General features: G+C 67.2%; 55 protein-coding genes and 1 pseudogene (1 of these 56 cut by a window edge). 43 read left to right on the plus strand and 13 right to left on the minus strand.

From position 1 onward, the window contains the following. The 6 genes and pseudogenes from KHO22_RS09380 to KHO22_RS09405 all read right to left on the minus strand — a co-directional run. A pseudogene (locus KHO22_RS09380) lies at nucleotides 1–147 on the minus strand (ferritin-like domain-containing protein); the annotation flags it as partial. A gap of 193 nt (nucleotides 148–340) precedes the next feature. After that, complete coding sequence (locus KHO22_RS09385) at nucleotides 341–1639, minus strand: patatin-like phospholipase family protein (protein ID WP_420839584.1); 1299 nt, start codon at nucleotides 1637–1639, stop codon at nucleotides 341–343. Between the two features lie 39 nt (nucleotides 1640–1678). Next, nucleotides 1679–2482 (minus strand): PhaM family polyhydroxyalkanoate granule multifunctional regulatory protein, encoded by an 804-nt coding sequence (locus KHO22_RS09390; RefSeq protein ID WP_211946865.1) that lies wholly within the window; start codon nucleotides 2480–2482, stop codon nucleotides 1679–1681. Between the two features lie 72 nt (nucleotides 2483–2554). After that, on the minus strand, nucleotides 2555–3388 hold the full coding sequence (locus KHO22_RS09395) for an enoyl-CoA hydratase/isomerase family protein (RefSeq protein WP_211946866.1): 834 nt from the start codon (nucleotides 3386–3388) through the stop codon (nucleotides 2555–2557). Nucleotides 3389–3508: 120 nt separating this feature from the next. Continuing rightward, nucleotides 3509–4489, minus strand: a complete 981-nt coding sequence (locus KHO22_RS09400; RefSeq protein WP_211946867.1) for a fumarylacetoacetate hydrolase family protein — start codon at nucleotides 4487–4489, stop codon at nucleotides 3509–3511. A gap of 182 nt (nucleotides 4490–4671) precedes the next feature. Then, nucleotides 4672–5688, minus strand: a complete 1017-nt coding sequence (locus KHO22_RS09405) for a Bug family tripartite tricarboxylate transporter substrate binding protein (RefSeq protein WP_211946868.1) — start codon at nucleotides 5686–5688, stop codon at nucleotides 4672–4674. A gap of 239 nt (nucleotides 5689–5927) precedes the next feature. On the opposite strand from KHO22_RS09405, the gene KHO22_RS09410 reads away from it, so the two are divergent. The 4 genes from KHO22_RS09410 to KHO22_RS09425 all read left to right on the plus strand — a co-directional run bounded on the left by KHO22_RS09410 (nucleotide 5928) and on the right by KHO22_RS09425 (nucleotide 9228). After that, nucleotides 5928–6761 (plus strand): IclR family transcriptional regulator, encoded by an 834-nt coding sequence (locus KHO22_RS09410; RefSeq protein ID WP_211946869.1) that lies wholly within the window; start codon nucleotides 5928–5930, stop codon nucleotides 6759–6761. 40 nt (nucleotides 6762–6801) lie between these two features. After that, nucleotides 6802–7839: a DUF3108 domain-containing protein gene (locus tag KHO22_RS09415; RefSeq protein WP_338031332.1), complete on the plus strand. Its 1038-nt coding sequence runs from the start codon at nucleotides 6802–6804 to the stop codon at nucleotides 7837–7839. A 68-nt stretch (nucleotides 7840–7907) separates the two neighbouring features. Next, nucleotides 7908–8756, plus strand: coding sequence for an alpha/beta fold hydrolase (locus KHO22_RS09420; protein ID WP_211946870.1), 849 nt, complete (start codon nucleotides 7908–7910; stop codon nucleotides 8754–8756). Between the two features lie 214 nt (nucleotides 8757–8970). Next, nucleotides 8971–9228: a BTH_I0359 family protein gene (locus KHO22_RS09425; RefSeq protein WP_211946871.1), complete on the plus strand. Its 258-nt coding sequence runs from the start codon at nucleotides 8971–8973 to the stop codon at nucleotides 9226–9228. 79 nt (nucleotides 9229–9307) lie between these two features. Here the strand turns inward: KHO22_RS09425 and KHO22_RS09430 are convergent, their stop codons facing one another. Next, nucleotides 9308–9700: a rhodanese-like domain-containing protein gene (locus KHO22_RS09430; RefSeq protein ID WP_211947136.1), complete on the minus strand. Its 393-nt coding sequence runs from the start codon at nucleotides 9698–9700 to the stop codon at nucleotides 9308–9310. Nucleotides 9701–9887: 187 nt separating this feature from the next. Here KHO22_RS09430 and KHO22_RS09435 point away from each other — a divergent pair, with 187 nt between their 5' ends. The 5 genes from KHO22_RS09435 to KHO22_RS09455 all read left to right on the plus strand — a co-directional run bounded on the left by KHO22_RS09435 (nucleotide 9888) and on the right by KHO22_RS09455 (nucleotide 15753). Beyond that, nucleotides 9888–10943 carry a homocysteine S-methyltransferase family protein gene (locus tag KHO22_RS09435; protein ID WP_211946872.1) on the plus strand — a complete coding sequence of 352 codons (1056 nt, stop codon included), beginning with the start codon at nucleotides 9888–9890 and terminating at the stop codon, nucleotides 10941–10943. A gap of 17 nt (nucleotides 10944–10960) precedes the next feature. Continuing rightward, entirely contained in the window at nucleotides 10961–13708 is a 2748-nt protein-coding gene (gene metH, locus KHO22_RS09440) for a methionine synthase (RefSeq protein ID WP_211946873.1), read from the plus strand. Nucleotides 13709–13969: 261 nt separating this feature from the next. Then, nucleotides 13970–14320, plus strand: coding sequence for a hypothetical protein (locus KHO22_RS09445; RefSeq protein WP_211946874.1), 351 nt, complete (start codon nucleotides 13970–13972; stop codon nucleotides 14318–14320). Between the two features lie 318 nt (nucleotides 14321–14638). Further along, nucleotides 14639–15271 carry a response regulator gene (locus KHO22_RS09450; RefSeq protein ID WP_211947137.1) on the plus strand — a complete coding sequence of 211 codons (633 nt, stop codon included), beginning with the start codon at nucleotides 14639–14641 and terminating at the stop codon, nucleotides 15269–15271. Between the two features lie 71 nt (nucleotides 15272–15342). Beyond that, nucleotides 15343–15753 (plus strand): response regulator, encoded by a 411-nt coding sequence (locus tag KHO22_RS09455; protein WP_211946875.1) that lies wholly within the window; start codon nucleotides 15343–15345, stop codon nucleotides 15751–15753. Between the two features lie 75 nt (nucleotides 15754–15828). Here KHO22_RS09455 and KHO22_RS09460 read toward each other — a convergent pair whose 3' ends face one another. Then, a complete protein-coding gene (locus tag KHO22_RS09460; protein WP_211946876.1) occupies nucleotides 15829–17226 on the minus strand; it encodes a sensor histidine kinase in 1398 nt (465 codons plus the stop codon). A 299-nt stretch (nucleotides 17227–17525) separates the two neighbouring features. Here KHO22_RS09460 and KHO22_RS09465 point away from each other — a divergent pair, with 299 nt between their 5' ends. Together KHO22_RS09465 and KHO22_RS09470 are read left to right on the plus strand one after the other, a co-directional pair. Further along, the gene (locus KHO22_RS09465; protein ID WP_211946877.1) at nucleotides 17526–17690 is read left to right on the plus strand and encodes a DUF1328 domain-containing protein; all 165 of its coding nucleotides are present in this window, start codon (nucleotides 17526–17528) and stop codon (nucleotides 17688–17690) included. Between the two features lie 48 nt (nucleotides 17691–17738). Further along, nucleotides 17739–18164 (plus strand): ElaB/YgaM/YqjD family protein, encoded by a 426-nt coding sequence (locus KHO22_RS09470; RefSeq protein ID WP_211946878.1) that lies wholly within the window; start codon nucleotides 17739–17741, stop codon nucleotides 18162–18164. A gap of 309 nt (nucleotides 18165–18473) precedes the next feature. Here KHO22_RS09470 and KHO22_RS09475 read toward each other — a convergent pair whose 3' ends face one another. Beyond that, a complete protein-coding gene (locus KHO22_RS09475) occupies nucleotides 18474–18791 on the minus strand; it encodes a DUF1840 domain-containing protein (protein ID WP_211947138.1) in 318 nt (105 codons plus the stop codon). Between the two features lie 274 nt (nucleotides 18792–19065). Between KHO22_RS09475 and argS the strand changes: the two genes are divergently transcribed. From argS to KHO22_RS09500, 5 genes are all read left to right on the plus strand, one after another. Beyond that, on the plus strand, nucleotides 19066–20862 hold the full coding sequence (argS, locus tag KHO22_RS09480) for an arginine--tRNA ligase (RefSeq protein ID WP_211946879.1): 1797 nt from the start codon (nucleotides 19066–19068) through the stop codon (nucleotides 20860–20862). A 115-nt stretch (nucleotides 20863–20977) separates the two neighbouring features. Continuing rightward, on the plus strand, nucleotides 20978–21730 hold the full coding sequence (locus KHO22_RS09485; protein WP_211946880.1) for an SPOR domain-containing protein: 753 nt from the start codon (nucleotides 20978–20980) through the stop codon (nucleotides 21728–21730). 91 nt (nucleotides 21731–21821) lie between these two features. Next, nucleotides 21822–22457, plus strand: a complete 636-nt coding sequence (locus tag KHO22_RS09490) for a thiol:disulfide interchange protein DsbA/DsbL (RefSeq protein ID WP_211946881.1) — start codon at nucleotides 21822–21824, stop codon at nucleotides 22455–22457. Nucleotides 22458–22523: 66 nt separating this feature from the next. Then, nucleotides 22524–23321 carry an SDR family oxidoreductase gene (locus KHO22_RS09495; protein WP_211946882.1) on the plus strand — a complete coding sequence of 266 codons (798 nt, stop codon included), beginning with the start codon at nucleotides 22524–22526 and terminating at the stop codon, nucleotides 23319–23321. A 2-nt stretch (nucleotides 23322–23323) separates the two neighbouring features. After that, nucleotides 23324–24151 (plus strand): helical backbone metal receptor, encoded by an 828-nt coding sequence (locus tag KHO22_RS09500; protein ID WP_211946883.1) that lies wholly within the window; start codon nucleotides 23324–23326, stop codon nucleotides 24149–24151. 23 nt (nucleotides 24152–24174) lie between these two features. On the opposite strand, the gene KHO22_RS09505 is transcribed toward KHO22_RS09500, so the two are convergent. After that, nucleotides 24175–25251 carry an MBL fold metallo-hydrolase gene (locus tag KHO22_RS09505; protein ID WP_211946884.1) on the minus strand — a complete coding sequence of 359 codons (1077 nt, stop codon included), beginning with the start codon at nucleotides 25249–25251 and terminating at the stop codon, nucleotides 24175–24177. Nucleotides 25252–25471: 220 nt separating this feature from the next. Between KHO22_RS09505 and KHO22_RS09510 the strand changes: the two genes are divergently transcribed. The 27 genes from KHO22_RS09510 (at nucleotide 25472) to KHO22_RS09640 (ending at nucleotide 51874) form a co-directional block, all read left to right on the plus strand. Then, nucleotides 25472–25927 carry a MerR family transcriptional regulator gene (locus KHO22_RS09510; protein ID WP_211946885.1) on the plus strand — a complete coding sequence of 152 codons (456 nt, stop codon included), beginning with the start codon at nucleotides 25472–25474 and terminating at the stop codon, nucleotides 25925–25927. A 93-nt stretch (nucleotides 25928–26020) separates the two neighbouring features. After that, nucleotides 26021–26500 carry a PaaI family thioesterase gene (locus tag KHO22_RS09515; protein ID WP_211946886.1) on the plus strand — a complete coding sequence of 160 codons (480 nt, stop codon included), beginning with the start codon at nucleotides 26021–26023 and terminating at the stop codon, nucleotides 26498–26500. A 42-nt stretch (nucleotides 26501–26542) separates the two neighbouring features. Then, nucleotides 26543–27724, plus strand: coding sequence for an isovaleryl-CoA dehydrogenase (locus KHO22_RS09520; protein WP_211946887.1), 1182 nt, complete (start codon nucleotides 26543–26545; stop codon nucleotides 27722–27724). A 154-nt stretch (nucleotides 27725–27878) separates the two neighbouring features. Beyond that, entirely contained in the window at nucleotides 27879–29705 is a 1827-nt protein-coding gene (aceK, locus tag KHO22_RS09525; protein WP_211946888.1) for a bifunctional isocitrate dehydrogenase kinase/phosphatase, read from the plus strand. Beyond that, entirely contained in the window at nucleotides 29702–30373 is a 672-nt protein-coding gene (gene can / locus KHO22_RS09530) for a carbonate dehydratase (RefSeq protein WP_211946889.1), read from the plus strand. The genes aceK and can overlap by 4 nt, the downstream gene beginning before the upstream one ends. Before the next feature lie 42 nt (nucleotides 30374–30415). Then, nucleotides 30416–31597: an acetyl-CoA C-acetyltransferase gene (locus tag KHO22_RS09535; protein ID WP_211946890.1), complete on the plus strand. Its 1182-nt coding sequence runs from the start codon at nucleotides 30416–30418 to the stop codon at nucleotides 31595–31597. A 105-nt stretch (nucleotides 31598–31702) separates the two neighbouring features. Next, nucleotides 31703–32383 (plus strand): SDR family oxidoreductase, encoded by a 681-nt coding sequence (locus KHO22_RS09540; RefSeq protein WP_211946891.1) that lies wholly within the window; start codon nucleotides 31703–31705, stop codon nucleotides 32381–32383. A gap of 32 nt (nucleotides 32384–32415) precedes the next feature. Then, complete coding sequence (locus KHO22_RS09545; RefSeq protein ID WP_211946892.1) at nucleotides 32416–33546, plus strand: acyl-CoA dehydrogenase family protein; 1131 nt, start codon at nucleotides 32416–32418, stop codon at nucleotides 33544–33546. 101 nt (nucleotides 33547–33647) lie between these two features. After that, nucleotides 33648–34307 carry a 2-hydroxychromene-2-carboxylate isomerase gene (locus KHO22_RS09550; RefSeq protein ID WP_211946893.1) on the plus strand — a complete coding sequence of 220 codons (660 nt, stop codon included), beginning with the start codon at nucleotides 33648–33650 and terminating at the stop codon, nucleotides 34305–34307. After that, nucleotides 34304–34999, plus strand: a complete 696-nt coding sequence (locus KHO22_RS09555) for an HAD family hydrolase (protein ID WP_211946894.1) — start codon at nucleotides 34304–34306, stop codon at nucleotides 34997–34999. Before KHO22_RS09550 ends, KHO22_RS09555 begins: the two co-directional genes overlap by 4 nt. Then, nucleotides 34996–35427 (plus strand): YchJ family protein, encoded by a 432-nt coding sequence (locus tag KHO22_RS09560; protein WP_211946895.1) that lies wholly within the window; start codon nucleotides 34996–34998, stop codon nucleotides 35425–35427. The genes KHO22_RS09555 and KHO22_RS09560 overlap by 4 nt, the downstream gene beginning before the upstream one ends. After that, complete coding sequence (locus tag KHO22_RS09565) at nucleotides 35424–36110, plus strand: glutathione S-transferase family protein (RefSeq protein ID WP_211946896.1); 687 nt, start codon at nucleotides 35424–35426, stop codon at nucleotides 36108–36110. Before KHO22_RS09560 ends, KHO22_RS09565 begins: the two co-directional genes overlap by 4 nt. A 73-nt stretch (nucleotides 36111–36183) precedes the next feature. Further along, complete coding sequence (locus KHO22_RS09570) at nucleotides 36184–37791, plus strand: carboxyl transferase domain-containing protein (RefSeq protein WP_211946897.1); 1608 nt, start codon at nucleotides 36184–36186, stop codon at nucleotides 37789–37791. A gap of 46 nt (nucleotides 37792–37837) precedes the next feature. Next, nucleotides 37838–38743: a dienelactone hydrolase family protein gene (locus KHO22_RS09575; protein ID WP_211946898.1), complete on the plus strand. Its 906-nt coding sequence runs from the start codon at nucleotides 37838–37840 to the stop codon at nucleotides 38741–38743. A gap of 56 nt (nucleotides 38744–38799) precedes the next feature. Beyond that, nucleotides 38800–39588 (plus strand): enoyl-CoA hydratase/isomerase family protein, encoded by a 789-nt coding sequence (locus KHO22_RS09580; RefSeq protein ID WP_211946899.1) that lies wholly within the window; start codon nucleotides 38800–38802, stop codon nucleotides 39586–39588. A gap of 325 nt (nucleotides 39589–39913) precedes the next feature. Beyond that, nucleotides 39914–41320 carry an adenosylmethionine--8-amino-7-oxononanoate transaminase gene (bioA, locus tag KHO22_RS09585; RefSeq protein WP_211946900.1) on the plus strand — a complete coding sequence of 469 codons (1407 nt, stop codon included), beginning with the start codon at nucleotides 39914–39916 and terminating at the stop codon, nucleotides 41318–41320. Beyond that, nucleotides 41310–42536: an 8-amino-7-oxononanoate synthase gene (gene bioF, locus KHO22_RS09590; RefSeq protein WP_211946901.1), complete on the plus strand. Its 1227-nt coding sequence runs from the start codon at nucleotides 41310–41312 to the stop codon at nucleotides 42534–42536. The genes bioA and bioF overlap by 11 nt, the downstream gene beginning before the upstream one ends. Next, entirely contained in the window at nucleotides 42533–43270 is a 738-nt protein-coding gene (gene bioD / locus KHO22_RS09595) for a dethiobiotin synthase (RefSeq protein ID WP_211946902.1), read from the plus strand. The genes bioF and bioD overlap by 4 nt, the downstream gene beginning before the upstream one ends. Before the next feature lie 19 nt (nucleotides 43271–43289). Further along, nucleotides 43290–44315, plus strand: coding sequence for a biotin synthase BioB (gene bioB, locus KHO22_RS09600; RefSeq protein ID WP_211946903.1), 1026 nt, complete (start codon nucleotides 43290–43292; stop codon nucleotides 44313–44315). A 73-nt stretch (nucleotides 44316–44388) separates the two neighbouring features. After that, nucleotides 44389–46407: an acetyl/propionyl/methylcrotonyl-CoA carboxylase subunit alpha gene (locus tag KHO22_RS09605; RefSeq protein WP_211946904.1), complete on the plus strand. Its 2019-nt coding sequence runs from the start codon at nucleotides 44389–44391 to the stop codon at nucleotides 46405–46407. Between the two features lie 283 nt (nucleotides 46408–46690). After that, a complete protein-coding gene (locus KHO22_RS09610) occupies nucleotides 46691–47560 on the plus strand; it encodes a fimbrial protein (RefSeq protein ID WP_211946905.1) in 870 nt (289 codons plus the stop codon). Nucleotides 47561–47800: 240 nt separating this feature from the next. Then, entirely contained in the window at nucleotides 47801–48742 is a 942-nt protein-coding gene (locus tag KHO22_RS09615; protein ID WP_211946906.1) for a 2-hydroxyacid dehydrogenase, read from the plus strand. 40 nt (nucleotides 48743–48782) lie between these two features. Then, nucleotides 48783–49718, plus strand: a complete 936-nt coding sequence (locus KHO22_RS09620) for a hydroxymethylglutaryl-CoA lyase (RefSeq protein WP_211946907.1) — start codon at nucleotides 48783–48785, stop codon at nucleotides 49716–49718. Nucleotides 49719–49748: 30 nt separating this feature from the next. Further along, a complete protein-coding gene (locus KHO22_RS09625; protein ID WP_211946908.1) occupies nucleotides 49749–50267 on the plus strand; it encodes a YbaK/EbsC family protein in 519 nt (172 codons plus the stop codon). Then, complete coding sequence (locus KHO22_RS09630) at nucleotides 50264–50692, plus strand: thioesterase family protein (RefSeq protein WP_211946909.1); 429 nt, start codon at nucleotides 50264–50266, stop codon at nucleotides 50690–50692. Before KHO22_RS09625 ends, KHO22_RS09630 begins: the two co-directional genes overlap by 4 nt. 4 nt (nucleotides 50693–50696) lie before the next feature. Beyond that, on the plus strand, nucleotides 50697–50948 hold the full coding sequence (locus KHO22_RS09635; protein ID WP_211946910.1) for a DUF1289 domain-containing protein: 252 nt from the start codon (nucleotides 50697–50699) through the stop codon (nucleotides 50946–50948). Nucleotides 50949–50980: 32 nt separating this feature from the next. Further along, nucleotides 50981–51874: an MBL fold metallo-hydrolase gene (locus KHO22_RS09640; protein ID WP_211947139.1), complete on the plus strand. Its 894-nt coding sequence runs from the start codon at nucleotides 50981–50983 to the stop codon at nucleotides 51872–51874. 149 nt (nucleotides 51875–52023) lie between these two features. On the opposite strand, the gene KHO22_RS09645 is transcribed toward KHO22_RS09640, so the two are convergent. From KHO22_RS09645 to KHO22_RS09655, 3 genes are all read right to left on the minus strand, one after another. Next, nucleotides 52024–54153, minus strand: a complete 2130-nt coding sequence (locus tag KHO22_RS09645; RefSeq protein ID WP_211946911.1) for a TonB-dependent receptor — start codon at nucleotides 54151–54153, stop codon at nucleotides 52024–52026. 155 nt (nucleotides 54154–54308) lie between these two features. Next, nucleotides 54309–54719, minus strand: a complete 411-nt coding sequence (locus KHO22_RS09650) for a hypothetical protein (protein WP_211946912.1) — start codon at nucleotides 54717–54719, stop codon at nucleotides 54309–54311. Then, nucleotides 54709–55324 carry the 3' portion of a GTP-binding protein gene (locus tag KHO22_RS09655; protein ID WP_211946913.1) on the minus strand. 572 nt of this gene lie beyond the right edge of the window, so the window shows 616 of its 1188 coding nt (coding positions 573–1188); its start codon lies off the right edge, out of view — the gene reads right to left on this strand; it ends in the stop codon at nucleotides 54709–54711. Before KHO22_RS09655 ends, KHO22_RS09650 begins: the two co-directional genes overlap by 11 nt.

Here is a 55324-nt window from a genome sequence, read left to right on the forward strand (position 1 = left end):
GGCCGACCACTCCGTGATGGCGTTCATGCGGATGGTCTTGGCCTGGTCGTCCGTCAGCAGGCTGGCGTCGAAGGTATCCCAGGGGATGTCCTTGTCCATGTGCCAGCGGACCGCTTCCAACGATTTGAACAGTTCGGGGTAGAGCATGGTAAGCCTTTGAAATTACGGGCGGATTCTACCAGATGCGAATTATTCTCTATTCCCTTTTTTTAGGGCGGATCGCCGCAAATGCAACGACTATCGCAGTGGTTCGAGCGGATTCGGCGCCATTTTGGGCGATTAGCGGTACGCGCGCGTAACAATGTGCGAGTGGCGGCGCTTACCCGCGGGAAATGTGCCTTCATGCAACGGGTGCCCGGGTGATCTGTGCGGGGCGTGCCTGGCCGTCATCGGGGAGCGCCGGCGTGCCCGGAATGATGCCGTACAGGAAGGCCGCCAGTTCATCGGCCTGGGCCGCGGCGTCACGTTCGCCGAGCGCGATCAGGGCCTGGGTGAACTCGGGCTCGAACAACAGGTAGCTGGCGAATGCGGCACCGCGCGCCTCGGTGCCGCCCAGCGGGGTCAGCAGCGCGCGCACGGTGCGCGGCAGTTGCTGCAGGTGATCGGCGGCAATGGCCTCGATGGGCTCGCTCGGCGAGATCGTCATGACCTGCACGGGCCGCCAGCCTTCGGCATCGCCCGCCAGTTCCGGCATGCGCGCCAGCAGGCGGTTGATGTGGAGCAGGCGTTCCAGGTCGGCCGAAAGCCCATCCAGGAAGATGCTCGCCAGCGCCTGTCCGCCGACCTGGGCCAGCGACGGATAGCCGCCGGCCGGCACGGTGTCGAACCAGCCCGGGCGCTGCCGCGACGCGGAGCCGATGGCAAGCACGCGTGCGGCCCCCAGGTGAATGGCCGGTGAAAGTGGCGACATCTGGCGCATGGTGCCGTCGCCGAACCACTCGTGATGGCCCTCGAGTTCCAGCGGCATGGCCGGGAACAGGAATGGGATCGAGGCCGACGCCAGCAGGTGGTCCACCGTGATCTGCGCGGGCACCGCGATGCGCTGGCTGCGGTGCCACGGGTGGATGCGCCGGTGCGACTGGTAGAACGTCACGTGCCGGCCGGTGCTGTAGGACAGCGCCGTGACCGCGAACGCCTGCAGCATGCCGGCATCGAGGCTCGCCTGCACGCGCTGGCCCTCGAAGAGTTCGCCCAGCATGCTGCCAAGCGGCGCGTTGTCGAGCAGCGCGCGCGGCGCGCGCCGGTGCGTGACCCAGCCGAACGCCAGCGCCGACAGCCAGCGCGCGCCCGACACGCCCGCGCGCAGCACGTCGGTACGGTAGACGTCGTCGGTGTGGATGCCATGCCAGAGTGCCGACAGGCTATCCGCGGCGGCCTGGAAGTCCGCCGCCTGGATCGCCAGTCCGGCGCCGTTGATGGCGCCTGCCGAGGTGCCGGCGATGATGCCGAACGGTATCGGCTCATGGCCATGCCCATGCTGTGCCGCGATGCGTGCCAATCCGCTGAGCACGCCGGCCTGGTAGGCCGCGCGCGCGCCGCCGCCCATCATGATCAGCGCGGTGGCGTTGCGTTGCACGCCGCCATGGTGCCGGTGGCGCGGCGGCGTGGCCTCATGGTGGGGGAAGCTGTCTCGATGCATGCGGCGGGCGGGGGCGGCTGGGGCTGGACGTCGGCGCGCTTATTCGTCGCCGTTGTCGGGTTTGGCTGCCTTGCCAGCGCCCGACGGCTTCTTGCGCGCGGCAGTGCCCTTGGCTGCGTCCTTCGTGGCCCCCTTCGGAGCGGTGCCACTCTTGCGCGCGGGGCCGGACGCGGACTTGTCCGTGCCAGCCGGCCTGGCGGCAGGCTTCTTGTCCGGCCTGTCGTTTGGCTTTTCGTCCGGTTTTGCCGCGGCGGGCGTACCGGTACCAAAGCCGCCCATGCCGAACGGGGCAATGCTGGCCGCGGCCGCGCTGCTCGCGATCTGGTTGAACTGCTGCTGCAGCATGTCCCACCACAGCGATGCGTTGGGCGGCAGCGCGTTGTCCCCGCTCTTGCCGGAGCCTGCCTGGGCCGAGGCATCGGCCTGCTCTGCGGATTCCGGCGCGGCTTGCGCAGATGCCGCTTCCTGCGCGGGCTTTTCGCCGGCGGCCAGTCGCTGCGGCGAGGGCGAGGGCGTGGCGCTGGGCGCGTTGGCGGCGCGTGCCACGCTTTCCATGGCGTTCTGCATGGTCTCCGGCGACAGGGCGTTGCCGAAGGTCTGCAGCGCGACCAGCGTGGCGCGCTGCACCTCCAGGCCCTGGATGGTCGTGCGCAGCAGGTTGGTGTTGAGCTGCAGCCAGCTTTCCACGGCCTTCAGGTCCTGGATGCGCTTGTCGAGGTCTTCGATATCCATGGGCGGCGTCATCGCCGCCTGCAGTCCGGGCATCAGGCCGCCCGCGCCGCTGCCCCACAGCTTGCGCATGAGCTCGAAGCCGTTGGTGAAATCGGGAATCTGTCCGAACATGTCGCGCGCTCCGTGATGGAGCCAGCCGCGCAGCAAGGGCGCCGCGGTCTGTCTCCGTCCGATCTGGTTGAACTACTTGAACTCAGGCGGCCGCTTCTGGCGCAGGCTCGCCATGCCTTCGTGCACGTCGGGGCCGGCAAAACCCATGAATTCGAGCGCCAGCGAGGAATCGAAGGCGGGGCCGGCCATGCGCAGCCAGTTGTTGAGGGCGTACTTGGTCCAGCGGATCGCCGTCTGCGAACCGGCCGCCAGCCGGTTGGCCACGTCGAACGCGCGCCCGACCAGTTCGTCCTCATCCACCGCCAGCGAGACCAGGCCGATCCGCTCGGCTTCCTCGCCGCTGACCGACTCGCACAGCATCAGATAGTACTTGGCCTTGGCCATTCCGCACAGCAGGGGCCACACGATCGCGGCATGGTCGCCGGCCGCCACGCCCAGGCGCGTGTGTCCGTCGACGATGCGCGCGGTCTTCGCCGCGATCGAGATATCGGCCAGCAGCCCGGCCACCAGCCCCGCGCCCACGGCCGGACCGTGCATGGCCGAGACCACCGGCTTGTCGCAGTTGATGACGTTGTAGACGAGGTCGCGCGCCTCGTGCCAGACACGCGTGCGCGTCTCGAAATCGTTGGCCATCTGCTCGACGAGGGACAGGTCGCCGCCGGCGGAAAAGCCCTTGCCCTCGCCGCGGATCAGCGCCACGCGTACCTCGGGGTCAGCCGAGACATCGCGCCAGATCTCGGCCAGCTCGCGATGCATATTGGCGTCCGCGGTGGCCAGCTTCTGGTTGGCGGATTGCGCCGCGCCCATGATGATTTCAAGGATCGGGCCATGCCGGCGCAGCGTGAGTGCGCGATAGCGTTCGTAGCGGGAAGAGGGCGGCGTGGGGGCTGGGGTCGGTGTCGTCATGGCAGGCCTGCGGAATGGAAAAAGGGCCGTGCCGGGTGCATGGGAATCAATTCACCAACCGGCCGGTCGGTAAATTATATGCACATCCGGCACGGCCCTGCCTGGCCCACGGTCTTGCGTTCAGGGCTGCGCCACGAGCTGGTCGATGGCGCCGAACACGGAGTGGCCCTGTGCGTCGAACATCTCGATCTTCACCGCGTCGCCGAACTTCATGAATTCGGTCGACGGCTTGCCGTCCTCGATGGTCTCCAGCATGCGCTTCTCGGCGATGCAGCAGTAGCCCTTCTTGCGGTCGACGTTGGAGATGGTGCCCGAGCCGACGATGCTGCCGGCGCGCACATTGCGCGTCTTGCAGATATGCGCGATGAGCTGGCCGAAGTCGAACACCATGTCGGTGCCGCAGTCGGGCTGGCCCACTTTCTTGCTGTTCCAGTGCACGGTCATCGGCAGGTGCACCTTGCGCTCGCGCCAGGCATCGCCGAGTTCATCGGGCGTGACCGCCACCGGCGAGAACGCCGTGGCCGGCTTGCTCTGGAAGAAGCCGAAGCCCTTGCCAAGCTCCGCCGGGATCAGGTTGCGCAGCGACACATCGTTGGCCAGCACCACCAGGCGGATGCCCTCGGCGGCCTGCGCGGGCGTGGCGCCCATCTTCACGTCGCCGGTGATGACGGCCACTTCGGCCTCGAAATCGATGCCGAAGGTTTCGCTGGCGCACACGATGTCGTCGTACGGGCCCAGGAAATCGTCGGAGCCGCCCTGGTACATCAGCGGATCGGTCCAGAACTCGGGCGGCATCTCGGCGCCGCGCGCCTTGCGCACGAGTTCCACGTGATTGACGTAGGCCGAGCCGTCGGCCCACTGGTAGGCGCGCGGCAGCGGCGCCATGCAGTGCTTCGGATCGAACGGGAACGGGTGGCGCGCGCGGCCCGCATTGAGGGCGTCGTACAGGTCCTGCAGTTGCGGCGCATAGAAGGCCCAGTCGTCCAGCACGGTCTGCAGGCGGCCGGCGACATCGGCGGCGTAGTGGGCGGTCTTCAGGTCGCGCGAGACGACCACCAGCTGGCCGTCGCGCGAGCCATCCTTGAGGGTGGCGAGTTTCATGATTGCTTGTCAGAAATGCATTGGCCTGCGAAAGCGGGAAATCTGCCTGCCAGGCGTAGCGAGCGATTGCCAGGTGGTACCGCCCGCAGCGCAGGAACCGGAACGTACCTGTGGGTACGTGAGGATTCCGAGCAGCGGACGGTGCCGCATGGCGACCGCGCAGTAGCCTGGCGGGCAGATTTCTAGTCTACCGTGATGCCCTTGGCCTTGATCAGCTTGCCCCAGCGCTCCGCCTCGGCGTGCGCGTATTGCGCGAACTCTTCCGGCGTGCTCGAAACCGGCTCCACGCCGACGCCTTCCATGCGCTTCTGCACCTCGGGGCTCTTCAGGGCCTTGACCAGTTCGGCGTTGAGCCGGGTCACGACGGGCCTGGGCGTGCCGGCGGGCGCCACCACCCCCTGCCACGCATACGCCTCGAAGCCGGCGACGCCGCCTTCGGCCACGGTCGGCACATTGGGCAGCACGGCCAGGCGCCTGGGCGTGGCCACGCCGATGGCGCGCAGCTTGCCGGCGGCCACGTTCTGCTGGCCCGACGCCAGGTCCACGAACATCAGGTCCACCTGGCCGGCCAGCAGGTCCTGCACGGCCGGCGCGGCGCCCTTGTAGGGCACGTGGGTCATCTTGATGTGGGCCTGGTCCATGAACAGTTCCATCGCCAGGTGGTGCGGGCTGCCTGGGCCCGGCGAGGCGAAGTTGACCTTGCCGGGGTTCTTCTGCGCGTACTCGATGACTTCCTTGAGCGTCTTGGCCGGGAAGTTCGGCGCGGCCACCAGCACCAGCGGGAAGCGCGCCACCATGCCAACGTGGACGAAATCCTTCTCGGCGTTGTAGGGAAGCTTCTTGTACAGCGACGGATTGGCGGCCAGCGTGGCCGTGTCGGCAGTCAGGACCGTGTAGCCGTCCGGCTTGGCGTGGGCGACGGCATCGGCGCCGACGATGGTCGCCGCGCCCGGACGGTTGTCGACCACCACCTGCTTGCCCAGTGCCGGCGAAATAGCCTGGCCCAGCGTACGCGCCACCACGTCGGTGCCGCCGCCGGCCGGGTAGGGCACGACCCAGCGGATCGGCTGCGACGGCCATGCGTCCGCCGCACTGGCGGGCGCTGCGGCGCCCAGCGAGAGCGCAGCGGTGGCGGCGAAGGCGGCAAGGGAGCAGCAGGCGGCGCGCAGCGCGGCGCGCGAGGGGCGGAAGGGCGTCATCGGTTGTCTCCGTCGGGTGTTCTCAGCCCGGCTTGGCGTGCGGCGCCGCGATCCGTGGCGCACCGGGTCTGTCGCGAAAGGAAAGTCTACTCACCGTTTAAAAATTGGTAAATCGATTTCGCTATAGTAAATTTACGTAGGGAATTTGCCGGAGCCCCTGTGCCCGCGGCGGCGAATACCCCACAATCCTCCTGTTCTTCCCGACTGACTCCACTCACGGTGCCCAACGCTCGCCGCGCATGACCGAACTTGACGAAGACGACACCAAGCTGCGCTCCGGTATCCAGTCCATCGAGGTAGGTTTCAAGCTGCTGCAGGCGCTGGCGGCTTCGCCGCGCGCGATGATGCTGCGCGACCTTGCCGCCGCCGCCGAGATGAACCCGGCCAAGGCGCACCGCTACCTGGTCAGCTTCCTGCGCCTCGGTGCGGTGGCGCAGGACCCGGTGAGCGGGCGCTATGACCTGGGGCCGTTCGCCCTGCAGCTCGGGCTGGCCGGCCTGAACCGGCTGGATCCGGTCAAGAAGGCGCGGCCGATCCTGTCGCAGCTGCGCGACGAGATCGACCTGACCGCGGGCATCGCCGTGTGGGGCAACCACGGACCCACCATCGTGCACTGGGAGGAATCGAGCCATCCGGTCACCGTCAGCCTGCGGCTCGGCGACGTGATGCCGATGCTGAATTCCGCCACCGGCCGCCTGTACGGCGCCTACCTGTCGCGCAAGCAGACCCAGCCGCTGATCGAGCGCGAACTGGCCGCGCGCGGGCAGGACGACGTGCCCGACATTCCGGCCAGCCCCGCCGACTACGACGCCATCTGCGCCGACGTGCGCGCGCATGGCGCGGCGCGCACGCGCGGCGGCGTGCTGCCGGGCATCAATGCGTTCTCGATGCCGGTATTCGACGCCAATGGCCACCTGGCCATGGGTCTGATCGTGCTGGGCGCGCAAAGCATATTCGATGCAGAATGGGGTGGTACGGTCGATCGCCGTGTGCGTGAGATCGCCCAACAGCTTTCATCGGAGCTCGGCTATCTTGGCGCCGCCCAAACGTCCGGACGGACCGGCAACTCCTGAAACTCCCGATACCCGCGCCGGCACCGGTGCGGACCCGCGCGTGTGGCGACGGCGGCGCTGGATCCTCGTCATCTTGCTGGTGCTGCTCGTGCACATGCTCGCCGTGATTGGCTTCCTGCGCATGCCCGGCCCGCTGATTCCGCTCGATGTGAGCGAAACGCCGGCACTCGAGGCGGTGCTTCTGCCGCCGCCGAAACCCGTGCGCCCACCCCCCGCCGTGCTCCAGCCCACGCCCAAGCCGCGCCCGGCCCCACCGCGACCCGCACCGAAAGCGGCTGAAACGCCGCCCGAGCCCCCAGCGCCGTCCGTGGCGACATCCGAACACGGCGCCACCGAAACCGTTACCGGCCCTGGCGGCAGCGGAACCGCGCCGGCCGCCGCCCCGGCGCCTGCCCCGCCTGCGCCGCCGGCGCCGGCCGGTCCACCCGCGCAGGACGCCGAGAAGTACGTGGCGCCCCCGTCGGCCACCATGCACTACGCGAGCTTCGTCAATGGCGTGCAGAACCCGGACGGGCTGATCCGCTGGGAGCAGGATGGCAGGCACTATCGCCTGTCGGTCGAGACGCGCGTGCTGTGGTTTCGCTTTGCGTTCCACAGCAGCGGCGCCATGACCGAGAACGGCCTGCTGCCGGAGCGCTACGAGGAGAACCGTCGCGGCAAGTCCGAGGCCGCCCGCTTCGACCAGGCCGCGGGCACCGTGGCGTTCTCGCCAGGCACGCAGGCGGCCCTGCCGCCTGGCGCGCAGGACCGGTTCAGTGTCTTCCTGCAACTGGTCGGGCGGGTACGCGGCAATCCGCAGCGTTACGCGTCGCCGGGCGTCACCGAAACCTTCCAGGTGGCCGATACGCGCGACATGCAACCGATGCAGGTGCAGTATGTTGGAGATGAGGAGATCGATACTGGCCGCGGCATGATACGCGCCAAGCACTTTGTGCGGCTCCAGCGGCACGCCGGCGACCGGCGGCGCGTCGAAATCTGGCTGGCGCAATCGCTTGGCTGGATGCCGGTGAGGCTGCGCCAGACCGAGCCGGACGGTACGCAGATCGACCTCGTCTACCGCAATACCGAGGGCCAGTAACAGGGCCAGTCACGGCGGGCGCGCGGCGCTGCCCGCGTTCACCCGCCAACCCTTCAAGGAGTTTCGCCATGACCGCCAGCACCGCAGCCACCGCTCCCGGCGAGACCCACCGCATCCGCGCCGACGGCGTCGACCTGCACGTCCGCGTGGACGGCGCCGATGGCCCATGGGTGATCCTTGCCCATGCGCTGGGCGCCAACCATACGCTCTGGGATGCCACCGCACGCCACCTGTCCGCGCGCTTTCGCGTGGTGCGGCCGGACATGCGCGGGCACGGCAACAGCGATGCCCCGGTCGGGCCCTACACCATGGTGCGCCTGGCCGACGACGTGGCGGCAATCATGGACGCGCTGCAGATCCCGCAGGCGCATTTCTGCGGCATCTCGGTGGGCGGCATGATCGGCCAGACGCTGGGCGTGCGCCATGCCGAGCGTCTGCACTCCCTGACGCTGGCGGCCACCATCAGCCACACGCCGCTCGATGCGCACCCGATGTGGCACAACCGCATCGGGCAGGTCGAAGCGCATGGCATGTCCGGCCTGGTCGATGCCACGCTGGAGCGCTGGCTGACCGAGCCGTACCGCCACGCGCATGGGGACGAGGTCGCGCGCATCCGCGCCATGCTCATGGCCACGCCGGTGCGCGGCTATGTCGGCGTGGGGCAGGCCATCATGGCGTTCGACGCGAGAAGCGCGCTGTCCCGCATCCACTGCCCGACGCTGCTGGTCGCGGGCGAGCACGACCAGGGCGCGACGGTGGCGATGGCGCAGTCCATTGCCGCAGCCATTCCCGGCTCGCGGCTGGAAGTCTTGCCGGCGGCGCATCTGGTGTCGATAGAGCAGGCGGACGGCTTTCACGCTGCTCTGGATTCCTTTCTTGGCCACGCCGCATGCGGTGGCCAATGCGACGTTCCATAACGCACAACGCAGTGGTGCCCTATTCTCAAGAAACTTGTTGATGTTGCCGTTGCCCAACTTATAAAGGCAGCAAACGTTGTATCCGTACGGCGGCCCGCACGCAAAACTTGAAATTGCCGTGGCCGCCCCTAGCTTGGAGGTAAGAACGCGGCGCCCCGCTCAATGGCAACAATGAAAAGGCCGGCCGTCCAACCATGACGCGAGGAGGTGTGCCATGCAAATGATCTACAACAGCGACAACTACTGCATCGTGGAGTTTGGCGTGGATGTCGAGCAAGCGCCTCTCGAATTCGGTGGTTATGAAATCGTCGACAAGAACATGAAGCGCGAAATTTTCCTCGGCGGCAAGCTGGCCGAGAACTTCCGGGCCGACGTGCAGCGGTTGATCGAGAGCGAGCCGTCGGTGGAAGAGGTGGATGACTTTCTCGGAAAGTTCGATACGGTCATGACGCATCCGCTGGTGATGCATTGAACGGATTGTCAGGTCTGGTATGTGACAACGCCCGCGATGACGCGGGCGTTGTTGTTTTTTGAAGAGGCTTTCGAGAGGGTCAGTATTGCTCCCACCCCAACCCCTCATGCCTCCAGCCGTTCACCGTATTCCGATGCCGCTGCGCATCGAGATCCCCTTCGAATCCGTGCAGCACGTTATAGACACTGGAAAAGCCCGCCCCTTCGAGCGCACGCGCCGCGGCCGTGGAGCGATTGCCGCTGCGGCAGATCAGCAGCACGGGCCGCCCTGAAACATGCCCCGCCAGTTTTTTCACGACCTGCACGAAATGGGGATTCACTTCCCAGTCCGGCCCGTCGTTCCAGGGCACGTTGTGCGCGCCCTTGGGGTGGCCGACGAACAGGTACTCCATTTCGCTGCGGCAATCGATGAACAGCGTGTCGGGTGATTCCAGCAGCAGTTTCTGGGCGTCGGTGGGGCTGAGATGTTCCATGGCAGGGCGGCGGAGCCGGCAGGAATGCCGGCGATGGTGATCCGATGGTGATCCGATGGTGACCATTACGCCTCTCAGTGTAGGTCCGCACCCCGCGCACAGGCAACCTCGGGCCACCGCAAGGCCTTGATGCACCTGATAAAATCGCCCTCTTGACTCCTTGTCCCGCCTTTTCATCTTCCCCGCCATGAGTGCCCCTGACCAACCCTACGTGCGTCCCTATACCCGGGCTGCCAACCTGCCCCGGCTGCTGCGCGAGCGCATCCTGATCCTGGACGGCGCCATGGGCACCATGATCCAGCGCTACAAGCTCACTGAAGCCGACTACCGCGGCGAGCGGTTCGCGGAACACAAGGTGGATGTGAAGGGCAACAACGAACTGCTGCTGCTCACGCGCCCGCAGGTCATCAGCGAGATCCACGAGCAGTATCTCGCCGCCGGCGCGGACATCATCGAGACCAATACCTTCGGTGCCACCAGCGTGGCGCAGGAAGACTACAAGATGGCCGGCCTCGCGTACGAGATGAACGTCGAGGCGGCCAGGCTCGCGCGCGCGGCCTGCGACAAGTACAGCACGCCCGACAAGCCGCGCTTCGTCGCCGGCGCGTTCGGGCCGACGCCGAAGACCGCGAGCATCTCGCCCGATGTGAATGACCCGGGCGCGCGCAATATCACCTTCGAGGAACTGCGCGAGTCCTACTACGAGCAGGGCAAGGGTTTGCTCGAAGGCGGCGCCGACGTGTTCCTGGTGGAAACCATCTTCGATACGCTGAACGCCAAGGCCGCGCTGTTCGCGATCGACCAGCTGTTCGAGGACACCGGCGAGCGCGTGCCCGTGATGATCTCCGGCACCGTGACCGATGCATCGGGCCGCATCCTCTCGGGCCAGACCGTGGAAGCATTCTGGAACAGCCTGCGCCACGTGAGGCCCGTCACCTTCGGCCTGAACTGCGCGCTGGGCGCGACGCTGATGCGCCCGTATATCGCCGAGCTGGCCAAGGTGTGCGACGTGGCGATTTCCTGCTACCCGAACGCCGGCCTGCCCAACCCGATGAGCGACACCGGCTTTGACGAAACGCCGGAAGTCACCTCGTCGCTGGTGGAGGAGTTTGCCGCCTCCGGCCTGGTGAACCTGGTGGGCGGCTGCTGCGGCACCACGCCCGAACACATTGCCGCGATCGCCCAGCGCGTGGCCAACAAGACCCCGCGCACCTGGCCGGGCCAGTACAGCGAAGCCGCCTGAGCCAGCGAGAAGAACACATGAGCACGAACCAATTGCCCCCGCGCCCGATGCGCCTGTCCGGCCTGGAGCCGTTCGCGATCGACGACGACACGCTCTTCGTCAACGTCGGCGAACGTACCAACGTGACCGGCTCGAAGGCCTTCGCCCGCATGATCCTGAACGGCCAGTTCGACGAGGCGCTGGCCGTGGCCCGCCAGCAGGTCGAGAACGGCGCGCAGATCATCGACATCAACATGGATGAGGCGATGCTGGATTCAAAAGCGGCAATGGTCCGCTTCCTGAACCTGATCGCGTCCGAGCCCGACATCGCGCGCGTGCCGATCATGATCGACTCCTCCAAGTGGGAAGTGATCGAGGCCGGCCTGCAATGCGTGCAGGGCAAGCCGGTGGTGAACTCGATCTCGCTGAAGGAAGGCGAGGAACAGTTCCGCCACCATGCCGAGCTGATCCGCCGCTACGGTGCCGCCGCCGTGGTGATGGCCTTCGACGAGAAGGGCCAGGCCGACACGTTCGCGCGCAAGACCGAGATCTGCAAGCGCAGCTATGACTTCCTGGTGAACGAAGTCGGCTTCCCGCCCGAGGACATCATCTTCGACCCGAACATCTTCGCGGTGGCCACGGGGATCGAGGAACACAACAACTACGCAGTGGACTTCATCAATGCCACGCGCTGGATCAAGCAGAACCTGCCGTACGCCAAGGTGAGCGGCGGCGTGTCGAACGTGTCGTTTTCGTTCCGCGGCAACGACCTGGTGCGCGAGGCGATCCACACCGTGTTCCTGTACCACGCCATCGAGGCGGGCATGGACATGGGCATCGTCAACGCCGGGCAGCTCGGCGTGTACGACCAGCTCGACCCCGAACTGCGCGAGCGCGTGGAAGACGTGGTGCTCAACCGCCGCGACGACGCCACCGACCGCCTGCTGGAAATCGCCGACCGCTTCAAGGGCGGTGGTGCCAGGAAGGAAGAGAACCTCGCCTGGCGCGGCACGCCGGAGCAGCCGCTGCCGGTGGCCCAGCGCCTGGCGCACGCGCTGGTGCATGGCATCACCAATTTCATCGTCGATGACACGGAAGAGGCGCGCCAGGAAATCGCCGCGCGCGGCGGACGTCCGATCGAGGTGATCGAAGGCCCGCTGATGGACGGCATGAATATCGTCGGCGACCTGTTCGGCGCGGGCAAGATGTTCCTGCCGCAAGTGGTCAAAAGCGCGCGCGTGATGAAGCAGGCGGTGGCCCACCTGCTGCCTTTCATCGAAGAGGAAAAGCGCCGGCTGGCCGACGCCGGAGGCGACGTGCGCTCGCGCGGCAAGATCGTCATCGCCACCGTCAAGGGCGACGTGCACGACATCGGCAAGAACATCGTGTCGGTGGTGCTCCAGTGCAATAACTTCGAAGTGGTCAACATGGGCGTGATGGTCCCGTGCAACGAGATCCTGGCCAAGGCCAAGGTCGAGGGTGCGGACATCGTCGGCCTGTCGGGGCTGATCACGCCGTCGCTGGAGGAAATGGCCTATGTGGCGTCGGAAATGCAGCGCGACGACTACTTCCGCGTGAAGAAGATCCCGCTGCTGATCGGCGGCGCCACGACATCGCGCGTGCATACGGCGGTGAAGATCGCGCCGAACTACGAAGGCCCGGTGGTGTACGTGCCGGATGCCTCGCGCTCGGTCAGCGTGGCGTCGAGCCTGCTGTCGGACGAGGGCGCGACCAAGTACCTGGATGATCTGAAGACCGACTACGACCGCATCCGCGCGCAGCACGCCAGCAAGAAGGCCACGCCGATGGTGACGCTGGCTGAAGCCCGCGCCAACAAGACGCCGATCGACTGGAGCGGCTACGTGCCGCCGAAGCCGAAGTTCATCGGCCGGCGCGTGTTCCGCAACTACGACCTGGCGGAGCTGGCCAATTTCATCGACTGGGGTCCGTTCTTCCAGACCTGGGACCTGGCCGGCAAATTCCCGGACATCCTCAATGACGAGATCGTCGGCGAGTCCGCGCGCCGTGTGTTCTCGGACGGCAAGAGCATGCTGTCGCGCGCGATCCAGGGCCGCTGGCTGACCGCCAACGGCGTGATGGCGCTGCTGCCGGCCAATGCCGTCAACGATGACGATATCGAGATCTATACCGACGAGACCCGCAGCAAGGTCGCGCTGACCTGGCACAACGTGCGCCAGCAGAGCGAGCGCCCCGTGGTCGATGGCGTGCGCCGCCCGAATCGCTGCCTGTCGGATTTCATCGCGCCGAAGTCTTCGGGCGTGGCCGACTATATCGGCCTGTTCGCGGTCACGGCCGGCATCGGCGTCGACAAGAAGGAAGCGCAGTTCGAGGCGGACCACGACGACTACAGCGCCATCATGCTCAAGGCGCTGGCCGACCGTCTTGCGGAGGCCTTTGCCGAATGCCTGCACGAGCGCGTGCGCAAGGACCTGTGGGGCTACGACGCGGCGGAGCAGTTGTCCAACGACGACCTGATTGCCGAGAAGTACCGCGGCATCCGTCCGGCGCCCGGCTACCCGGCCTGCCCCGAGCACACCGTCAAGGGACCGATGTTCAGCTTCCTCGACGCAACGGACATCGGCATGGGCATTACCGAGTCGCTGGCGATGACGCCGGCCGCTTCGGTCAGCGGCTTTTACCTGTCGCACCCGGACTCGACCTACTTCACGATCGGCAAGATCGGCCAGGACCAGCTCGACGACATGGCGGCCCGCCGCCACGAGGACCGCAACGCGGTGGCGCGCGCACTGGCGCCCAACCTGTAACCGCATGCATCGCGCGGGCACCGCGAACGTGCGGTGCCCGGAGCGCGCAGGTCGTTGATGCGGCAGGAAATCCGCCTTGCATCGCAGCATTCACGTGCCGGAGGCGGCGTTCGCGCCGCTTCACAACTCCTTACACTGCTTTGCAATCGCTCACAGACCGGGGGCGGATGCATCCCTAGACTTGGCTCCAAGTTCACGTGAACAACAGCGTGGCTGCCGCAGCGAATGTTTCGCCGCGGATCACCTGAAAGGAGCCTTTCCATGAAGAAACTGCTGATCTCCCTGTCCGCCCTGTCGATCGCTGCTGCTTCGTCGCTTGCCATGGCGCAAGGCACTGGTACCACCACGGGCAACCCCGGCGTGAGGGCCGACGTCGGTGCCGCCGTGAATGCGCCGGCCCCGGCTGCCGGCGGCGCGCAAGCGGGTGTGGGTGCGTCGACTTCGCTGGACAAGGGCGCGGCGGCCACCTCGGCCGACATGGGCGGCGCGGCCAGCACCGATGCCGGTGCCAAGGCCAAGAGCAAGCACAGCGCAAAGTCGCACAAGAAGGACAAGGCTGACGCCACCATGGGCGCAAGCGCAGGTGCCGAAGCAGGCGCCAAGGCCCAGTAAGCAGTCAGCGCGGGCCGGCCCGGCCGGCCCTGCGCATCGGCCCCTGGCCGGTGCGGCCTCATGTGACGCAGCAAAGCGGGACGGACCTCCAGCCGTCCCGCTTTGCTTTTGTGCGGCCAGTTGTCACGGCTGCCGTGCGGGCGGCGCGCATCCGCTTTCCCCCACGACCCGCGCCGCTATTGCCGCGCCACCGGCCCAAGGCGCCATGTCAGCCTGACACCGACAGCCTGCGGCTCCCCCCGGCACTACAATGCATAGACAGCAAGCGGTTCCGCCTGCACGCATGTATTGGCGAAAGCCCCACCAGTGGAGCGCATGATGATCCGCGTCCTGATCGCCGATGATCACGAGATTGTTCGCGCAGGGCTGCGCCAGTTCCTCTCCGATGAGCCCGACATCCAGGTGACGGGCGAGGCCGGCAGTGGCGATCAAGTCATGGCGCAGTTGCGCGAAGGCGAGTTCGATGTGCTGGTGCTCGACATCTCGATGCCCGAACGCAATGGCATCGACGTACTCAAGCTGATTCGCCAGCGCAAGCCGGACCTGCCCGTGCTGATCCTTTCGACCTATCCCGAAGACCAGTACGCGATCAACCTGATTCGCGCGGGGGCTTCGGGCTATCTCACCAAGGAAAGCGCTCCGGAAGACCTGGTCAAGGCCATCCGCACCGTGGCGCAGGGCCGCCGCTATGTCAGCGCGGCCGTGGCGGACCTGCTGATCGGCGGTCTGGACAAGCCGACCGAGCAGCCGGTGCACCGGATGTTGTCCGAGCGTGAATTCCAGATTTTTTGCAAGCTGTCGCGCGGCCAGTCGGTATCGGTGATCGCGGACGAGCTCTTCCTGAGCGTGAAGACCGTCAGTACTTACCGTTCGCGCATCCTGGAGAAAATGGGCATGAAGACCAACGCGGATCTGACTTACTACGCCATCAAGAACGGACTGGTCGAATAGTGACTGGCACATCCCGCTGCGCAGACCGCACGGCGCGCCGGGGCAACCACACCACCGGACGCAGTTGAAGAATGTCGGAGCAGGCTTCGAACCCCTCGTACCGGGCACTACGCGTTCTGCTGATAGAAGATTCGGCAGTGCTGCGCGGCATGCTCCTTGAGTACCTGAGCGACTTCCAGTATGTGCTGAGCGTCGACTGGGCCGATACCGAGGCCATGGCACTGCGCATGCTCACCAACGGCCAGCCCTATGACGTGGTCATCGTCGACCTGCAACTGCGCCAGGGCAATGGCATCAATGTGCTAAACGCCATGAAGAGCAAGGGCTTGCCGGGCATGCGCATCGTGTACACCAACCACGCGCAGGTCCCCATGTACCGGCGCCAGTGCGCCGAGGCCGGGGCCGACTATTTCTTCGACAAGTCGCTCGAACTCGAGCAGGTGTTCCGTGTGATCGAGGAACACGCTGCGGGCGCGGCCTGAGCCGTTCCCCAAGGCGTCCCGCCGTCCTCGCCCCCGCCCCCGCCGTCATCGCCGCCGCTCTCGCCGCCGTCCTCGCTATTCCGGCTGGGCTTCGGCCGGCTCGTCCGCCGGCGCCAGCACCGACGCGGTGAGAGGCACCTCCACGCAAATGCTCACGCCGGCATTGGGCGACGACACGATCTCCATGTTGCCTCCGAGCGCCGCCACGCGCTGCTCCATGCCAAGCAGGCCATGGTGTCCGGCCGTGCTGCCGGCATCGAAATCGGGCGGCAGGCCCTTGCCATCGTCGTGGATCGTCAGCGTGAGCTGCGTCTCGGTGTGGCCCAGCGACAGGCGGACATGGGTTGCCTCGGAATATTTGCTGGCATTGGTGAAGGATTCCTGGGCGATGCGATACAGCGCAATCGCGGCCTCGTCGCGCAGGCGCGGCAGGTCGTCGGGGATGCTGACTTCGGACTCCCAGTGATTGCGCCCCGCGACGTCCTCGACGAGCTGGCACAGCGCCGCACGCAGGCCCAGGTTGAGCAGCACGGTCGGTCGCAGGTCTTCGATCAGGCGGCGCTTGATCTGGATGCCCTGGTCCACGTGGAGCATCACGCGGGTCAGTTTGTCCGCGGCTTCCGGGTGGCTTTCCTGCACGCGCCGGCGGACCCAGTGCAGGTCCAGCTTGATGGCGGTGAGGATGGCGCCCAGCTCGTCGTGCAGTTCGCGCGCGAGGCGCGTCTTCTCGTCTTCCGTCACGCGCTGCAGGTGGCCGGCGAGCGCCGATAGCTGGCGCGTGCGCGCGCGCACCTTGCGGTCCAGCCGGAGACCTTCCTCTTCAGCCTGCGAGCGCGCCACTTCCGACAGGGCCAGGCGCTTGGCGTGGCCCAGTCCCACGGCGATCAGCAGCACGATATTGATGGCGGTCAGCAGGCCGATACCGTAGCGCGACAACTGCACGTCGCGCTCGGCGCCCTCCAGCCGATGGGCGACGGTTTCGGCTTCGCGCGCCTGCAGCGCGTCCAGGCCACGGCGTGCGTTGTCCATGGTCTGCTTGCCGTAGTCGGTGCGCACCAGGTCCAGCGCCACGCTCAGGTCGCGCTTGCCGTACAGCAGCGTCAGCGCCATTTCGTTGAGCTTGCTGCTGATCTGCTTGGAGGTCTCGCCGAACAGCTTGAGGCCTTCAGGATCGCTGGCGTAGTCCGCGCGGATGCGCGTCATCAGTCCGTTGATGCGCGGCAGGGCCTGGTAGTAGGGGTCCAGGTAGCTGTCCTTGCCGGTCAGCAGAAAGCCGCGCTGGCCGGCCTCGGCATTGACCAGTTCGCCGTTGAGCGCGGCAAGCTGCGTCTGCACGCGCTGCGAGTGGATGACATCGTTGTAGCTCTCGCGCAGGCGGATGTTGCCGGTCTCGGAGGCGACCAGAACCGCCACGGTCAGCAGGATGCCGCCGGCGAGCAGCAGGGTTTGGGGCAGGAAGGACTGCTTGAACATGAGGCAATTCCTCGGTGGGGCGCATGCCGCCGGGATGCGGCCATGGGATCACATCATCAGGGCGGGGTCAACCTGCGGCTGTGGCCCCGGCCACGTCCCGCAGTACCTTCGCGATGCCGTGCGTGCCGCCGCGGACCGCACTGTAGGACTTGGCTGACAGTGGAATCGGTCCGCCTTCGGTGTCAGTGCCGGGGACGGCTTCCTACGATGAGGCTATGAACTTGCTCGTCACCGCGCAAGCCCCAACCGGCGATCCGGCCCGTAGGCGGGCACGCTTCGCCACCATCGGGAGTTCAGTCATGCTGCAATATGCACTCGTCTTTTTCGTTATCGCGCTGATCGCCGCGGTGTTCGGCTTTGGCGGTATTGCCGCCGGCGCCGTGGAGATTGCCAAGATCCTGTTCTTCATCTTCCTGATCGTGGCCCTGGTTGCCGCCGTGATGGGGCTGGTGCGCAGGCGATGACGCGTACCCCGCGTTCCGAACCGTGCCCTGAGACCTGGGAGTAGCCCTATGCTGACGCAGAACCCGAAAGTCCGGAAGGAAATCACCCATCTTGCCGACAGCGCCGACAGCACCATTCGCCGGATCCGGCACGCGGCGCGCGACACGCGCGAAGCCGCCGGCCCCATCTCGGATGAAGTGAAGGCCCTGATCGCCCAGCTTCAGCACACGATCGAGGTGCTGGCAGCGGAAGGATCCGAGCAGAGCCTGAGCGCCGGCCGCCGCCTGCGCGAACGGGCCAGCGAAATGACCGACCGCCTGCGCGCGCAGGCCGGTGACAGCGTCACGCAGGTTCGCGAACGCATGGACGGTGCGGTCGTGCAGGCGCAGCAGCGTGTGGCCGAGTCCCCGCTCAAGGCAGTCGGCCTGGCCGCCGCGATCGGTGCGCTGATCGGGCTGTTGCTGGCAACGCGTAATCGGGAGTCGCGGGAGTAGCTCGCTGCGGCCGTCCGCGGGCAGGCGCGACGGCCGGTGGCAACGTTCCCCCCTTGTCCGGAAGACATCCACGTTCCGGAAGCCTGGCTCCCCTGAGGCGGCGCCAGGCGCTTTTTTTGTCTTTGTTTGCCGGCACAGCCGGCGAGTCACCAGATGGCGCTTGGGCCGTGGCCCGGAAACACGAACGCCGAGCCGCGCGTCGCGCGGTCGAAGGCGTTCCTGCGATGTCGCTCGATGTCGCTTCCAGTAGGGCCCGGCAGGAATCCGGGTTCGCTCATCCGACCCGGCCAGCCGCGGGCCTGACTGCCGTCAGACGCCCCAGAGCACATCCACCCCTTCCCGCTGCGAGGCCCGCAGCATATCGAGGAACGGGTAGGCGCGCTGGCCGAGGTGCAGCGGCTCGTCCTCTTCGTCCTGCTTGGACTCAATGACGGAGGCTTCCGCGGGGTGATTGCGCTTGGCATCGCTCACAGCGGCTTCCAGCTTCTGGATCGCGCGTGGCATCTCTTCCGTGGTGATCACCCCCCGCTCTCCGAGATGCTTGCCGATAATGCCCAGGAGCGTCATTGCCAGATCCCTCATCATGATCAGGTCCTGCGCGGCGTGGGATTTGAAGGTGATCAGCATGATGTTGTTTCCTTTTACGGACATGCATGGCGCGGTCTCCCGGGGGCGGGAGCGGCCGCGCGGATTGTGGCTCTTGCGAGCCGCGCGCATGATGTCAGCATAGCACCTGATAAAATTCCGCGTTTCCGAATTCCATTGCCGGTCACGCGGCGCGGCGTTCACATGCGCGCCACTTCGCGGCGCCTTGCCCGTGGCTTTTCGCCGGCATAGCCGGCCGGCACCCGGGCGCGTCGCGCCGCCTGCCAGACTACTGCCCATCAGGGCTTTGACATCCATGCTGCCTGTTCAGACCTCCAATCTTGCCGCTGCGTTCACTGAAGCGGTGCGCGCGCTTGCTCCGGCCGACGCGGCCCTGCCGGCCGTGACCTTCGAGCGGCCCAAGGCCGCCGCCCACGGCGACCTGGCCTGCAACATCGCCATGCAGGTGGCGCGCGCGCTCAAGAGCAATCCGCGCGAGCTGGCCCAGCGCATCGTGGCGGCGGTCCAGGCCGATCCGCGCGCGGCCGGCCTGGTCGCGGCCATGGAAATCGCCGGCCCGGGCTTCATCAACCTGCGCCTGACGCCGGCGGCCAAGGCCGACGTGCTGCGCGCGGTGCTGAACGAGGGCGACCACTACGGTGCACAGGAGCGCGGGATGCACGGCCACGTTCTGGTCGAGTTCGTCTCGGCCAACCCGACCGGCCCGCTGCACGTCGGCCACGGCCGCCAGGCCGCGCTCGGCGACGCGCTCGCCAACCTGCTGTCCTGGCAGGGTTACGACGTGCACCGCGAGTTCTACTACAATGACGCCGGCGTGCAGATCCAGAATCTGGCCGTGTCGGTCCAGGCCCGTGCGCGCGGCTTCAAGCCCGGCGACGCCAACTGGCCGGAAGCCGCCTATAACGGCGACTACATCGCCGACATCGCAGCCGACTTCCTGGCCGGCAAGACCACGAGCGCCTCCGACGGCGAGCCCGTGACCGCTTCGGGCAACCCCGAGGATCTCGATTCGATCCGCAAGTTCGCGGTGACCTACCTGCGCAACGAGCAGGACATCGATCTGCAGGCCTTCGGCGTCAAGTTCGACCGCTACTACCTGGAGTCGTCGCTGTACACCGACGGCCGCGTGGAAGCCGCCGTGCAGGCGCTGGTCGGCAAGGGCAAGACCTACGAAAGCGAAGGCGCGCTGTGGCTGCGCACCACCGACGACGGCGACGACAAGGACCGGGTCATGAAGAAGACCGACGGTACCTATACCTACTTCGTGCCGGACGTGGCCTACCACACCACCAAGTGGGAGCGCGGCTTCACCAAGGTCATCAACGTACAGGGCAGCGACCACCACGGCACCATCGCGCGCGTGCGCGCCGGCCTGCAGGGCCTGGACATCGGCATTCCCAGGGGCTACCCCGACTACGTGCTGCACAAGATGGTCACCGTGATGAAGAACGGCGAGGAGGTGAAGATCTCCAAGCGCGCCGGCTCCTACGTGACCGTGCGAGACCTGATCGAATGGTCCAACGGCCAGGATGACACCTGCGAAACCATCCGCGGCTGCCTGGACGCCGGCGTGGCCGACTGGCCCGCGCACTTCACGCGCGGGCGCGACGCGGTGCGCTTCTTCCTGCTGTCGCGCAAGGCCGACACCGAGTTCGTGTTCGACGTGGACCTGGCGCTCAAGCAGAACGACGAGAACCCGGTGTACTACGTGCAGTACGCCCATGCGCGCATCTGCTCGATCTTTGAATCGTGGGGCGGCGCGGAGTGGGAAAGCCGCCTGGCCGAACTGGCCGGCACCGACCTGGCCGCCGTCACCGGCGCCGACGCCAGCCCGCAGGCGCTCGTCCTGGGCCAGCGTCTGGCCGAGTTCCCCGAGATGCTGGCCGCCGCCGCAAGCGAACTGGCGCCACACGCGGTCGCGTTCTACCTGCGCGACCTGGCGGGCGATTTCCATGCGTTCTACAACGCCGACCGCGTGCTGGTCGACGACGAGCCGGTCAAGCGCGCGCGCCTGGCGCTGCTGGCGGCAACGCGCCAGGTGTTGCGCAATGGCCTGGCGGTCATCGGCGTCTCGGCGCCGCGCCGCATGTAAGTCACGGTGCGTACGCAGGACCAGGGCGGCGCGGGCAGGGCCGCCCCGCGCTGCGGCCGGTGCCTGCGCCGGCGGCGCTGGCACTATAATCTCCCGGCAACACCTAAGAGGACTTATGCAACAGCAACGCAAGCGCGATGCGCGTAGTGCCCGCCGCAGCCAGCAGCGCGGTGGAACGTTCCTGGGCCTGGTGCTCGGGCTGATCGTCGGGCTGGCCATTGCCGTGGTCGTCGCCCTGTACATCACCAAGTCGCCGGCGCCATTCCAGCAGAAGAACGCGCCGCGGCCGAGCGAGCCGGGCAATGTGGCCAGCACCCTGCCCAGCCCCACGCAGTCGCAATCCCAGCAGGAAGCCCCGGCCGACCCGAACAAGCCGCTGTGGAGCAAGACCCCGGCCAAGCCGGTCGGCCAGCCCGCGCCCGAGGCGCAGTCGCAGCAGCCGGCACCCGATAGCCGCAATGGCGATCGGCAGCCGCCGGTAGCCGTGGCGCGCCCGGCGGAAAGGCCCGCCGAGAAGCCTGCCGAAAAGCCGGCGGAAAAGCCTGCCGAGAAGCCCCTTGCCATGAACAGGCCGGCCGAGAAACCGGTGGCGGACCCGATTGCCGAGATCGCCCAGGCGGATGCCAACAAGGTCGGCTACCTGCTGCAGGTGGGTGCGTTCCGCTCGTCCGACGACGCCGACCGCCAGAAGGCCAACCTCGCCATGCAGGGCTTCGAGGCCAGGATTACCGATCGCGACGTCAACGGCGTGAAGATGTACCGGGTCCGGATCGGGCCGTACAACCGCATCGAGGACATGAACAAGGCGCGCGACCGGCTGCAGTCGGCCGGCTTCGACGCCTCTGTGATCCGCTTCACCAAGCAGTAACGCGCTGTAACCCCTCAGGCCGGCGGCCCGCTGAACCGGAAGCCGCCGCCGCTGTCATACGCTCATCGCCCAACCGGAAGGCTGTTCCAAGATGAAGAAACTCGCCGCACTGATCGCCACGTTTGCCGCTGTCGGCGGCCTGCTGATGACCGCCCCTGCTCAGGCGGCGCCCACCGAAGGCAAGGAATACCAGGTGCTGAAGGCGCCCCAGCCCGTGCCGGCCGGCAAGATCGAGGTTACCGAGTTTTTCTGGTACGGCTGCCCGCACTGCTTCGACTTCGAGCCCGAACTTGAGGCCTGGGTCAAGAAGCAGGGCAAGGACGTGGTCTTCAAGCGCGTGCCCGTGGCGTTCCGCGACGACCTGCTGCCGCACACCAAGATCTTCTATGCGCTGGAGTCCATCGGCAAGCTGGACGCCATGCACACCAAGGTCTTCAATGCGATCCACGTCGACCGCAAGCGCATGCTGGACCCGAACGAAATCGCCGACTTCATGGCCAAGAACGGCATTGATCGCAAGGCGTTCCTGGACGCCTACAACTCGTTCTCGGTGACCACCAACGCGCAACGCGCCAACAAGATCGCCGACGCCTACAAGGTAGATGGCGTGCCGACCGTGGTGGTCCAGGGCAAGTACGTGACCTCGCCGTCCGTCGCCGGCACCAAGACCAGCGCGATCCAGGTCATGGATTACCTGGTGACCCAGGTCCGCGACAAGAAGCTCTGAGCGGCATTCCCGAAGGCCGGTACGTTGCCGTACCGGCCTTTTTTCATTTGAGCCTCTGGTAAACCGATGCGCCCTCTGAAAGTCTTTCTCACCGGCGCTTCCAGCGGCCTCGGCCAGGCGCTGGCGCGCGAGTACGCTAGCCAGGGTGCCATCCTCGGCCTGGTGGCGCGGCGCGAGGACGCCTTGCGTGACCTGGCCCGGAGCCTGCCCAATCCGGGCGCCGTCCATATCTATGCCGCCGACGTGCGCGATGCCGACGCCATGGCGCGTGCCGCGCAGGATTTCCTGGACCGCATCGGCGTGCCCGACGTGGTCATCGCCAACGCCGGTGTCTCGGTCGGCACGGTGGCCAGCGAGCGCGAGGACCTGGAGGCCTTCCGCATGGTGATGGACACCAACTGGTTCGGCGTGCTCACCACGTTCCAGCCCTTCCTGCGGCCGATGCAGGACCGCGAACCCGGCGCCGGCGGCTGGCGTGGGACGCTGGTCGGCATTGCCAGCGTGGCGGGCGTGCGCGGGCTGCCGGGTGGCGGTGCCTACAGCGCGTCCAAGTCGGCGGTGATCAAGCTGCTGGAAAGCCTGCGGCTGGAGCAGCGGCGCCATGGCATCCGCGTGGTGACCATTGCGCCGGGCTACATCCGCACGCCGATGACGGCCCACAACCCTTACCGCATGCCGTTCCTGACGGATGCCGACGTGTTCGCCCGCAAGGCCGTGCGGGCGATCGGGGCGGGCAGCCGCTTCAAGGTGATTCCGTGGCAGATGGGCGTGGTCGCGTCGCTGATGCACGTGATGCCGCGCTGGCTCTACGACGCGCTGGCCGCAAAGGCTCCGCGCAAACCACGCGGCGGCGCGGGAGACTGACCATGTGGCGCGACGCCATCGGCCAGCACCACGCCGCGGCCAGCGGCGATGTCCGCATCGCTTCGCTGGTGCCGTCGGTAACCGAACTGCTGTTCGCGCTGGAACTGGGCGGCCAGATGGTGGCGCGCACGGGTTTCTGCATCCATCCGGAGCCGGAAGTGCGCGCGGTGGCCAAGGTCGGGGGCACCAAGGACGTGAAGCTGGACCGCCTGCGCGCGCTGGCGCCCACGCACGTGGTGGTCAATGTCGACGAGAACCGGCGCGAAACCGTCGACGAGATCCGCCGCTTCGTGCCGAACGTGATCGTCACGCATCCATGCGCGCCGGAAGACAATCTCGGGCTGTACCGCCTGCTGGGCGGCATCTTCGGGCGGCAGCCGCAGGCGCAAGCGCTGTGCGCGGCGCTGCAGGCGGAGCTGGACGCCGTCCGCGCCCGCGCATGGCCGGCGCGCAAGGTGCTCTACGCCATCTGGCAGGACCCGTGGATGACGGTGTCGCGGGACACCTATATCAGCCGCATGCTGGCGCTGGTGAACTGGCAGACCTGGCCGGAAGACGTGCCGCAGGCCTGCGCGGACGGAGACTGCAGCCGCCCCAACACGGCCGGCGAACGCTATCCGAGCTTCCGCTGGAGCGACGCGCTGGTGCGCGGGCTCGATGAGGTACTGCTGTCCACCGAGCCCTACCGCTTCACCGACGAGCATGCCGACGCGCTGGAGCGGCAGCTCGGCAAGCCGGTGCAGCTGGTCGATGGCGAGATGCTGTCGTGGTACGGCAGCCGGGCGATCGAGGGGGTGCGCTATCTCGCCGCGCTGGCGGCGCGCGGCTGAGCGACGCTGAGCGATCTGCGGCGTCAGGCCGCGCGGAACCGGATCACCCCGTCATCCCCGAATTCCCGAGCCAGTTCCCCGCGATGCCATAGCGCATGCAGGTGCGCCAGCGACTCGCCCATGGCGAACGTCATCTGGTGGATATCGAACTGGCGCTTGAAGATCACGCTGACGATGTCATGCGCGCTGCACGGCTTCTCGCGGCAGGCTTCGAGCGTTTCGGCCAGGCGATCGACATGGTGCTCGCGCAGCTGCGTGATGCGCGTGTGCAGGTTGCGGAAGGGGCGGCCGTGCGACGGCAGGATCAGCACGTCATCGGGCAGGTCCCGATACTTGCCGAGCGAATCGAGGTAGAGCTGCAGCGAATTGGCTTCCGGCTCCATGTCGAACACGCTGACATTGGTCGAGATGCGCGGCAGCACCATATCGCCGGAGATCAGCACGTTGGTGGCGGCGTTGTACAGCGCCACGTGCTCGGGCGAATGGCCGAAGCCGGTGATCACGCGCCAGCCGGCGGTGGCCGGATCGGCGCCGATGGCCACGGTGTCGCCATCCATCAGGCGGCGGTACTGCGTGGGCAGGTCGGGCACCAGCGACGGGTAGTAGGTCTTGCGGGCGCGCAGCTTTTCCTGGCTGTCGGGGTCGGTCAGGCCGTGGCGCGCGAAGTGCTCGGCCGCCAGTTCGCCGCCGGCGCTGGAGCCTGCGCCGGTGCCGCTGCCCATCACGCGGGCGCTCATGTAGTCGCCCAGGCTCATCCACAGCCGTACGTCGAAGCGCTTGCACAGCCAGTGCGCCAGGCCGACGTGGTCGGGGTGGCTGTGCGTGACCAGCACGCGCAGCACCGGCAGGCCTTCGAGTTCGTTGGCGAAGATGGTTTCCCAGTGCGCCTTGATGGTGTCGTTCGTGATGCCGCAGTCGATGATGGTCCAGCCGTCCCGGCCGTCGAGCCGGTCGCGCAGCAGCCACAGGTTGATGTGGTCGAGCGCGAAGGGCAGGGGCATGCGCAGCCAGTAGACGCCGGGTGCCACTTCCTGCCGGGTGCCGGGCTCGGGCATGGTGTCCGCGAACGGGTATTGGAGCTGGTGTTCGAGTGCGTTCATGAGGAGTCTCGTCATCGAAGCCCTGCGCCATGCACGCCGGGGCAGGCGGGGCTTTCTCGTGTTTGCCGTCATGCGGGGCCAGATCGACCTGGCTTGACGACGCCGGTTGCCAGTCGCGTGGGTTGACGCTAACGTAAACGTCAATTCGTGCGACTCGTGTCCATCTTAAGCCAAAAGTTGACTTCGCAACGAACGACCGTTCACTTTCATTGGGCGCACCATGGCAGTCACAAACGTTTCCGGATCGTCTCCCGTCCCGGCCACCTATACGATCACCGAACTCGCGCGCGAGTTCGATGTCACGCCGCGCGCCATCCGATTCTATGAGGACCAGGGCCTCCTGTCGCCCGAGCGCGCCGGCCCCGGCGGGCGCACGCGCGTCTACAACGGGCGCGAACGTACCCGCCTGAAGCTCACGCTGCGCGGTAAAAGGTTGGGGCTTACTCTCAACGAAATCCGCGAGATCCTTGATCTCTATGAATCTCCGCGCGACAGCGCACCGCAGCTCGAACGCTTCCTCGACGCCCTGGGGGGCCATCGCGCCGCACTCGAGCGCCAGCTTGAAGACCTGCAGGCCCAGCTGGCGGAGATCGACCAGCATGAAAAGCAGTGCAAGGCGCTGCTGGATGCACAGCGGGCGCGCGCCGGTGGCCCGTCCAAGCACGAAACCGCCTGATGCTGCACTTGACGTGCATCTTCGGTCCTGTGCGGATTGACGTTTACGTAAACGTCAATAGAATAGCTCGAACCATCTCACCAGGAAGCCGCCATGACGCAGGACCTTGATGCTGCCGCCAGCCCCGTCCAACCCGAGTTGCTGTCGGCGGCCCGGGCTGACACCATTGCCGGCAGCTTTGCCCGCCAGGGACTGATGACGACCTTTGGCGCTGGCCTGGCCCGCGTGGAGCGCGGCGAGGTGGAGATCGCCATGCCATGGTCCGAGGGCGTGACCCAGCAGCACGGTTTCTTCCATGGCGGCGCAGTCGGTGCGCTGGCCGACAGCGCGTGCGGCTATGCAGCGCTGACCATGGTGGGCGAAGGCGAGGCGGGCCTGACCGCCGAGTACAAGATCAACCTGCTGTCCCCGGCGCAGGGCGAACGCCTGATCGCCGTGGGGCGGGTGCTCAAGCCCGGCCGGACGCTGATCGTGGCCCAGGGCGATGTCTTCGTCGAGCAGCAGGGCCGCCGCAAGCTCGTGGCGACCATGCTGATGACCCTTTGCGTGGTACGCACGCTCGAACACGTCTGACGCGCATTTGCGGCGCCAGCAAGATTCCAACAGGAGACCATCATGACCGAACTCCCTGGCCTGAAATTCGACCTGGGCGAAGACATCGAGATGCTGCGCGGCGCCGTGCGCGACTGGGCCCAGGCTGAACTGGCCCCGCGCGCCGGCGAGATCGACCGCACCGACCAGTTCCCCATGGACGCCTGGAAGAAGATGGGCGACCTCGGCGTGCTCGGCATCACCGTGGCCGAAGAGTACGGCGGCGCCAACATGGGCTACCTCGCCCACATGGTCGCGATGGAGGAAATCAGCCGCGCCTCCGCTTCGGTCGGCCTGTCGTACGGCGCGCATTCGAACCTGTGCGTGAACCAGATCCACCGCAACGGCACCCCTGCGCAGAAGGCGAAGTACCTGCCGAAGCTGGTGTCGGGCGAATGGATCGGCGCGCTGGCCATGAGCGAACCCAATGCCGGCTCCGACGTGGTCAGCATGAAACTGCGCGCCGACTTCAAGGGCGACCGCTTTGTGCTCAACGGCACCAAGATGTGGATCACCAACGGCCCGGACTGCGACGTGCTGGTGGTGTATGCGAAGACCGAGCCGGACCTGGGCGCGCGCGGCATGACCGCCTTCATCGTCGAGAAGGGCATGAAGGGCTTCTCGGTCGCGCAGAAGCTGGACAAGCTGGGCATGCGCGGCTCGCACACCGGCGAGCTGGTGTTCGAGGACGTGGAAGTGCCGGTCGAGAACATCCTCGGCGCCGAGAACGGCGGCGCCAGGGTGCTGATGAGCGGCCTCGACTACGAGCGCGCCGTGCTGTCGGGCGGCCCGGTCGGCATCATGCAGGCGTGCATGGACGTGGTCACGCCGTACATCCACGACCGCAAGCAGTTCGGCCAGAGCATCGGCGAATTCCAGCTGATCCAGGGCAAGGTCGCCGACATGTACACCACGCTGCAGGCCGCACGCAGCTACCTGTACACGGTCGGCAAGAACCTCGATTCGCTCGGCGTCGATCACGTGCGCCAGGTGCGCAAGGACTGCGCGGCGGTGATCCTCTATACGGCCGAGAAGGCCACGTGGATGGCCGGCGAGACCGTGCAGATCCTCGGTGGCAACGGCTATATCAACGAATACCCGGCCGGCCGCCTGTGGCGCGACGCCAAGCTGTACGAGATTGGCGCCGGGACTTCGGAGATCCGGCGCATGCTGATCGGGCGGGAGCTGTTTGCCGAAACGATGTGATTCCTGGGGCGCCTTTCCCGCCCCCTGTTTCTCCCCTCTCCCGCTCGCGGAAGAGGGGGTAAGCAGGAGCCAATTGCAGGGTGCGCGCACCAGATCGAGCTCCGAAACCCATTTACAATTCCACTAGCCCCCGCCCGACCGTCTACCCCGTCCCATGTCCCACTTCCCCAAACTGCTGTCTTCGCAGATTGCCTTCGACGTGGCGCGGACCATGCTGGACGGGTTCGACAAGCACTACCGGCTGTTCCGCGAGGTCAGCCACCAGGCCAAGGTGAAGTACGAGGCGGGAGACTGGCTGGGCCTGCAGCAGATCCAGCGCGACCGCATCGCGTTCTACAACGAGCGCGTGCGCGAGACCAGCCTCATCCTCGAAGACGAGTACGACGCCGAGAATATCGAGGACGGGATCTGGCAGCAGATCAAGCTGCACTACATCGGGCTGCTGACCAACCACCACCAGCCCGAACTGGCCGAGACCTTCTTCAACTCCGTCTGCACGCGCCTGCTGCACCGTTCGTACTTCAATAACGACTTCATCTTCGTGCGCCCGGCCATCTCGACCGAGTACATCGAGAACGAGGAGTCGCCGACCAGGCCGACCTTCCGCGCCTACTACCCGGGCAGCCGCCATGGCATGGCCGACTGCTTCGAGCGCATCGTGCACAACTACCAGCTCGAGCGGCCGTTCGAGGACCTGTGCCGCGACGTCGGCTACGTGGTAAGGACCGTCGAGGAGCATTTCGGCGATGTCCGCATCGCGCCGAATTTCCAGATCCACGTGCTGTCGTCGCTGTTCTTCCGCAACAAGACGGCGTTCATCATCGGCCGCATCCTGAACGCCGACCGCACCTATCCGCTGGCGATCCCGATCGTGCACGGGCCGTCGGGCAAGCTGGTGCTGGACGCGGTGCTGCTGAAGAAATTGCAGGTGATGATCCTGTTTTCGTTCACGCACTCGTACTTCATGGTCGACATGGAAATTCCGTCGGCCTACGTGACGTTCCTGCGCGACATCATGCCGCGCAAGCCGCGCGCGGAGATCTACACCTCGCTTGGTTTGCAGAAGCAGGGCAAGAACCTGTTCTACCGGGATTTCCTGCACCACCTGCAGCACTCGTCGGACAAGTTCATCAGCGCGCCGGGCATCAAGGGGCTGGTGATGCTGGTGTTCACGCTGCCGTCGTACCCTTACGTGTTCAAGGTGATCAAGGACTTCTACCCGGCGCCGAAGGAGACCACGCGCGAGCTGATCCAGTCCAAGTACCAGCTCGTCAAGCAGCATGACCGTGTCGGCCGCATGGCCGATACGCTGGAATACTCGAACGTGGCCTTCCCGCTGTCGCGTTTCGATGACGAGCTGGTGCGCGAACTCGAACACCATGCGCCATCGATGATCGAGTACCAGCGCGGCAAGGACGGTGTCGAGGAAATCGTGGTGCGGCACGTCTACATCGAGCGCCGCATGACGCCGCTGAACATCTGGCTGCAGGAGGGCACGGACGAACAGGTGGTGCACGGCATCGTCGAGTACGGCAATGCCATCAAGGAACTGATCGCCGCGAACATCTTCCCCGGCGATATGCTGTACAAGAACTTCGGCGTGACGCGCCATGGCCGCGTGGTGTTCTACGATTACGACGAGATCGAGTATTTCACCGACTGCAACGTGCGCCACGTGCCCGAGCCGCGCAACGAGGAGGAGGAAATGTCGGGCGAAATCTGGTACACCGTGCGTCCGCACGACATCTTCCCCGAGACGTTCCGTACCTTTCTGCTTGGCAACCCGCGCGTGCGCGAGGCATTCCTGCACCATCACGAAGATTTATTCGACCCTGCCATGTGGCAGGGCCACAAGGACCGGCTGCTGGCCGGACAAGTCCATGACTTCTTTGCCTATCCCATCTCCGAACGCTTCATCAACCGCTACGGCAGGACAGGGCCCGGTTCGCCTGTCGCCAGCATCGCAAGGAGGGTCGCATGAGTGACGCCATCGCCCAGCTGTTCCGCAACAACCGCGACTGGGTCGACCGCGTCAATGCGGAAGACCCGACCTTCTTCATGCGCCTGGCCAACCAGCAGGCGCCTGAATACCTGTGGATCGGTTGCTCCGACTCGCGCGTGCCCGCCAACCAGATCCTGGGCCTGGCGCCGGGCGAGGTGTTCGTCCACCGCAATATCGCGAACGTGATCGCGCACAGCGACCTGAACGCGCTGTCGGTGATCCAGTTCGCGGTGGAAGTGCTCAAGGTGCGCCACATCACCGTCGTGGGCCACTACGGCTGCGGCGGCGTGAAGGTCGCGCTCAAGCGCGAGCGCATCGGCCTGGCCGACAACTGGCTGCGCCATGTGCGCGACGTGGCCGACAAGCACGAGGCCTACCTTGGCACCATCCTGCGCGAGGACGACGCCCACACGCGCCTGTGCGAGCTGAACGTGATCGAGCAGGTCAACAACGTGTGCCAGACCACCGTGCTGCAGGACGCGTGGGCACGCGGGCAGGACGTGACCGTGCACGGCTGGGTCTATGGCGTGTCCGACGGCCTGCTGCGCGACCTGGGCATGGCCGCCAGCAACAACGACGAGCTGCACGAGCAGCTCGCCGCGGCCTATCGCCAGTTCGGCGACCCGCCGCAGGCGTCGATCCGCTGAGCCGCCACACGTTTCCCGCATTCCCATACCAGGAGGACAGACATGCAAGACCCGATCGTCATCGTTTCCGCCGCCCGTACCCCCATGGCGGCATTCCAGGGTGAATTCGCGTCGCTGACCGCGCCGCAACTCGGTGCCGTTGCCATCCGTGCAGCGGTCGAACGCGCCGGCATCCAGCCGGAGCAGGTCGAGGAAGTCGTATTCGGTTGCGTGCTGCCGGCCGGCCAGGGCCAGGCTCCGGCGCGCCAGGCGGCGCTCGGCGCGGGCCTGCCGCTGGGCGTGGGCTGCACCACGGTCAACAAGATGTGCGGCTCGGGCATGCGCGCGGCCATGAACGTCTATGACGGCCTGGTGGCCGGCTCGTTCGACGTCGCCATTGCCGGCGGCATGGAAAGCATGACCAATGCGCCGTACCTGGTGCCGAAGGGCCGCGGCGGCTACCGCATCGGCCACGGCATGATCTATGACCACATGATGCTGGACGGGCTGGAAGACGCCTACGACAAGGGCCGCGCCATGGGCACCTTCGGCGAGGACTGCGTTGCCAAGTACGGTTTCACGCGCGAGCAGCAGGATGCCTTCGCGATCGAAAGCGTGCGCCGCGCGCAGCAGGCGACCGAGTCGGGCGACTTCCGCTGGGAGATCGCTCCGGTCACCGTGCCGGGCAAGGGTGGCGACACCGTCATCGATACCGACGAAGGCCCGCGCCGCATCAAGCTCGACAAGATTCCCGCACTGAAGCCCGCGTTTGCCAAGGATGGCACCATCACGGCGGCCTCGTCGTCGTCCATCAACGACGGCGCCTCGGCGCTGGTGATGATGCGCGAATCCACCGCGAAAAAGCTCGGCCTGCAGCCCATCGCGCGCATGCTGGGCCACACCACGCACGCGCAGGCGCCGGGCTGGTTCACCACCGCACCGGTGGAGGCCATGGCCAAGCTCTACCGCAAGCTGGACTGGAACACCGACAGTGTCGACCTGTTCGAGATCAACGAGGCCTTTGCCGTGGTGCCGATGGCCGCCATGCACGACCTGAAGATCCCGCGCGAGAAGGTCAATATCCACGGTGGCGCCTGCGCGCTGGGCCATCCGATCGGCGCTTCGGGCGCGCGCATCATGACCACGCTGATCGGCGCGCTGCGCAAGACCGGCGGCAAGCGCGGCGTGGCCAGCCTGTGCATCGGCGGCGGCGAAGCGACGGCGGTGGGGATCGAGATCGTCTGACGCGCTCGCTTCCCGCTGGTTTTCTCCCCTCTGCCGCGTGCGGGAGAGGGGAGCCATCCCAAGGCAGTTTGCTGAACCTGACCACCCAGACCAAGGAGCCCAGCCATGCCTACCGCACTCATCCTCGGTGCCTCGCGCGGCATCGGCCTTGAATTTGTCCGCCAGTACCGTGCCGACGGCTGGCGCGTCATCGCGGCGGCGCGCACGCCCGAGGGCGTCGGCGCGCTGAAGGCGCTGGGCGCCGAAGCGCACCAGGCCGACCTGACCGACCCCGGCGCCGTCGCCGGCCTGGGCTGGAAGCTCGATGGCGAGTCGCTGGACGTGGCCATCTACAACGCCGGCGTGCTGGGCCCGCGCACCGAAGGCGCGCAGCCGGTCACGCGCGAGGACTTCGACCGGGTCATGCACGTGAACGTGCTCGGCCCGATGATGGCGCTGCCGCTGGTGATGCCCTATGTCGAGACCGGGCAGGGCGGCCATGGCGGTGTGCTGGCGGTGCTGTCCTCGCGCATGGGCAGCCTTGGCTCCATGGACAGCAACGGCAGCTGGCTGTACCGCGTCAGCAAGGCCGGCGTCAACGCGGCGCTGAAGGCGGTATCGCTCGACGCGCGCCATGCCACCTGCGTGGCGCTGCATCCGGGCTGGGTGCAGACCGACATGGGCGGCAAGACGGCGGACATCACGCCGCAGCAGAGCGTGAAGGGCATGCGCCAGCTGCTGGCCGGAGTGAAACGCCGCGACAACGGCAGCTTCTTCAACTACGACGGCACCCCCATCCCCTGGTAAGCGCGGGCCGGACTCACTCATACAGAAACGACATGCTGCTGACATCCGAACAGGAAATGATCCGCGACGCCGTGCGCCAGTTCGCGCAGAAGGTGATCGCGCCGCAGGCCGCGCAGTGGGATCGCGACAAGACGTTCCCCAAGGACGTGCATCGCGAACTGGCGGCACTGGGCGCCTATGGCGTGGCGGTGCCGGAGCAGTACGGCGGCGCCGGCCTTGACTACCTGTCGCTGGCGCTGATCCTGGAGGAGATCGCCGCGGGCGACGGCGGCACCTCGACCGTCATCAGCGTCAACAATTGCCCCGTGTGCAGCATGCTGATGGCGTTCGCCGACGAGGCGCAGAAGCAGCAGTGGCTGGTGCCGCTGGCGCGCGGCCAGATGCTGGGCGCGTTCTGCCTGACCGAGCCGCACGTGGGCTCGGACGCCGCCGCGCTGCGTACCACCGCCGTGCGCGATGGCGATCACTTCGTGCTCAATGGCGTCAAGCAGTTCATCACCAGCGGGCAGAATGCCGACGTGGCCATCGTCATGGCCGTGACCGACAAGGCCGCCGGCAAGCGTGGCATCAGCGCGTTCCTGGTGCCGACCAGCACCCCAGGCTACGTGGTGGCGCGTATTGAAGACAAGCTCGGCCAGCATTCGTCGGACACCGCGCAGATCGTGTTCGAGGATTGCCGCGTGCCGGCCGCCAACCTGCTCGGCGACGAGGGCGCCGGCTACAAGATGGCGCTGTCGGGGCTGGAAGGCGGGCGTATCGGTATTGCCTCGCAGAGCATCGGCATGGCGCGCGCGGCGTTCGACGCGGCGCTGGCTTATGCCAAGGAGCGCGAGAGCTTCGGCCAGCCGCTGTTCCAGCACCAGGCCGTGCAGTTCCGCCTGGCCGAGATGGCCACGCGCATCGACGTGGCGCGCCAGATGATCTGGCACGCTGCCTCGCTCAAGGACGCCGGCCGGCCCTGCCTGAAGGAGGCGGCCATGGCCAAGCTATTTGCCAGCGAGATCGCGGAGAAGGTCTGTTCCGATGCGATCCAGGTCTTCGGCGGCTATGGCTATGTCAGCGACTTCCCGGTCGAGCGCATCTACCGCGACGTGCGCGTTTGCCAGATCTACGAAGGCACCAGCGACATCCAGAAGATCCTGATCGCGCGCGCCCTGGCGTAGCCGCGGCGCGCCGACACGCGTACCATGGGGCTTGGGAAGCACGGCCAGGCGTCCTGGAGGCTTCCCCAAGCCATCCGACTCACGACAGAGGGCCCCCGTTCATGACCGCAGCGATCGACTTCTACTTTGATTTTTCGTCGCCGTATGGCTACTTCGCCAGCACGCGCATCGACGAACTGGCGCAGAAGTACGGCCGCTTCGTGGCCTGGCACCCGATCCTGCTCGGGGTGGTGTTCAAGACCACCGGCTCCTCGCCGCTGCCGCAGATCCCGCTCAAGGGCGAATACTGCTGGCGCGACTTCGAGCGCACCGCGCGCTTTCACGGCATCGAGTACAAGCGCCCGGCGCACTTCCCGCTGCCGACTACGCATGCCGCGCGCGCCATGCTGTGGCTGCAGAACCACCACGGCGCCGATACTGCCACGGCCTTCGCCAGGTCGGTCTACCACGCGCTGTTCGTGGACGACATCAACATCGCCGAGCCGGCGGAGATCGCGAAGCTGGCCGAGCCCCTTGGCGTGGACGTGCTGGCCATGGATGCCGGCGCCACCAGCTACCAGATCAAGGACCAGCTCAAGGCCGAGATCGAGGTCGCCATGGCCAAGGGCGTGTTCGGCTCGCCCTTCGTCATCATCGACGGCGAGCCGTTCTGGGGCTTCGACCGTTTCAACCAGATCGAAGACCACCTGAAGCGCGGCCGCCAGACCGAACTGCGCGCCGTGACCAGCGTGGACGGCAACAAGGAAAAGAAACCCGCATGACTGCAGCAGACCGGGCCGTGAATGGCCCAACCTCGCGTTTTGACTGTGTGATCTTCGACTGCGACGGCGTGCTCGTCGACAGCGAGCCCATCGTCAACCGCGTACTCAATGAAATGCTCAACGAGCTTGGCATTGCCATCTCGCTCGAGGATTCGACCAAGTGGTTCCTGGGACGCGCGGTGCGCGAAGAGCTCGACAACATCGAGCGCAGGCGCGGCGCGCCGTTGCCGGAGAACTGGCTGTCGCAGTGGTTTGTGCGGCGCAACCAGGTGCTGGAGGCCGAGGTGCAGAGCGTGGCGTACGTGCGCGAGGCGGTGGCCGCCATCGCCGCCACCGGGATGCCGGTGTGCGTGGCTTCCGGCGCGGACCGCATCAAGGTCAAGCTGCAACTCACGCGCACGGGCCTGGTGGAGCTGTTCCGGCAGGACGAGCGCGAGCACATCTTTTCGTCCACCGAGGTGGAGCGCAGCAAGCCGGCGCCGGATGTGTACCTGCTGGCCGCCCGTACCATGGGCGTGGAACCGTCGCGCTGCGCGGTGATCGAGGACAGCCCCACCGGCGTCACGGCCGGCGTGGCCGCGGGCATGACGGTGTTCGGCTACGCGGCGCGCAATGATGCGGCCACGCTGCGCGAAGCCGGCGCCCGCCACCTGTTCACCGACATGCGCGAGCTGCCGGAGCTGCTCGGATGAGTGCCAGGCGCCCGCCCCGCGCCACGCCCGCACCGTGCCCCTGTGGCATCGGCGCCGACTATGCCGCGTGCTGCGGCCGCTATCACCGCGGCGAAGCCGTGCCGCCGAATGCCGAGGCGCTGATGCGCTCGCGCTATACCGCGTACGTCATGGGCAATATGGACTGGGTGCGACAGACCTGGCATCCGTCCACCTGCCCGGCCGACCTGGTGCCGGATACGGGCACCCGCTGGCTGGGGCTCGCCATCAAGGCCCATTCCCAGCAGGACGATACGCATGCCGAAGTGGAATTCGTGGCGCGCTACAAGGCCGGCGGGCGCGCCTGGCGGCTGCATGAGCGCAGCCGGTTCGTGCGCGAGCCGCGCGCGGCCGGCGAGACGCCGGTGTGGCTGTACGTGGATGGCGACATGATCGGGGAGGCGTCATGAGCATCGAAGCGAAGGCATCCGGCGGCACGCCGGAGTACCTGCTGTACTGCTTTGCCCAGTCCGGCAATGCCTACAAGGCGGCATTGCTGCTGGAGACCGTCAGCGCCCAACGCGGCCGGCAGTTGTGGCAGCCGCGCTTTGTCGACTACTTCAACGGCGAGACCCGCACGCCGGAATACCGCGCCATCAACGTGATGGGCGAGGTGCCGGTGCTGGAGTTCGGTGGCCAGCGCCTGTCCCAGTCCGGCGTGATCCTCGAGACGCTGTCATCGCGCCTCGATGCCTACGGCGCCGCGAACGAGGCCGAGCGCGCCGAAGTCCTGCGCTGGCTGCTGTTCGACAATCACAAGTTCACGTCGTACACCGCCACCTACCGCTTCCTGCGCGCGCTTACCGCGGCGCCGGACCCCACGGTGCTGCAGTTCTTCCGCACGCGCTGCGAAGGCGCATGGAGCGTGCTGAACGCGCAACTGGCCGGCCGCAGCTTCGTCATCGGCGAGCATGCCACCATCGCCGACTTCTCGCTGGCCGGCTATGTGTTCTTCGACGACGAGATCGGTGTGCACTGGCGCAAGGAGTATCCGCATATCCACGCCTGGACCGAACGCATGCGTGCGCTGCCGGGATGGAAGCATCCGTATGACCTGATGCCGGGGCATCCGCTGCCCAAGCGCGGCAGCTGACGCTGGCAAGCGGCGATCCTGACGCGAAGATTCCGAGCAAACAAGCGGCAAGAGACCGGAAAGAGACCTCAAAATGCCCACGCTGGAAACCAAACTTAACGCGCGCTCCGAATCGTTCAAGGCCAACGCCGAAGCCATGCAGGCGCTGGTGGCCGACCTCAGGGCCAAGGTGGCGAAGCTGGCCGAAGGCGGCGGCGATGCCGCGCGCGACAAGCACCTGTCGCGCGGCAAGCTGCTGCCGCGTGACCGCGTGCAGCAGTTGCTGGACCCGGGCACGCCGTTCCTGGAGTTGTCGCAGCTCGCGGCGTACGACATGTACGACAACGCCGCGCCGGGCGCCGGCATCATCACCGGCATCGGCCGCGTGGCCGGGCAGGAATGCGTGATCGTCTGCAACGACGCGACCGTCAAGGGCGGCACCTACTACCCGATGACGGTCAAGAAACATGTGCGCGCGCAGGAGATCGCCGAGCAGAACAACCTGCCTTGTATCTACCTGGTCGACTCGGGCGGTGCCAACCTGCCGAACCAGGACGATGTCTTCCCCGACCGGGATCACTTCGGCCGCATCTTCTACAACCAGGCCAACCTGTCCAAGCAGGGCATCCCGCAGATCGCGGTGGTGATGGGCTCGTGCACGGCCGGCGGCGCTTACGTGCCGGCGATGAGCGACGAGTCGATCATCGTCAAGAACCAGGGCACCATTTTCCTGGGCGGCCCGCCGCTGGTGAAAGCCGCCACCGGTGAGGAAGTCACCGCCGAGGACCTCGGCGGCGCCGATGTGCATACGCGCCTGTCGGGCGTGGCCGACTACTTCGCGCAGAACGACCATCACGCGCTGTCGCTGGCGCGCAATATCGTGCAGCACCTGAACCGGCGCAAGCCCGACCAGATCCGCCTGCACGAGCCGGCCGAGCCGCTGTACCCGGTGCAAGAGCTGTACGGCGTGATCCCGACCGACACGCGCAAGCCGTTCGATGTGCGCGAGGTGATCTCGCGCATCGTCGACGGTTCCGAATTCGACGAATTCAAGGCGCGCTACGGCACCACGCTGGTATGCGGCTTCGCGCGCATCTGGGGCTACCCGGTCGGCATCATCGCCAACAACGGCATCCTGTTCTCCGAGTCGGCGCTCAAGGGCGCGCACTTCATCGAGCTGTGCTGCCAGCGCAAGATCCCGCTGGTGTTCCTGCAGAACATCACCGGCTTCATGGTGGGCCGCAAGTACGAGAACGAAGGCATCGCGCGCAACGGCGCCAAGATGGTGACCGCGGTGGCGACGGCGCAGGTGCCGAAGTTCACCGTGATCATCGGTGGCTCGTTCGGCGCCGGCAACTACGGCATGTGCGGCCGTGCGTATTCGCCGCGCTTCCTGTGGATGTGGCCGAACGCGCGCATCTCGGTGATGGGCGGCGAGCAGGCCGCCAGCGTGCTGGCCACGGTGCGACGCGATGGCATCGAGTCCCGGGGCGGCCAGTGGAGCGCGGAAGAGGAAGACGCGTTCAAGCAGCCGATCCGCGACCAGTACGAGCACCAGGGCCACCCGTACTACGCAAGCGCGAGGCTGTGGGACGACGGCGTGATTGACCCGGCGCAGACGCGTACGGTGCTGGGGCTGGGCCTGTCGGCCAGCCTGAACGCGCCGATCGAGGATATGAAGTTCGGCGTGTTCCGCATGTAAGGGAGTCCACAACAGGAGTCTGCAACGCGCGGCTCCTGCGACTGTCATGGGTTGTCCTGCCTTCTTGCTTCGACGTCTCGCCGTGCTGCCGGTGCTGGGGCTGCTGCTGTATGCGCAGACCGTGGCGCAGGCGCAGCCGCCGCGCACGGTGCAGACCGCGTCGGTGACGCGCGTGCGTTTTTCGGAGCAGGTGGTGCTGGTGCCGAAGGCGGCTTCGCCATTCCGCGTCGACCTGGAAGCCACAGTGTTCCGTCCGTCCGGCGAAGGCCCGTTCCCGCTGGTGGTCATCAACCACGGCAAGGCACCCGGCAAGCCTGTCTTCCAGGGGCGTGCACGCTTCCCGGCGCAGACCGTGGAGTTCCTGCGCCGCGGCTACGTCGTGGTGCTGCCGATGCGCCAGGGCTTTGCGCGCTCGGGCGGGCCGTACATCGGCGGCAGCTGCAATATCGAGATCAACGGCCTGCAGCAGGCCGAAGACGTGGTTGCCGCGCTGGACTACATGGTCAGCCAGCCCTACGTCGACAAGGACCGCATCGTGGTCATCGGCCAGTCGCACGGTGGCCTGACCACCATGGCGTTCAGCACCATCTCCTATCCCGGCGTGCTCGGCGTGGTCAACTTCGCCGGCGGCCTGCGCAATCTGAGCTGTCCGGACTGGGAGGACCGGCTGATCGAAACGTTCGGCGACTATGGCAAGGACGCGCGCTATCCTTCGCTGTGGATCTACGGCGACAACGACAGCTACTGGCCCGCACCGCTGCCCGACCGCATGTTCAACGCCTACAAGGCCAATGCCAAAGGGGCCGCCGCCGATGCGCGCATGATCGACGTAGGAGAGTTCGCCGGCGATTCGCACCGCCTGTTCAGCGCGCGCGAGGGCATTCCCGTCTGGCTGCCGGAAGTCGGCACCTTTTTCCGATCGCTTGGCCTGCCGTTCGAGAGCGGTTCCTGATCCGGCGCCGGCTCCTGCCGCGCGGGCCAGCATCCCCATTCCATCCGGAGCGCAACATGAACTTCACCACGCTAACCGTCAACGTTGCCAGCCACATCGCCACCGTCACGCTGAACCGGCCCGATGTGCGCAACGCCTTCAATGAAACCGTCATTGCCGAACTGACCGGCGCCTTCCGAGCGCTCGGCGGCATGGACGAGGTGCGGGCCATCGTGCTCGCCGGCAGCGGGCCGGCATTCTGTGCGGGTGCGGACCTGAACTGGATGAAGAAGATGGCCGGCTACTCGGAAGACGAGAACCGGGCCGATGCGCTGACGCTCGCGCAGATGCTGCACACCATCTGGTCGTGTCCGCGGCCGGTCATTGCGCGTATCCACGGGGACACGTACGCCGGTGGCGTGGGGCTGGTCGCCGCCTGCGATATCGCGGTGGCGGCGGAGCATGCGCACTTCTGCCTGTCGGAGGCGCGGCTGGGCCTGCTGCCCGCGACGATCAGCCCGTATGTGATTCGCGCCATGGGGGAGCAGGCGTCGCGGCGATATTTCATCACGGCGGAGCGCTTTGACGCGGCAGAGGCCCTGCGCCTGGGCTTCGTGCATGCGGTCGTGCCCGCGGAAGCGCTGGATGCCAAGGTGGCGGAGATTGCCGCGGCACTGGTCGCCAATAGCCCCCACGCCGTACGTGAAAGCAAGCGGCTGGTGCAGGACGTCGCTGGCCGGGTCATCGACAACGACTTGCTGGCCGACACGGCGGACCGGATTGCCAAGATCCGTGCCTCGGCGGAAGGGAAGGAGGGCGTGCGGTCGTTCCTGGAGAAGCGGTCGCCGTCGTGGCGGCCGGGGTGAGGCCGGGGCGTTTTTCCACGTTTTGTCCGCTCCCCTCTCCCGATTGCGGGAGAGGGCGTCACTCCGCGGGCCTTTAACGCGTGTCGCGGCAAAATAAACCTTCAGCAACTTGCGTGAAGATCGCAGCACGCTAACGACAATGGTAGTGCTTCGTTCTCCCAACGGCTGTCTATTCCCCATAACCTGTCGCTAACTCAAAAAATCCACAGCCATTGCCAATCCTGACGGGACATTCCTAACATGACCCTCCCCGACCCCGCCAACGTCGACCTGCCCGGCCCAGCCGCAGGCGCCGGGCGCGGAGGGTCAACAAAGGAGGACTCCCTTGGAACAACAGTCCCTGCAAGCCACGGCCGAGACGCTTGGCCAGCGCAGCCAGCGCGCGGTCTGGCATCCGTGCACGCGGCTGCGCCCTGACGACGGTGCCACGCCGCTGGCCATCGTGCGCGGCGAAGGCCCCTGGCTTCACGATGCCGACGGCCGGCGCTATTTCGATGCCACCAGCTCATGGTGGGTCAACCTGTTCGGCCACGCCAACCCGAAGATCAACGCCGCGCTGGCGGACCAGCTGCAGACGCTGGAGCACGTCATGCTGGCCGGCTGCACCCATGCGCCGGCCGTCGAGCTGGCCGAACGCCTGTCGGCGCTGACCGGCGGCGCGCTGGGACACGCGTTCTACGCCTCGGACGGCGCGTCGGCGGTGGAGATCGCGCTCAAGATGAGCTTCCATTACTGGCGCAATACCGGCCTGCCGGCCAAGCGCGAGTTCGCCTGCCTGGCCAACGGCTACCACGGTGAAACCGTGGGTGCGCTGGGCGTGACCGACCTCGACGTCTTCCGCGATGCCTATGACCCGCTGATCCGGCGCGCGCACGTCGTGATGTCGCCCGACGCGCGCCAGGCCGCACCGGGCGAGACCGCCGCCGACGTCGCCGCGCGCGCACTGGCCGCGCTGGAGACGCTGCTGCGCGAACGCGCGGGCCAGATCGCCGCGCTGATCGTCGAGCCGCTGGTGCAGGGCGCCGCCGGCATGGCCATGCACGACCCGTCCTACCTGGAAGGCGCGCGCGCCCTGTGCGACCGCTACCGCGTCCATCTGATCGCCGACGAGATCGCCGTCGGCTGCGGGCGCACCGGCACCTTCTTCGCGTGGGAGCAGTGCCGCGACGGCGAGCAGCCGCTGCCCGCGCATGCGTGGCCCGACTTCCTGTGCCTGTCCAAGGGCATCAGTGGCGGCTACCTGCCGCTGTCGCTGGTGCTGTCGCGCCCGGAGATCCAGCGCGCCTTCGTCGCCGACGAACTCGCGCGCAGCTTCCTGCATTCGCATTCCTATACGGGCAACCCGCTGGCCTGCCGCGCCGCGCTGGCCACGCTCGACCTGTTTGCGCAGGACGACGTGATCGCACAGAACCGCGACCGGGCGCAGTGGCTGGCCGACGCGATGACGCCGTTCGCCGGCGATGCGCGCCTGCACCGCATGCGCCAGCGCGGCCTGATCTGGGCCGTCGATGTGCGCGACGAGGTGGCCGGCGAAGGCTTCTCCGGACGCTTCCACCAGGCTGCGCGAGCGCGCGAGCTGCTCGTGCGGCCGATCGGCAACACGCTGTACGTGATGCCGCCCTATGTCTTCGACGCCGCGCAGGCGCGCTGGCTGGCCGGGCAACTGCTCGCCACGCTGGACGATGTGCTCGGTCCCACCCATGCCAGCGAGGAGGTCCGCCATGCTGCTTGAACAACTGCGCCGCGCCGCCGAGGAACGCCAGGCCCGCGCGCTCACGCGCCGGCGCCGCATCGCGCATACGGCCTGCGCGCCGCACCAGTCCGTCGGGCCGGTGGATGCGCCCGCTCCGCAGTCCTTGCTGACGTTCTGCAGCAACGACTACATGGGCCTGGCCAGCCATCCCGATGTCGTCGCCGCGCTCGCCGAAGGCGCGCGGCTGTATGGCGCCGGCAGCGGCGCCTCGCACCTGGTCAGCGGCCATTCGCTGGCGCACGCGCGGCTCGAAGAGGAACTGGCGCGCTGGTTTGCCCCGTACATTCCGCAAGCGCGCACGCTGTATTTCTGCACGGGCTACATGGCCAATCTGGCCGTGCTGACGGCGCTGGGCACCGCGGGCGCGACGCTGTTCTGCGAATCGCTGAACCATGCCTCGCTGATCGACGGCGCCCGGCTCGCGCGCGCCGACGTGCAGCGCTACCCGCACTGCGATGCCGCCGCGCTGGACGCGCTGCTCGGCGCCAGCACCAGCGCGCTCAAGCTGATCGTGACCGACAGCGTGTTCAGCATGGACGGCGATGTGGCGCCGCTGGCCGAACTGCTCGCGCTGGCCGAGCGCCACGATGCGTGGATCATCGTCGACGATGCGCACGGCTTCGGCGTGCTCGGCGACGATGGCCACGGCGTGCTGCAGGCGCTGGGGCTGAACTCGGAGCGCTTCATCTATATCGGCACGCTCGGCAAGGCCGCCGGCGTGGCAGGCGCCTTCGTGGCCGCGCACGAGACCATCATCGAACACCTCGTCAACACCGCGCGGCCCTACATCTACACCACGGCCGCGCCGCCTGCGGTGGCCCACGCACTGCTGGCGAGCCTGGCGATCCTCGAAGGCGAGGAGGGCCGGCAACGCCGCGCCAACCTGAACCGGCTGATCGCGGACCTGCGCGCGGGCCTGGCGCCGCTGGCGACGGCAGCGGGCTGGCAGTTGGGCGACAGCGCGACCGCCGTGCAGCCGCTGATCGTCGGCGACAACGCCACCTCGCTCGCGCTGTCGGCGCGGCTGGAGGCCGACGGCATCCGCGTGGGCGCGATCCGGCCGCCGACCGTGCCGGAGGGCACTGCGCGGCTGCGCATCACGCTGTCGGCTTCGCACACGGCCGCCGACGTACAGCGGCTGGTCGGCGTGCTGGCCGGCGCCGTGATGCGCGAAGCCAAGCAGGAGGCCGCATGAGCCAGCCTGCGAAGTTCCAGTGCTTTGTCACCGGCACCGATACCGGCGTGGGCAAGACCCATGCGAGCGCCACGCTGCTGCACGCGCTGCGCGCGGCCGGCTATGCCACCGTCGGCATGAAGCCGGTGGCCAGCGGCAGCGAATGGCGCGGCGACCACTGGCACAACGATGACGTGGCCGCGCTGCGTGCCGCCAGCTCGGTCACGGTGCCGCTGGCGCAGACCTGTCCGTTCCTGCTGCGCACGCCGTGCTCGCCGCACCTGGCCGCCGCGCAGGAAGGCGCGCGCATCACGCGCGCACCGATCCGCCATGCCTTCGACGCGCTGCGCGAGCAGGCCGATGCGGTCGTCGTCGAAGGCGTCGGCGGCTTCCACGTGCCGCTCGATACCGGCGCGGTGCGCTGGAGCACGGCCGACCTTGCCGAGATGCTGGCGCTGCCGGTGGTCATGGTGGTGGGTATCCGACTGGGCTGCCTGAACCACGCCGTGCTGACCGCCGAGGCCATCCGCGCGCGCGGGCTCACGCTGGCCGGCTGGATCGCCAACCGCATCGACCCGGACATGCTGCTCGCCGGGGAGAACATCGCCACGCTGCACGAAGCGCTCGATGCGCCGTGCCTGGGCGAGCTGCCCTGGCAAGTGGCGCCGGCCGACGCCGCCGCGCGCCTCGACCTCGCGCCGCTGCTTGCCCAACCTGATCCATACCAGTCCGAGGCCCAAGACCTCGCTGCATAACATAAAACACAAGCCGATCATGACCCAAGCCAATCAGACCGTCGCCACCATTTCCGCCGAATCGCTGCGCCAGACCGCACGCAACCACGCGCTGCCCGAAGACGCCCGCTGGCGCGTCGACGACGTCGCCGCGCTGTTCGCGCTGCCCTTCAACGACCTGCTGTTCCGCGCGCAGCAGGTGCACCGCGAGAACTTCGACGCCAACACCGTGCAGCTGTCCACGCTGCTGTCGATCAAGACCGGCGGGTGCGAAGAGGATTGCGGCTACTGCCCGCAGAGCGCGCACCACGATGCGGGCGTCAAGGCCGAGAAGCTGATGGCGCTCGATGAAGTGCTGGACGCCGCCCGTGCCGCCAAGGCCAACGGCGCCACGCGCTTCTGCATGGGGGCCGCCTGGCGCAGCCCGAAGGACCGCCACCTGGAGCCGGTGATGGACATGGTGCGCGAGGTCAAGGCCATGGGGCTGGAGACCTGCGTCACGCTGGGCATGCTGAAGGCCGAGCAGGCGCAGGCGCTCAAGGACGCCGGCCTGGACTACTACAACCACAATCTCGACACCTCGCCGGAGTTCTACGGCAAGATCATCACCACGCGCACCTATCAGGACCGGCTCGATACCATCGGCCACGTGCGCGATGCCGGCATCAATGTCTGCTGCGGCGGCATCGTCGGCATGGGTGAATCGCGCGAGGCGCGCGCCGGGCTGATCGCGCAGCTCGCCAATATGGATCCGTATCCGGAGTCGGTGCCCATCAACAACCTGGTGCAGGTGGAAGGCACGCCGCTGGCCGGAACCGACCCGCTCGACCCGTTCGAGTTTGTCCGCACCATTGCCGTGGCGCGCATCACCATGCCGGGCGCGATGGTGCGCCTGTCCGCGGGACGCGAGGCGATGGAAGAAGCCTTGCAGGCGCTGTGCTTCATGGCCGGCGCCAATTCCATCTTCTACGGCGACAAGCTGCTGACCACCGGCAACCCGCAGGCCGACCGCGATCGCGCGCTGCTGGCCCGCCTGGACATCCGTGCGGAAGGCTGCGCAGGCTGAATAGTTAAGAAATCACCACGCGCAGAGCTCCCCGCCGTAAGATCCCGATAACCGGGTAAAAAGGAGGGAGCTCATGTTCAGCAAGATCCTGATCGCGAACCGCGGCGAAATCGCCTGCCGCGTCGCCGCCACCTGCCGCCGGCTGGGCATCCGCACCGTCGCGGTGTACTCGGACGCCGACGCGGATGCGCGTCACGTCGCCTTCTGCGACGAGGCCGTCCATATCGGCGGCGCCGCGGCGCGCGACAGCTACCTGCGCGCCGACCACATCATCGAGATGGCGAAGGAGACCGGCGCGCAGGCGATCCACCCCGGCTACGGCTTCCTCTCCGAGAACGAGGCCTTTGCCGAGGCCTGCGCCGCGGCGGGACTGGTCTTCATCGGCCCGCCGGCTTCGGCCATCCACGCGATGGGCAGCAAGAGCGCGGCCAAGCAGTTGATGGAAAAGGCCTCGGTGCCACTGGTGCCCGGCTACCACGGCGAAGACCAGGACCCGGCGCTGCTGCGCCGCGAGGCCGACCGCATCGGCTACCCGGTGCTGCTCAAGGCCAGTGCCGGCGGCGGCGGCAAGGGCATGCGCGTGGTGGAATCGGGCGATGCCTTCGAGGCGGCGCTGGCCTCCGTCAAGCGCGAGGCCTCGGCCAGCTTCGGCGACGACAAGGTGCTCGTCGAAAAGTACCTGACCCGGCCGCGCCATATCGAAATCCAGGTGTTCGCCGATACCCGCGGCGACTGCGTCTACCTGTTCGAGCGCGACTGCTCGGTGCAGCGCCGCCACCAGAAGGTGCTGGAAGAAGCGCCCGCGCCGGGCATGACGGAAGAACGGCGCCGTGCGATGGGCGAAGCCGCCGTGGCCGCGGCCAAGGCGGTGGGCTATGTCGGCGCCGGCACGGTCGAGTTCATCGCCAACCAGGACGGCTCGTTCTACTTCATGGAAATGAACACGCGCCTGCAGGTCGAGCATCCGGTCACCGAGATGATCACCGGGCAGGACCTGGTCGAATGGCAACTGCGCGTGGCCGCCGGCGAGGCGCTGCCGCTGAAGCAGGAGCAACTCCGCATCGACGGCCACGCGCTCGAAGCGCGCATCTACGCCGAGAATCCCGACAAGCAGTTCCTGCCGTCCACCGGCACGCTGCGCTTCCTGCGCACGCCGCCGGCCGTGCAGTTCATGCGCGGCGGCGACGCCCACGGCCCCGCCGGTGTTCGCATCGACGCCGGCGTGCGCGAGGGCGACACCATCAGCCCGTACTACGACCCGATGATCGCCAAGCTGATCGTCTGGGGCAAGGACCGCGACGAGGCGCTCGCGCGCATGCGCCAGGCGCTGGCGGCGTATCACGTCGTCGGCCTGTCGACCAACGTGGCGTTCCTGCAGCGGCTGGTGAAGTCCGAAGCGTTCCGCACGGCCGATCTCGACACGGGCCTGATCGAGCGCAACGAGGCCACGCTGTTCCCGGCGCCGGCGCCGGTCGGCATGGAGATCATCGCGCTGGCGACCGCGGCGCTGCTCGACCGCGAAACGCGCGAGCGCCGCCTCGACGCGGCCGACCAGCATTCGCCGTGGACGCATGCCGGCGCGTGGCGGCTCAATGGCGGCGCCACGCGCACGCTGCGTTTCGTTTTCGGCAGCCATACGCTGGACGTCACGCTGACCGCGAACGAGCGCGGCAGCACGCTGATCTATGCCGACCAGGCGGCGCCGTTCCGCGCATCGTGCCAGGCCGACGATATCCGCGTAGACCTTGGCACGCGCCGCGCGCATGGCCAGGTCCATGTGGAGGGCAACGACTTCCACGTCTTCTACGCGGGACGCCACGCGGTGCTCGGCTGGCTCGACCCGCTCGCGCATGCGGGCGAAACCGAGGGCGAGGGCGGCAAGCTGACCGCGCCGATGCCGGGCAAGGTGATCGCCGTCATGGTCGAACCCGGCAGCACGGTGACGCGGGGCACGCCGCTGCTGGTGATGGAAGCCATGAAGATGGAACACACCATCAGCGCACCGGCCGACGGGGTCGTCAGCGAGATCCTGTACGGCGTGGGCGAGCAGGTGGCGGAAGGGGCCCAGCTGCTGGCTTTTGACGGGAAGTAGGCCCCCGCCGGCAGGTGCTGTGGCGCCTGTCGGCGGAAACGGGGTCCGGAGCGCGTCTGGTGGCGGCGACTGCGGGATGACGCTTTCCGGTTGGAATTTCGGATAATTCCTACACGTGGCGGGATGCACCGTGGCTAGGATTGGCAGGGCCCGCAAGCCACCCCTATCCCCCATGTTTCGAGCGTTCTGCCAAACCGTTTTCCTTTTTGGGGCCGTCCTGATAGCCAGTCAGGCGTGGGCGACCTGTAGCAGCGTCGCCGGCGTAGCGATTTCGACCGTTACGTTGCCTGCCAACCTGACAAGCGCGCGAGACCTGCCGATCGGAAGCACCCTTTACGACAGCGGTTGGGTTGATGCGTCTACTGGCGCCCAGTTCTATTGCACTGGAGGCGAAACATGGACCTATGGGTATAACGCGGCAATGACCCCGGTCCCGGCGGCTGGCGCTGGCGTTTATCAAACCACCGTCCCGGGCATCGGCGTGAGGGTTGGATGGTCGGACATGAACCTCGGCAGGCCGGCCGACATCACACAGTCCAGGATCATGAATTGGCCGCGCAACTCCAGAGCGTTGGAGAGCTACGCTGTCAACTATGGCTTTAGCTCCTCGTATCGCGTCCAGTTCATCAAGACCGGGAACATCGGGTCTGGCAACATTTCCTCTCCGAGCGCGTTTAGTTACAACGGCATCATCAACACCCAGTTGAAGTTCAGCAGCTTGTCGATCCCTGTAGCGGCTGCCGGTTGCAGCATCACCGGCAGCGGCAACATCACCGTCAATCTTCCCAATGCACGCGCGCAGAACTTTGGCGGTGTCGGATCGACACAAGGGGCGACCGCATTCAGCATTCCACTGGTTTGCGATGCAGGTGTCAGCGTGGCCTACAAACTCGACGGACCTGCGGACCCATCGAACGCCCCCGGCGTTCTGGCAAACCAGACGGGCAGCGGAAAGGCGACCGGCGTTGGCGTGCAGGTCCTGCAAGGAAGTGCCCCGGTGACTCTCGGCGCAGTATCGCCCACCTTCATCCAGACGACACAAGCCAATCAGGCGGTCAGCATTCCGATGACCGCGCAGTACTACAAGACCAATTCGGTCGTGAACAGCGGAAGCGTGAGTGCCATCGCGACACTGACCATGAACTATCAGTAGCTGCCGCCGATCCGCAGCCGCAGGGTCCTTGCGTCCGCGACGAGGCGCACAGAACCGAGGAAATGCCCCGCCCTGAACGGGGCATTTCCGTGGCGGCTCGCTGCCCTGGGCCAGGCCGTTGTCCCCGCCGGTCAAATCGCAAAGGTGCCCGCCATGCGGAAGCCGCTTTCCCGCCATTCGCCCTCCTGCGTCATTCCTCTGCCAAAATAGCTGCCTGAGCCGAAACTCGCTGGAGTCAACATGAAGTTGCAGCTGTATGTCCCCGATGGCCGTTACGATCCGTGGATCGAAGGCTTCGCCGAGGCGCTGCCGGAAGCCGAATGCGTGATCTGGGACGACAGCCGCGGAGATCCTGCCGACTACGCCGTGGTCTGGCGCCCGCCCGTGGAGATGCTGCGCGGCCGCACCGACCTGAAGGCGGTGTTCAACCTCGGCGCCGGCGTGGACGGCATCCTGCGCCTGCGTGACCAGGACCCGGATGCGCTGCCCGCTGGCGTGCCGATCGTGCGCCTGGACGATGCCGGCATGGCCGCCCAGATGGCCGAATACGTCACCCATGCCGTGCTGCGCTATTTCCGCCGGCTGGACGACTACGCCGCCCAGCAGCAGGCCGGCAACTGGAAGTTCCTGAAGCCGCACCGCCGCGCGGACTTCACCGTCGGGGTGATGGGCGTTGGTGCGCTGGGCACGCATATCGCCCGCACGCTGGCCGGTTTCGGCTTTCCGGTGCGCGGCTGGAGCCGCTCCGCGCGCGCCGTCGAGGGCGTGGTGGGATTCCATGGCGATGCGGGCCGGGCCCCGTTCCTGGATGGCCTGCGCGTGCTGGTCAATGTCCTGCCGCTGACCCCGCAGACCGAGAACATCCTGAACGGCGAACTGTTCGGCAAGCTCGCCAGGGGCGCCTACGTGATCAATGTGGCGCGTGGCCAGCACCTGGCCGAGGAGGACCTGCTGGCGGCGGTGCAAGCCGGGCAGATCGCGGGCGCGACGCTGGACGTATTCCGCACCGAACCGCTGCCGGCTGCGCATCCGTTCTGGCAGGAGCCGCGCATCACCATCACGCCGCATATCTCGGCGCTGACGCTGCGCGAGGACAGCATCGCGCAGATCGCCGGCAAGATCCGCGCGCTGCGGGCCGGCCAGCCCATCGCCGGCGTGGTCGACCTGCAGCGCGGCTACTGAACCCTCGCCGCGCAAAGAACAACAGACCCTGGAGACAGCCATGAACCTGCCCAACTACGTGAAGATCGTCGAGGTCGGACCGCGCGACGGCTTGCAGAACGAAAAGGCCATGGTGCCGACCGACGTCAAGGTGTCGTTGATCAACCAGCTGACCGAGGCCGGTTTCGTCAATATCGAGGCCGCGTCCTTTGTCTCGCCCAAATGGGTGCCGCAGATGGCCGACGGTGCCGACGTGATGGCGCGCATCCAGCGCCGTCCCGGCACGCTGTATTCGGTGCTCACGCCCAATATGAAGGGGCTGGAGGGCGCGGTGGCGGCCGCTGCCGATGAGGTCGTGATCTTCGGCGCCGCCAGCGAGGCGTTCTCGCAGAAGAACATCAACTGCTCGATCGCCGAATCGATCGCGCGCTTCGAGCCGGTGGCCGAGGCCGCGAAGGAAAAAGGCATTCGCCTGCGCGGCAGCATTTCGTGCGCGCTGGGCTGCCCGTACCAGGGCGAGGTGCCGGTGAGCGCCGTGGTGGACGTAGTGCGCCGCATGCGCGCACTGGGCTGCGACGAGATCGATATCGCCGACACCATCGGCGTGGGCACCCCCGGCAAGGTGCAGGACGTGATGCGCGCGGTATCGGCGGAATTTGCGATGGACCGCCTGTCGGGGCATTTCCACGACACCTACGGCCAGGCGCTGTCGAACATCCTGGCCAGCCTGGAAGTGGGCATCTCGATCTTCCATGCATCGGTGGCCGGTCTGGGCGGCTGTCCGTACGCCAAGGGCGCGACCGGCAACGTGGCGACCGAGGACGTGCTGTACATGCTGCACGGCCTGGGCATCCATACCGGCATCGACCTGGAGGCCGTGGTGCGGACGGGCGACTACATCTCGCAGGCGGTTGGCCGCGCCAACAGCTCGCGCGTGGGCCGCGCGCTGCTGGCCAAGTGGGCCGCCGCCAGCGAGGCTGCGCCTACGTGCGCGTAAGCCTGGCAACGACATGACAAAGGAGCAGGAATGAGCCAGTCCGCCGAACAGGTCGCCGAACAGATCGAATTGCCGGAATCCGCACAGCGTGTCGCGGGCCTGCTGGCCGAACTCGGGCATGACCGTCCGGTGGTGATGCTGCCGGCCACCGGCAAGACCTCCGCCGAGGCGGCCGCCGGCCTGGGCTGCAGCGTGGCGGAGATTGCCAAATCGATCATCTTCCGGCGCGTCGAAGACGATGCGCCGGTGCTGGTGATCGCCAGCGGCAGCAACCGTGTCGACGAAGCCAAGGTGGCGGCGCGCGTCGGCGCGCTGGGCAAGGCCGATGCCAGGTTCGTGCGCGAGAAGACCGGCTATGCCATCGGCGGCGTCTGCCCGATCGGCCATGCGGTGCCTCCGGTCATGCTGCTCGACCAGGACCTGTTCCGCTATGACAGCCTGTGGGCCGCGGCCGGGCATCCGCACGCCGTGTTCAACCTGACGCCGCAGCAGCTGCAGCAGATGACCGGCGCGGAAGTGGCGGATGTCGCCCTGGGGGCGGCGGCATGAGCCCAGAACTGCGGCCCGGCCTTGAGTTCTCGTGGCAGTACGTCGTGCCGCGCAAGGCCTCGGTGCCGCACCTCTACGATGACATCCCGATGTGCACGGAGATGCCGGACGTACTGGCCACCGGGTACATGGTCGGCATCATGGAGTGCGCCTGCCTGCAGGCACTGCGCGAACACCTGGACTGGCCGCGCGAGCAGACCCTCGGCACGCTGGTCAGCTTTTCGCACCTGGCGGCCACGCCGCCGGGCATGACCATCACGGTCAAGGGCCGGCTGGTGGAGGTGGATGGGCGCAGGCTGCGTTTTGAAGTGAGCGCCTGGGACGGCGAGGACAAGATCACGGAAGGCGTGCACGAGCGCCACGTGATCGATGCCGCGCGCTTCAACCGGAAGATCGCCGCCAAGGCTGCCCGGACTGCGGGCTGAGACCATGGTGCTGACGGCTGCCCTCATCCGGGACATCACGCGCCGCGCGCGTTCGGCGCAGACTGCGCAGCCCGTGCCTTCGCCATGCCGCAACGTATGCCACATGGACGCGGACAGCGGCTATTGCGAAGGCTGCCTGCGCACCATCGAAGAGATTGCCGGCTGGTCGGCCATGGCCGAGGACGACAAGCGCCGCATCTGGGCGCAGATGTCGCAGCGCGCCGACCGGCTGGCCGGTAGGAGACCCTTGCCTTGAGCGACACCACGCCACCGCGGTTGCCGGCCACCATGCGCGTCTTCGAACGCGGCTGGCTGTCGTCCAACAACATCCTGTTCATCGACGGCGACGATACCGCGCTCGTCGACAGCGGCTACGCCACGCACGCGCCGCAGACGGTGGCGCTGCTCGAATCGACGCTGCAGGGGCATCCGCTGAAGCGGCTCATCAATACCCATCTGCATTCCGACCATTGCGGCGGCAATGCCGCGCTGCAGGCGCGCTGGCAGCCACACACGTCGATTCCCGGCGCCGAAGCGGCCGCCGTCTCGGCATGGGATGTCGATGCGCTGAGCTACAAGGCGACCGGTCAGCAATGCGACCGCTTCACGTTCGATGCGCTGCTGCATGACGGGGACGTGTTGCGCCTTGGCGGCATCGACTGGCAGGTCGTCGCCGCACCGGGGCATGACCCGCATGCGGTGATGCTGTTCGCTCCGCAGCAGCGCCTCCTGATTGCCGGCGATGCGTTGTGGGAGAGCGGCTTCGGGGTGATCTTTCCCGAGCTGGAAGGGGAGAGCGGGTTTGCCGAGCAGGCTGCGGTGCTGGATCGCATTGCCGAACTGGATGCGCGCGTGGTGATTCCCGGCCACGGCCGCCCCTTTGCCGACGTGGCCGGAGCCCTCGAACGCGCGCGTGGCAGGCTCGCTTACCTCGGTGGGGATCCGCAACGCAATGCGAGCCACGCGGTCAAGGTGCTGGTCAAGTTCAAGCTGCTGGAAGCGCAGCGGATGCATCGCGACGCGTTGTTGGACTGGATGCAGGAGGCGCCGCTGATGGTGGCCATTCAGCAGCGCTTCATGGCGGGGCAGACGATGGAGGAGATTCTGTCGCAGACGCTGCGGGCGCTGGCGGGGGTGAAGGCGCTGGCGCTGGAGGGCGATGTGGTGGTGAACGTGGGCTGAGCCTTGAGGCCGTTGACATGGCCAGGACAGCTAGCGTTTGCTCCCCTCTCCCGTTCATGGGAGCGGGGAGCAAACAGTCAGACATTCAGCGTATTTCATGTATCCGGGGCTGTACCGCTCGATCGCTGTTGCAAGCGACCGGGGCCTGCTCAGAACATCGTCCTGAATCCCACCTTCACGCTCCTGCCCGGCAACGGCGCAATATCCCTGAGGATCGAAGAAGCATTGCGCGCCTCCTGGTTGGTCAGGTTGTCGCCGCGCAGATAGACCAGCGTCTGCGTGCCGGAGGTCTTGAACTTGTAGGTCAGCGCCAGGCTCAGCAGCGTGTAGGCGTCGGTGGGCGTGTCGTTGGCCGGTACGCGGGTCTGCCTGGCCGCGTAGGTGACATCCACGCGCGCGCCCCATGGGCCCGCGCCATAGACCAGCGCACCGCCCAGCCGCAGCGGCGCGAGTCTCGGCAGCGGCTCACCGGTGTTGCGATTCTCCCCGCGCACATAATCCGCCCGCGCCTCGAAATCCAGCGTATCGCTCGACGTCAGCATCTTCTGGAACAGCCGGGCCTTGCCTTCGGCCTCGAAGCCGTACAGCGTGGCCGGCACTCCCAGGTACTGGAATTCGGGCAGCGAGCCGGGACTGCCCGGGGCGACGACATCGCCGGCATCGTCGCGCGCGCGGCCCGTGGACAGCAGCGCCAGGTAGTTGGCGAAGCGGCTGTAGTAGCCCGACACGCTCGCGCTGTGCGGGCCGTACTTGTAGCGCATGCCGAGGTCCACGGAGGTGGCGCGCTCCTTGCTGGCATTGGGATCGCCCAGTTCCCATGCGCCGGTGGCCACGTGCGGCCCGTTGGCGTACAGCTCGTAGAAGGTCGGTGCGCGCTCGGTGTACGAGACATTGCTGGTCAGCGACCACAGCGAATTCAGCTTGTAGAGCAGGCCGGCCGACGCACTGGTGGCATTGAAGCTGCGGCTGGCATCGGTGAAGCGGTCATTGCCGTTGGCGCTGGCCGTGATACTGCTGTGGTCCAGCCGTCCGCCGAAGTTGAGCTTGAAGTCGCCGGCGCTGTCGAGCGGCAGTTCTTCGAACACGAACAGCGCGGCGTTGTCGGTGTTGGTGCTTGGCACGAACGCTTCCTCGCCCAGCGCGGAGAACTGCGTGTGGCCGAACTGCGTGCCGATCACCCCGCTCATCCTGCCAATCCTGGCGTGTTTGGCTTCGAAGCGCGCGTCCCAGCCCTGATTCTTGAAGATGGTGCCGGTCTCGCCGTTCTCGATTTCCCTGTGCTCGTAGTCCGTATAGCTGAACTTGCCCTTGACGGACTCCAGGATGCCGGAGGTGTTGGCTAGCAGGTTGCGCGCCTCGCCTTCGAGCGCGAAGCGGTCCTGCCGCATCTTCAGCCGCACGTCGTCCTCGGCCGGCGTGCCGTATTCGTTGCGGTAGGCGCTGTAGTTGGCGCCGATGAAGCCGTCCGCCCAGGTATAGGAGCCGCCCAGCGAGCCACCGTCCTGCTGCGCGCTGGTATTGGGCAGGCGGCCGCTGGCCTCGGTCTCGCCTTCGGGCAGCGGCTGGCTGGCACGCAGGCGGTCGCTGCGCGCGAAGCCCGGGATATGCAGGTCGCTGGTCTTGCGCGCGAACGCGTCGGCGTGGATCGCGAACTGGCCGTTGCCGGCCTCGACCAGCGCGCTGGCATTGCGTGCCACGTCGCCTCCCGCAGTGGCGCTCGCGTCGACGGCGCCGCCGATGCCTTCGACCGGTTCCTTCGGAATGCGGTTGTCGATCACGTTGACGACGCCGCCGATGGCATTGCCGCCGTACATCAGCGCCGCCGGCCCGCGCACGACTTCGATGCGTTCGGCCACGAGCGGATCGACCGGCACCGCGTGGTCGTAGGACAGCGTCGAGGCATCGACCGTGGAGCCACCGTTCTGCAGCACCTTGATGCGGTCTCCGTCGAGGCCACGGATGACCGGGCGGCTGGCGTTGGGGCCGAAGTAGCTCGACGACACGCCGGGCAGCTTGTCCAGCGTCTCGCCGAGCGTGCTGTTCTGGCGCAGCGACAGGGCGTCGCCGCTGAGTGAGGAGACCGGCGCAACCATGTCGTTCAGCTCGCTGCCAAGCGGGTTCGCGGTGACCACCACTTCCTTGAGGGTGGCGGCAGCGGGCGCGGCGGCGGTCGCAGGTTCGCTGGCGGTCTGGGCCAGCGCGCCGGTGGAGACAATCAGGGCAGCAAGGGCTGCCAGCGGCGTGCGCCGCAGCATGGGGTGTTGCAGGGTAGGAGGCATGGCTCGCGATTCGATGCGATGGCAATCGGGCGGACGGCCGTGCCGGTGCCGGTATCGCGCGCGCCGCGCACGATCAGGTGCGGGACGGGCGCGAGGCCGGCCGGCAAGGACGCGCGCGTTCGTACTGCGGAGCCGGCGGCAAGCCGCGGCCCGGATCAGGCGAAGGCGGGCGTGTGCGCCGGCGGCGCGCGCGAGCGGAAGGGGTGGGCGGAAGGAAGGTCGGGCCAGCGCCAGGCCAGGCTGGCCGGCTTGACCGGCTTGCCGAAGGCCAGCGTGACCACCGGCGTGTAGCCGCAATGGCTGTCGGCGACGGTGGCGCCATCGAACAGAACGCACGAGTGGCCCGCCAGCTTCTGCGCGAACGGGCTGGCGTCGCCATGGTCGGCGGCGCTCGATTCGGCTGCCATGACCGCCAGCGGCGTGCCCATCAGGCCACCGTGCGCGACGCGGTGCGCGAGGCCTGCATGCTGCGCGCCCAGCAGGCACAGCACCAGCCACAGGGCCTGCCACAGCCCCGGGCCGCGCGCGCGCAGGCGGGCGAGATGCCGGGTGATCTCAGTGGTCATGCGGGTGGCCACAATCGCAGTCGCCGTGCGCGTGGTCATGGCCATGATGATGGCCATGGTCATGGTCGTGGCCCTCGTCGTCGAAGGCATCTTCCCAGGCGGGGAAGGGGTCGGCATACATGGCCCAGGCATCGGGGCCGGCAGCCATCTCGGCGTCGGTCAGCAGGCAGGCGTCGAGGCAGGCTTCCAGGGCGGCGCGGTCCAGGTCCACGCCGACCAGCGCCAGTTCCTGGCGGCGGTCGCCGTAGGGGGCCGGCTGGCCATCGTCGAGCATGTCGGCGTCAAGCGCCGCGCGGTCCGCCGCATCGGTCGGCCACTCGGACGGATCGAGCGCGGCCCACCACGCACCTGCGGCGGCGGGACGGCACACGCCGCCCGCCTGGGCCCAGTCACCCGCGATGCCCATGCGGCTGGCCAGCCAGAACAGGCCCTTGGAGCGCAGCACATTGCCATGCTCGCGCATCCACTCGGTATGGATCAGGTCGGCAAAGCGGCCAGGGTGGAACGGCCGGCGGCGGCGGTAGACGAAGCCGCTCACGCCATGGAACCCGGGCAGCGGTTCGCCGCGCTGCAGGGCCAGCCAGCCTGGTGCGCCGGCGGTTTCC

Origin of the sequence: Cupriavidus yeoncheonensis, from assembly GCF_905397275.1 — a bacterium.
GTDB lineage: Bacteria > Pseudomonadota > Gammaproteobacteria > Burkholderiales > Burkholderiaceae > Cupriavidus > Cupriavidus yeoncheonensis.

What these genes read in the sequence shown, in the direction of transcription:
- KHO22_RS09385 (WP_420839584.1), bottom strand. Translation starts at nt 1,639, where the DNA reads ATGCATCGAGACAGCTTCCCCCACCATGAGGCCACGCCGCCGCGCCAC.
- KHO22_RS09390 (WP_211946865.1), bottom strand. Translation starts at nt 2,482, where the DNA reads ATGTTCGGACAGATTCCCGATTTCACCAACGGCTTCGAGCTCATGCGC.
- KHO22_RS09395 (WP_211946866.1), bottom strand. Translation starts at nt 3,388, where the DNA reads ATGACGACACCGACCCCAGCCCCCACGCCGCCCTCTTCCCGCTACGAA.
- KHO22_RS09400 (WP_211946867.1), bottom strand. Translation starts at nt 4,489, where the DNA reads ATGAAACTCGCCACCCTCAAGGATGGCTCGCGCGACGGCCAGCTGGTG.
- KHO22_RS09405 (WP_211946868.1), bottom strand. Translation starts at nt 5,688, where the DNA reads ATGACGCCCTTCCGCCCCTCGCGCGCCGCGCTGCGCGCCGCCTGCTGC.
- KHO22_RS09410 (WP_211946869.1), top strand. Translation starts at nt 5,928, where the DNA reads ATGACCGAACTTGACGAAGACGACACCAAGCTGCGCTCCGGTATCCAG.
- KHO22_RS09420 (WP_211946870.1), top strand. Translation starts at nt 7,908, where the DNA reads ATGACCGCCAGCACCGCAGCCACCGCTCCCGGCGAGACCCACCGCATC.
- KHO22_RS09425 (WP_211946871.1), top strand. Translation starts at nt 8,971, where the DNA reads ATGCAAATGATCTACAACAGCGACAACTACTGCATCGTGGAGTTTGGC.
- KHO22_RS09430 (WP_211947136.1), bottom strand. Translation starts at nt 9,700, where the DNA reads ATGGAACATCTCAGCCCCACCGACGCCCAGAAACTGCTGCTGGAATCA.
- KHO22_RS09435 (WP_211946872.1), top strand. Translation starts at nt 9,888, where the DNA reads ATGAGTGCCCCTGACCAACCCTACGTGCGTCCCTATACCCGGGCTGCC.
- metH (WP_211946873.1), top strand. Translation starts at nt 10,961, where the DNA reads ATGAGCACGAACCAATTGCCCCCGCGCCCGATGCGCCTGTCCGGCCTG.
- KHO22_RS09445 (WP_211946874.1), top strand. Translation starts at nt 13,970, where the DNA reads ATGAAGAAACTGCTGATCTCCCTGTCCGCCCTGTCGATCGCTGCTGCT.
- KHO22_RS09450 (WP_211947137.1), top strand. Translation starts at nt 14,639, where the DNA reads ATGATCCGCGTCCTGATCGCCGATGATCACGAGATTGTTCGCGCAGGG.
- KHO22_RS09455 (WP_211946875.1), top strand. Translation starts at nt 15,343, where the DNA reads ATGTCGGAGCAGGCTTCGAACCCCTCGTACCGGGCACTACGCGTTCTG.
- KHO22_RS09460 (WP_211946876.1), bottom strand. Translation starts at nt 17,226, where the DNA reads ATGTTCAAGCAGTCCTTCCTGCCCCAAACCCTGCTGCTCGCCGGCGGC.
- KHO22_RS09465 (WP_211946877.1), top strand. Translation starts at nt 17,526, where the DNA reads ATGCTGCAATATGCACTCGTCTTTTTCGTTATCGCGCTGATCGCCGCG.
- KHO22_RS09470 (WP_211946878.1), top strand. Translation starts at nt 17,739, where the DNA reads ATGCTGACGCAGAACCCGAAAGTCCGGAAGGAAATCACCCATCTTGCC.
- KHO22_RS09475 (WP_211947138.1), bottom strand. Translation starts at nt 18,791, where the DNA reads ATGCTGATCACCTTCAAATCCCACGCCGCGCAGGACCTGATCATGATG.
- argS (WP_211946879.1), top strand. Translation starts at nt 19,066, where the DNA reads ATGCTGCCTGTTCAGACCTCCAATCTTGCCGCTGCGTTCACTGAAGCG.
- KHO22_RS09485 (WP_211946880.1), top strand. Translation starts at nt 20,978, where the DNA reads ATGCAACAGCAACGCAAGCGCGATGCGCGTAGTGCCCGCCGCAGCCAG.
- KHO22_RS09490 (WP_211946881.1), top strand. Translation starts at nt 21,822, where the DNA reads ATGAAGAAACTCGCCGCACTGATCGCCACGTTTGCCGCTGTCGGCGGC.
- KHO22_RS09495 (WP_211946882.1), top strand. Translation starts at nt 22,524, where the DNA reads ATGCGCCCTCTGAAAGTCTTTCTCACCGGCGCTTCCAGCGGCCTCGGC.
- KHO22_RS09500 (WP_211946883.1), top strand. Translation starts at nt 23,324, where the DNA reads ATGTGGCGCGACGCCATCGGCCAGCACCACGCCGCGGCCAGCGGCGAT.
- KHO22_RS09505 (WP_211946884.1), bottom strand. Translation starts at nt 25,251, where the DNA reads ATGAACGCACTCGAACACCAGCTCCAATACCCGTTCGCGGACACCATG.
- KHO22_RS09510 (WP_211946885.1), top strand. Translation starts at nt 25,472, where the DNA reads ATGGCAGTCACAAACGTTTCCGGATCGTCTCCCGTCCCGGCCACCTAT.
- KHO22_RS09515 (WP_211946886.1), top strand. Translation starts at nt 26,021, where the DNA reads ATGACGCAGGACCTTGATGCTGCCGCCAGCCCCGTCCAACCCGAGTTG.
- KHO22_RS09520 (WP_211946887.1), top strand. Translation starts at nt 26,543, where the DNA reads ATGACCGAACTCCCTGGCCTGAAATTCGACCTGGGCGAAGACATCGAG.
- aceK (WP_211946888.1), top strand. Translation starts at nt 27,879, where the DNA reads ATGTCCCACTTCCCCAAACTGCTGTCTTCGCAGATTGCCTTCGACGTG.
- can (WP_211946889.1), top strand. Translation starts at nt 29,702, where the DNA reads ATGAGTGACGCCATCGCCCAGCTGTTCCGCAACAACCGCGACTGGGTC.
- KHO22_RS09535 (WP_211946890.1), top strand. Translation starts at nt 30,416, where the DNA reads ATGCAAGACCCGATCGTCATCGTTTCCGCCGCCCGTACCCCCATGGCG.
- KHO22_RS09540 (WP_211946891.1), top strand. Translation starts at nt 31,703, where the DNA reads ATGCCTACCGCACTCATCCTCGGTGCCTCGCGCGGCATCGGCCTTGAA.
- KHO22_RS09545 (WP_211946892.1), top strand. Translation starts at nt 32,416, where the DNA reads ATGCTGCTGACATCCGAACAGGAAATGATCCGCGACGCCGTGCGCCAG.
- KHO22_RS09550 (WP_211946893.1), top strand. Translation starts at nt 33,648, where the DNA reads ATGACCGCAGCGATCGACTTCTACTTTGATTTTTCGTCGCCGTATGGC.
- KHO22_RS09555 (WP_211946894.1), top strand. Translation starts at nt 34,304, where the DNA reads ATGACTGCAGCAGACCGGGCCGTGAATGGCCCAACCTCGCGTTTTGAC.
- KHO22_RS09560 (WP_211946895.1), top strand. Translation starts at nt 34,996, where the DNA reads ATGAGTGCCAGGCGCCCGCCCCGCGCCACGCCCGCACCGTGCCCCTGT.
- KHO22_RS09565 (WP_211946896.1), top strand. Translation starts at nt 35,424, where the DNA reads ATGAGCATCGAAGCGAAGGCATCCGGCGGCACGCCGGAGTACCTGCTG.
- KHO22_RS09570 (WP_211946897.1), top strand. Translation starts at nt 36,184, where the DNA reads ATGCCCACGCTGGAAACCAAACTTAACGCGCGCTCCGAATCGTTCAAG.
- KHO22_RS09575 (WP_211946898.1), top strand. Translation starts at nt 37,838, where the DNA reads ATGGGTTGTCCTGCCTTCTTGCTTCGACGTCTCGCCGTGCTGCCGGTG.
- KHO22_RS09580 (WP_211946899.1), top strand. Translation starts at nt 38,800, where the DNA reads ATGAACTTCACCACGCTAACCGTCAACGTTGCCAGCCACATCGCCACC.
- bioF (WP_211946901.1), top strand. Translation starts at nt 41,310, where the DNA reads ATGCTGCTTGAACAACTGCGCCGCGCCGCCGAGGAACGCCAGGCCCGC.
- bioD (WP_211946902.1), top strand. Translation starts at nt 42,533, where the DNA reads ATGAGCCAGCCTGCGAAGTTCCAGTGCTTTGTCACCGGCACCGATACC.
- bioB (WP_211946903.1), top strand. Translation starts at nt 43,290, where the DNA reads ATGACCCAAGCCAATCAGACCGTCGCCACCATTTCCGCCGAATCGCTG.
- KHO22_RS09605 (WP_211946904.1), top strand. Translation starts at nt 44,389, where the DNA reads ATGTTCAGCAAGATCCTGATCGCGAACCGCGGCGAAATCGCCTGCCGC.
- KHO22_RS09615 (WP_211946906.1), top strand. Translation starts at nt 47,801, where the DNA reads ATGAAGTTGCAGCTGTATGTCCCCGATGGCCGTTACGATCCGTGGATC.
- KHO22_RS09620 (WP_211946907.1), top strand. Translation starts at nt 48,783, where the DNA reads ATGAACCTGCCCAACTACGTGAAGATCGTCGAGGTCGGACCGCGCGAC.
- KHO22_RS09625 (WP_211946908.1), top strand. Translation starts at nt 49,749, where the DNA reads ATGAGCCAGTCCGCCGAACAGGTCGCCGAACAGATCGAATTGCCGGAA.
- KHO22_RS09630 (WP_211946909.1), top strand. Translation starts at nt 50,264, where the DNA reads ATGAGCCCAGAACTGCGGCCCGGCCTTGAGTTCTCGTGGCAGTACGTC.
- KHO22_RS09635 (WP_211946910.1), top strand. Translation starts at nt 50,697, where the DNA reads ATGGTGCTGACGGCTGCCCTCATCCGGGACATCACGCGCCGCGCGCGT.
- KHO22_RS09640 (WP_211947139.1), top strand. Translation starts at nt 50,981, where the DNA reads ATGCGCGTCTTCGAACGCGGCTGGCTGTCGTCCAACAACATCCTGTTC.
- KHO22_RS09645 (WP_211946911.1), bottom strand. Translation starts at nt 54,153, where the DNA reads ATGCCTCCTACCCTGCAACACCCCATGCTGCGGCGCACGCCGCTGGCA.
- KHO22_RS09650 (WP_211946912.1), bottom strand. Translation starts at nt 54,719, where the DNA reads ATGACCACTGAGATCACCCGGCATCTCGCCCGCCTGCGCGCGCGCGGC.